The 55595-nt window shown below is 60.7% G+C and carries 62 protein-coding genes (2 of these 62 cut by a window edge); 45 read left to right on the plus strand and 17 right to left on the minus strand.

Annotation, left to right across the window (positions count from 1 at the left end; genetic code table 11):
* Positions 1–187, plus strand: partial view of a ribosome biogenesis GTPase Der gene (gene der, locus GH975_RS03730; RefSeq protein ID WP_153713229.1) — the final stretch only. The gene continues 1211 nt to the left of window position 1, outside the view; the window shows 187 of its 1398 coding nt (coding positions 1212–1398); its start codon lies off the left edge, out of view; its stop codon occupies positions 185–187.
* A 58-nt stretch (positions 188–245) separates the two neighbouring features.
* On the opposite strand, the gene GH975_RS03735 is transcribed toward der, so the two are convergent.
* Positions 246–809 carry a Smr/MutS family protein gene (locus tag GH975_RS03735; protein WP_153713230.1) on the minus strand — a complete coding sequence of 188 codons (564 nt, stop codon included), beginning with the start codon at positions 807–809 and terminating at the stop codon, positions 246–248.
* Between the two features lie 45 nt (positions 810–854).
* Here GH975_RS03735 and prmB point away from each other — a divergent pair, with 45 nt between their 5' ends.
* From prmB to GH975_RS03750, 3 genes are read left to right on the plus strand one after another with little or no spacing between them, the layout of a single operon-like run.
* Complete coding sequence (gene prmB, locus GH975_RS03740) at positions 855–1757, plus strand: 50S ribosomal protein L3 N(5)-glutamine methyltransferase (RefSeq protein WP_153713231.1); 903 nt, start codon at positions 855–857, stop codon at positions 1755–1757.
* Between the two features lie 15 nt (positions 1758–1772).
* Complete coding sequence (gene aroC / locus GH975_RS03745) at positions 1773–2864, plus strand: chorismate synthase (RefSeq protein ID WP_153713232.1); 1092 nt, start codon at positions 1773–1775, stop codon at positions 2862–2864.
* Positions 2861–4027 carry an MFS transporter gene (locus GH975_RS03750; RefSeq protein WP_153713233.1) on the plus strand — a complete coding sequence of 389 codons (1167 nt, stop codon included), beginning with the start codon at positions 2861–2863 and terminating at the stop codon, positions 4025–4027. Before aroC ends, GH975_RS03750 begins: the two co-directional genes overlap by 4 nt.
* Here the strand turns inward: GH975_RS03750 and GH975_RS03755 are convergent.
* Positions 3972–4829 carry a LysR family transcriptional regulator gene (locus tag GH975_RS03755; RefSeq protein WP_153713234.1) on the minus strand — a complete coding sequence of 286 codons (858 nt, stop codon included), beginning with the start codon at positions 4827–4829 and terminating at the stop codon, positions 3972–3974. The two genes, GH975_RS03750 and GH975_RS03755, sit on opposite strands and share 56 nt — an antisense overlap.
* A gap of 83 nt (positions 4830–4912) precedes the next feature.
* Between GH975_RS03755 and leuC the strand changes: the two genes are divergently transcribed.
* Genes leuC through GH975_RS03835 form a run of 16 tightly spaced genes read left to right on the plus strand, consistent with a single transcriptional unit; the run spans position 4913 to position 21689 of the window.
* Positions 4913–6322 (plus strand): 3-isopropylmalate dehydratase large subunit, encoded by a 1410-nt coding sequence (gene leuC, locus GH975_RS03760; RefSeq protein ID WP_153713235.1) that lies wholly within the window; start codon positions 4913–4915, stop codon positions 6320–6322.
* A gap of 2 nt (positions 6323–6324) precedes the next feature.
* Positions 6325–6966 carry a 3-isopropylmalate dehydratase small subunit gene (gene leuD / locus GH975_RS03765; protein WP_153713236.1) on the plus strand — a complete coding sequence of 214 codons (642 nt, stop codon included), beginning with the start codon at positions 6325–6327 and terminating at the stop codon, positions 6964–6966.
* 9 nt (positions 6967–6975) lie between these two features.
* Positions 6976–8055, plus strand: coding sequence for a 3-isopropylmalate dehydrogenase (gene leuB, locus GH975_RS03770; protein WP_153713237.1), 1080 nt, complete (start codon positions 6976–6978; stop codon positions 8053–8055).
* A gap of 12 nt (positions 8056–8067) precedes the next feature.
* A complete protein-coding gene (gene asd, locus GH975_RS03775) occupies positions 8068–9174 on the plus strand; it encodes an aspartate-semialdehyde dehydrogenase (protein WP_153713238.1) in 1107 nt (368 codons plus the stop codon).
* Complete coding sequence (locus tag GH975_RS03780) at positions 9171–10019, plus strand: aspartate-semialdehyde dehydrogenase (RefSeq protein WP_153713239.1); 849 nt, start codon at positions 9171–9173, stop codon at positions 10017–10019. The genes asd and GH975_RS03780 overlap by 4 nt, the downstream gene beginning before the upstream one ends.
* Positions 10020–10047: 28 nt before the next feature.
* Positions 10048–12243 (plus strand): FimV/HubP family polar landmark protein, encoded by a 2196-nt coding sequence (locus tag GH975_RS03785; RefSeq protein ID WP_153713240.1) that lies wholly within the window; start codon positions 10048–10050, stop codon positions 12241–12243.
* Entirely contained in the window at positions 12243–13070 is an 828-nt protein-coding gene (truA, locus tag GH975_RS03790; RefSeq protein WP_153713241.1) for a tRNA pseudouridine(38-40) synthase TruA, read from the plus strand. The genes GH975_RS03785 and truA overlap by 1 nt, the downstream gene beginning before the upstream one ends.
* A gap of 43 nt (positions 13071–13113) precedes the next feature.
* Complete coding sequence (locus GH975_RS03795) at positions 13114–13746, plus strand: phosphoribosylanthranilate isomerase (protein WP_153713242.1); 633 nt, start codon at positions 13114–13116, stop codon at positions 13744–13746.
* Complete coding sequence (gene trpB / locus GH975_RS03800; RefSeq protein WP_153713243.1) at positions 13724–14953, plus strand: tryptophan synthase subunit beta; 1230 nt, start codon at positions 13724–13726, stop codon at positions 14951–14953. Before GH975_RS03795 ends, trpB begins: the two co-directional genes overlap by 23 nt.
* 9 nt (positions 14954–14962) lie before the next feature.
* Positions 14963–15772 carry a tryptophan synthase subunit alpha gene (trpA, locus tag GH975_RS03805; protein ID WP_153713244.1) on the plus strand — a complete coding sequence of 270 codons (810 nt, stop codon included), beginning with the start codon at positions 14963–14965 and terminating at the stop codon, positions 15770–15772.
* Positions 15769–16677: an acetyl-CoA carboxylase, carboxyltransferase subunit beta gene (gene accD, locus GH975_RS03810; protein ID WP_153713245.1), complete on the plus strand. Its 909-nt coding sequence runs from the start codon at positions 15769–15771 to the stop codon at positions 16675–16677. The genes trpA and accD overlap by 4 nt, the downstream gene beginning before the upstream one ends.
* Before the next feature lie 6 nt (positions 16678–16683).
* Entirely contained in the window at positions 16684–17952 is a 1269-nt protein-coding gene (locus GH975_RS03815) for a bifunctional folylpolyglutamate synthase/dihydrofolate synthase (protein WP_153713246.1), read from the plus strand.
* The gene (locus tag GH975_RS03820; RefSeq protein ID WP_153713247.1) at positions 17949–18452 is read left to right on the plus strand and encodes an SPOR domain-containing protein; all 504 of its coding nucleotides are present in this window, start codon (positions 17949–17951) and stop codon (positions 18450–18452) included. The genes GH975_RS03815 and GH975_RS03820 overlap by 4 nt, the downstream gene beginning before the upstream one ends.
* Positions 18449–18961, plus strand: coding sequence for a CvpA family protein (locus GH975_RS03825; RefSeq protein WP_153713248.1), 513 nt, complete (start codon positions 18449–18451; stop codon positions 18959–18961). The genes GH975_RS03820 and GH975_RS03825 overlap by 4 nt, the downstream gene beginning before the upstream one ends.
* 2 nt (positions 18962–18963) lie before the next feature.
* A complete protein-coding gene (gene purF, locus GH975_RS03830; protein ID WP_153713249.1) occupies positions 18964–20481 on the plus strand; it encodes an amidophosphoribosyltransferase in 1518 nt (505 codons plus the stop codon).
* The gene (locus GH975_RS03835) at positions 20478–21689 is read left to right on the plus strand and encodes an O-succinylhomoserine sulfhydrylase (protein WP_153713250.1); all 1212 of its coding nucleotides are present in this window, start codon (positions 20478–20480) and stop codon (positions 21687–21689) included. Before purF ends, GH975_RS03835 begins: the two co-directional genes overlap by 4 nt.
* On the opposite strand, the gene htpX is transcribed toward GH975_RS03835, so the two are convergent.
* Complete coding sequence (htpX, locus tag GH975_RS03840) at positions 21690–22574, minus strand: protease HtpX (protein WP_153713251.1); 885 nt, start codon at positions 22572–22574, stop codon at positions 21690–21692.
* A gap of 105 nt (positions 22575–22679) precedes the next feature.
* Between htpX and msrB the strand changes: the two genes are divergently transcribed.
* From msrB to GH975_RS03870, 6 genes are all read left to right on the plus strand, one after another.
* Complete coding sequence (gene msrB, locus GH975_RS03845; protein WP_153713252.1) at positions 22680–23075, plus strand: peptide-methionine (R)-S-oxide reductase MsrB; 396 nt, start codon at positions 22680–22682, stop codon at positions 23073–23075.
* Entirely contained in the window at positions 23068–23427 is a 360-nt protein-coding gene (locus tag GH975_RS03850; protein WP_153713253.1) for a thiol-disulfide oxidoreductase DCC family protein, read from the plus strand. Before msrB ends, GH975_RS03850 begins: the two co-directional genes overlap by 8 nt.
* A 114-nt stretch (positions 23428–23541) precedes the next feature.
* Positions 23542–24096: a GTP cyclohydrolase I FolE gene (gene folE / locus GH975_RS03855; protein WP_153713254.1), complete on the plus strand. Its 555-nt coding sequence runs from the start codon at positions 23542–23544 to the stop codon at positions 24094–24096.
* 3 nt (positions 24097–24099) lie between these two features.
* On the plus strand, positions 24100–24816 hold the full coding sequence (gene ubiG / locus GH975_RS03860; protein WP_153713255.1) for a bifunctional 2-polyprenyl-6-hydroxyphenol methylase/3-demethylubiquinol 3-O-methyltransferase UbiG: 717 nt from the start codon (positions 24100–24102) through the stop codon (positions 24814–24816).
* On the plus strand, positions 24809–25540 hold the full coding sequence (locus GH975_RS03865; RefSeq protein WP_153713256.1) for an MBL fold metallo-hydrolase: 732 nt from the start codon (positions 24809–24811) through the stop codon (positions 25538–25540). Before ubiG ends, GH975_RS03865 begins: the two co-directional genes overlap by 8 nt.
* 32 nt (positions 25541–25572) lie before the next feature.
* Positions 25573–26106: a 2-amino-4-hydroxy-6-hydroxymethyldihydropteridine diphosphokinase gene (locus tag GH975_RS03870; RefSeq protein ID WP_153713257.1), complete on the plus strand. Its 534-nt coding sequence runs from the start codon at positions 25573–25575 to the stop codon at positions 26104–26106.
* Here GH975_RS03870 and GH975_RS03875 read toward each other — a convergent pair.
* From GH975_RS03875 to GH975_RS03885, 3 genes are read right to left on the minus strand one after another with little or no spacing between them, the layout of a single operon-like run.
* Positions 25990–26697, minus strand: a complete 708-nt coding sequence (locus tag GH975_RS03875) for an SDR family oxidoreductase (RefSeq protein ID WP_153713258.1) — start codon at positions 26695–26697, stop codon at positions 25990–25992. The two genes, GH975_RS03870 and GH975_RS03875, sit on opposite strands and share 117 nt — an antisense overlap.
* A complete protein-coding gene (locus GH975_RS03880; RefSeq protein WP_153713259.1) occupies positions 26694–27497 on the minus strand; it encodes a glycosyltransferase family 2 protein in 804 nt (267 codons plus the stop codon). The genes GH975_RS03875 and GH975_RS03880 overlap by 4 nt, the downstream gene beginning before the upstream one ends.
* The gene (locus tag GH975_RS03885; RefSeq protein ID WP_153713260.1) at positions 27494–28024 is read right to left on the minus strand and encodes a glutathione peroxidase; all 531 of its coding nucleotides are present in this window, start codon (positions 28022–28024) and stop codon (positions 27494–27496) included. Before GH975_RS03885 ends, GH975_RS03880 begins: the two co-directional genes overlap by 4 nt.
* Positions 28025–28128: 104 nt before the next feature.
* Between GH975_RS03885 and GH975_RS03890 the strand changes: the two genes are divergently transcribed.
* Genes GH975_RS03890 through GH975_RS03920 form a run of 7 tightly spaced genes read left to right on the plus strand, consistent with a single transcriptional unit; the run spans position 28129 to position 34381 of the window.
* On the plus strand, positions 28129–29676 hold the full coding sequence (locus GH975_RS03890; RefSeq protein WP_246164758.1) for a cryptochrome/photolyase family protein: 1548 nt from the start codon (positions 28129–28131) through the stop codon (positions 29674–29676).
* Positions 29677–29820, plus strand: coding sequence for a DUF2256 domain-containing protein (locus tag GH975_RS03895; RefSeq protein WP_153713262.1), 144 nt, complete (start codon positions 29677–29679; stop codon positions 29818–29820).
* Positions 29817–31085, plus strand: coding sequence for a DASH family cryptochrome (locus GH975_RS03900; RefSeq protein WP_170272528.1), 1269 nt, complete (start codon positions 29817–29819; stop codon positions 31083–31085). Before GH975_RS03895 ends, GH975_RS03900 begins: the two co-directional genes overlap by 4 nt.
* Complete coding sequence (locus GH975_RS03905; RefSeq protein ID WP_211365837.1) at positions 31082–32581, plus strand: FAD-binding domain-containing protein; 1500 nt, start codon at positions 31082–31084, stop codon at positions 32579–32581. Before GH975_RS03900 ends, GH975_RS03905 begins: the two co-directional genes overlap by 4 nt.
* Position 32582: 1 nt before the next feature.
* Positions 32583–32984 (plus strand): DUF3429 domain-containing protein, encoded by a 402-nt coding sequence (locus GH975_RS03910; protein WP_153713264.1) that lies wholly within the window; start codon positions 32583–32585, stop codon positions 32982–32984.
* Positions 32985–32987: 3 nt separating this feature from the next.
* Positions 32988–34052 carry a DNA polymerase IV gene (gene dinB, locus GH975_RS03915; RefSeq protein ID WP_153713265.1) on the plus strand — a complete coding sequence of 355 codons (1065 nt, stop codon included), beginning with the start codon at positions 32988–32990 and terminating at the stop codon, positions 34050–34052.
* 32 nt (positions 34053–34084) lie between these two features.
* The gene (locus GH975_RS03920; protein WP_153713266.1) at positions 34085–34381 is read left to right on the plus strand and encodes a hypothetical protein; all 297 of its coding nucleotides are present in this window, start codon (positions 34085–34087) and stop codon (positions 34379–34381) included.
* Here the strand turns inward: GH975_RS03920 and GH975_RS03925 are convergent.
* Genes GH975_RS03925 through xseA form a run of 3 tightly spaced genes read right to left on the minus strand, consistent with a single transcriptional unit; the run spans position 34378 to position 37494 of the window.
* Positions 34378–35298: a GGDEF domain-containing protein gene (locus tag GH975_RS03925; RefSeq protein WP_153713267.1), complete on the minus strand. Its 921-nt coding sequence runs from the start codon at positions 35296–35298 to the stop codon at positions 34378–34380. The genes GH975_RS03920 and GH975_RS03925 overlap by 4 nt on opposite strands.
* A 14-nt stretch (positions 35299–35312) precedes the next feature.
* Positions 35313–36107: a M23 family metallopeptidase gene (locus GH975_RS03930; RefSeq protein ID WP_153713268.1), complete on the minus strand. Its 795-nt coding sequence runs from the start codon at positions 36105–36107 to the stop codon at positions 35313–35315.
* Positions 36049–37494 carry an exodeoxyribonuclease VII large subunit gene (xseA, locus tag GH975_RS03935; RefSeq protein ID WP_153713269.1) on the minus strand — a complete coding sequence of 482 codons (1446 nt, stop codon included), beginning with the start codon at positions 37492–37494 and terminating at the stop codon, positions 36049–36051. The genes GH975_RS03930 and xseA overlap by 59 nt, the downstream gene beginning before the upstream one ends.
* Before the next feature lie 56 nt (positions 37495–37550).
* Here xseA and guaB point away from each other — a divergent pair, with 56 nt between their 5' ends.
* From guaB to GH975_RS03955, 4 genes are read left to right on the plus strand one after another with little or no spacing between them, the layout of a single operon-like run.
* Positions 37551–39014: an IMP dehydrogenase gene (guaB, locus tag GH975_RS03940; protein ID WP_153713270.1), complete on the plus strand. Its 1464-nt coding sequence runs from the start codon at positions 37551–37553 to the stop codon at positions 39012–39014.
* Between the two features lie 8 nt (positions 39015–39022).
* Positions 39023–40573, plus strand: coding sequence for a glutamine-hydrolyzing GMP synthase (gene guaA, locus GH975_RS03945; protein WP_153713271.1), 1551 nt, complete (start codon positions 39023–39025; stop codon positions 40571–40573).
* A gap of 50 nt (positions 40574–40623) precedes the next feature.
* On the plus strand, positions 40624–40896 hold the full coding sequence (locus tag GH975_RS03950) for a hypothetical protein (protein ID WP_211365838.1): 273 nt from the start codon (positions 40624–40626) through the stop codon (positions 40894–40896).
* 41 nt (positions 40897–40937) lie between these two features.
* Complete coding sequence (locus GH975_RS03955) at positions 40938–41444, plus strand: class I SAM-dependent DNA methyltransferase (protein WP_153713272.1); 507 nt, start codon at positions 40938–40940, stop codon at positions 41442–41444.
* Here GH975_RS03955 and GH975_RS03960 read toward each other — a convergent pair.
* Positions 41419–41790 carry a DUF3127 domain-containing protein gene (locus GH975_RS03960; RefSeq protein WP_153713273.1) on the minus strand — a complete coding sequence of 124 codons (372 nt, stop codon included), beginning with the start codon at positions 41788–41790 and terminating at the stop codon, positions 41419–41421. The two genes, GH975_RS03955 and GH975_RS03960, sit on opposite strands and share 26 nt — an antisense overlap.
* An 18-nt stretch (positions 41791–41808) precedes the next feature.
* On the minus strand, positions 41809–41997 hold the full coding sequence (locus GH975_RS03965) for a DUF1289 domain-containing protein (RefSeq protein ID WP_153713274.1): 189 nt from the start codon (positions 41995–41997) through the stop codon (positions 41809–41811).
* A gap of 157 nt (positions 41998–42154) precedes the next feature.
* On the opposite strand from GH975_RS03965, the gene GH975_RS03970 reads away from it, so the two are divergent.
* Entirely contained in the window at positions 42155–42385 is a 231-nt protein-coding gene (locus tag GH975_RS03970) for a hypothetical protein (RefSeq protein ID WP_153713275.1), read from the plus strand.
* 67 nt (positions 42386–42452) lie between these two features.
* Here GH975_RS03970 and GH975_RS03975 read toward each other — a convergent pair whose 3' ends face one another.
* Positions 42453–42680, minus strand: a complete 228-nt coding sequence (locus GH975_RS03975; protein ID WP_153713276.1) for a hypothetical protein — start codon at positions 42678–42680, stop codon at positions 42453–42455.
* A 42-nt stretch (positions 42681–42722) separates the two neighbouring features.
* On the opposite strand from GH975_RS03975, the gene tadA reads away from it, so the two are divergent.
* A complete protein-coding gene (tadA, locus tag GH975_RS03980; RefSeq protein WP_153713277.1) occupies positions 42723–43199 on the plus strand; it encodes a tRNA adenosine(34) deaminase TadA in 477 nt (158 codons plus the stop codon).
* Here tadA and GH975_RS03985 read toward each other — a convergent pair.
* Both GH975_RS03985 and mltF read right to left on the minus strand, forming a co-directional pair.
* Positions 43181–43459, minus strand: coding sequence for a DUF7352 domain-containing protein (locus GH975_RS03985; RefSeq protein ID WP_153713278.1), 279 nt, complete (start codon positions 43457–43459; stop codon positions 43181–43183). The genes tadA and GH975_RS03985 overlap by 19 nt on opposite strands.
* Positions 43456–44823, minus strand: coding sequence for a membrane-bound lytic murein transglycosylase MltF (gene mltF / locus GH975_RS03990; protein WP_170272529.1), 1368 nt, complete (start codon positions 44821–44823; stop codon positions 43456–43458). The genes GH975_RS03985 and mltF overlap by 4 nt, the downstream gene beginning before the upstream one ends.
* Before the next feature lie 85 nt (positions 44824–44908).
* Here mltF and purL point away from each other — a divergent pair, with 85 nt between their 5' ends.
* On the plus strand, positions 44909–48667 hold the full coding sequence (gene purL / locus GH975_RS03995; RefSeq protein ID WP_170272530.1) for a phosphoribosylformylglycinamidine synthase: 3759 nt from the start codon (positions 44909–44911) through the stop codon (positions 48665–48667).
* On the opposite strand, the gene GH975_RS04000 is transcribed toward purL, so the two are convergent.
* The gene (locus GH975_RS04000) at positions 48664–49461 is read right to left on the minus strand and encodes a DUF1223 domain-containing protein (protein WP_153713281.1); all 798 of its coding nucleotides are present in this window, start codon (positions 49459–49461) and stop codon (positions 48664–48666) included. The genes purL and GH975_RS04000 overlap by 4 nt on opposite strands.
* Positions 49462–49603: 142 nt before the next feature.
* Here GH975_RS04000 and GH975_RS12225 point away from each other — a divergent pair, with 142 nt between their 5' ends.
* A complete protein-coding gene (locus GH975_RS12225; protein ID WP_272482790.1) occupies positions 49604–49738 on the plus strand; it encodes a hypothetical protein in 135 nt (44 codons plus the stop codon).
* Between the two features lie 98 nt (positions 49739–49836).
* On the plus strand, positions 49837–50409 hold the full coding sequence (locus GH975_RS04010; protein WP_170272531.1) for a class I SAM-dependent methyltransferase: 573 nt from the start codon (positions 49837–49839) through the stop codon (positions 50407–50409).
* Here GH975_RS04010 and GH975_RS04015 read toward each other — a convergent pair.
* A complete protein-coding gene (locus tag GH975_RS04015; protein WP_153713284.1) occupies positions 50406–52406 on the minus strand; it encodes a glycerol-3-phosphate acyltransferase in 2001 nt (666 codons plus the stop codon). The genes GH975_RS04010 and GH975_RS04015 overlap by 4 nt on opposite strands.
* On the opposite strand from GH975_RS04015, the gene dgt reads away from it, so the two are divergent.
* Entirely contained in the window at positions 52406–53710 is a 1305-nt protein-coding gene (dgt, locus tag GH975_RS04020; RefSeq protein ID WP_153713285.1) for a dGTP triphosphohydrolase, read from the plus strand. The genes GH975_RS04015 and dgt overlap by 1 nt on opposite strands.
* Here dgt and GH975_RS04025 read toward each other — a convergent pair.
* Complete coding sequence (locus tag GH975_RS04025; protein WP_153713286.1) at positions 53693–54286, minus strand: arylesterase; 594 nt, start codon at positions 54284–54286, stop codon at positions 53693–53695. The two genes, dgt and GH975_RS04025, sit on opposite strands and share 18 nt — an antisense overlap.
* On the opposite strand from GH975_RS04025, the gene GH975_RS04030 reads away from it, so the two are divergent.
* Together GH975_RS04030 and GH975_RS04035 are read left to right on the plus strand one after the other, a co-directional pair.
* A complete protein-coding gene (locus GH975_RS04030) occupies positions 54285–54989 on the plus strand; it encodes an ABC transporter ATP-binding protein (RefSeq protein WP_153713287.1) in 705 nt (234 codons plus the stop codon). The two genes, GH975_RS04025 and GH975_RS04030, sit on opposite strands and share 2 nt — an antisense overlap.
* Positions 54970–55595 carry the 5' end (the start) of an ABC transporter permease gene (locus GH975_RS04035; RefSeq protein ID WP_153713288.1) on the plus strand. Its footprint extends 1849 nt past the window's final position, so 626 of the gene's 2475 nt are visible here — the first part of the coding sequence; it begins with the start codon at positions 54970–54972; its stop codon lies beyond the right edge, outside the window. The genes GH975_RS04030 and GH975_RS04035 overlap by 20 nt, the downstream gene beginning before the upstream one ends.

Consider the following 55595-nt stretch of genomic DNA (forward strand, 5'->3'; position numbering starts at 1 on the left):
GCCGGCGACATGGCAGCGCTATCTGGAAAACACCTTCCGCAAGATCCTTAAGATTAAGGGCACGCCGATTGTGTTGGAGTTCAAGGGCAAGTCGAACCCGTATGAGGGCAACAAGAACGAGTTGACCCAGCGCCAGGTTCAGCGCAAACGCCGCATGATGAGCTTCGTCAAGAAAAAGAAGAAGTAGTCCGCTCACCTTGAAAATCTACGTGTGGCTTGTAGATTTTCAAGGATGATTGACTAACTCAGACTTCCGGCCAACGGTCGCTGACGGCCCCGCGGGTCAGCACATTGACCGCGCCATGGCCGCCGTCGCGCTTGCGCGCGCTGGCAAAAGCGATGATGTCGTCGACCTCACGCAGCCACCGGTTCACATACGACTTCAACAGCGGTTTGCCCTCGGCACTGCGCCGGCCAATGCCATGCACAATCTGCAAGCGCTGCCAGCGGTAACGTCGGGCGCGTTCCAACATGCGGTGCACTTCCATAGCCGATTGCTCGACCGTGCGGCCGTGCAAATCCAAGCGGTAGTCGGGGTTGAAGCGGTCACGGTCGAACTGGGTTTTAAGCCGACCAAAGCCCTCGCGGGTCCATTCCAATAGGGCGTCTGCGGCAATCATCGGCGGCTCCTGGGTGCTGAAACCGCCAAAGTCCAAATCGTTGCCTTTTTCGGCCAAGCGCCGGGCGCGCACCAGCGCCTCGCGGTCGACCGGGGCGGTGCCGACATCGGCCTTGACGGTTTTGACCGGCACAATGGGGGCGTTGTCCTCGGCCTTCAGCAAATCTTCGAAGCTATGCGTGTCGGACATCTGTCCAATCCCCCGTTACACTGTGGTTTTACCATAGGAACTACCATGCGTCCGGCCGACCAATTGTTCAACATCCGTGATGTGATTCGTTACGCGCTAACCCGTTTTGGCGAGCACGAACTGTGGTACGGCCACGGCACCGACACCGCCTGGGACGAAGCCATCGCGCTGGTGTTTGGGTCACTCAACCTGGATTTGGAAGGTGACGACCGGTTGCTGGACGCCAACCTGACCATGGCCGAGCGCGAACGGCTGGTGGCGCGCATTGACCAGCGCGTCGATGACAAGGTGCCGACCCCGTATTTGCTGGGTAAGGCCCTGTTTCATGGCTTGGTATTCGAAGTCAACGCGGACACCTTGATACCGCGCTCGCCGATCGGTGAATTGTTGGTTGACGAAATCGAGCCTTGGTTAGCGCGCCCGCCGCACCGAATTTTGGATTTGTGCACCGGGTCGGGCTGTCTGGGTTTGTTGGCGGCTCAGGTCTGGCCGGAGGCCGAGGTGGTGTTGGCGGACATTTCCGAACCGGCACTGGCGGTGGCGCGCCGCAACACCGAATTTTACGACCTGAGCGGCCGCGTTAAGGTGGTTCAGTCGGACCTGCTCGACGGACTCAAAAGCTACGGCCCCTTCGATTTGGTGATCTGTAACCCGCCCTATGTGGACCAGCGCGACATGGACGAGTTGCCGGCCGAATACCTGCACGAGCCGGACATGGCCTTGGCTTCGGGCAGCGACGGGCTGGATCATTGGCGTCGCATCTTTAAGGAGTTGCCAGGCGTGATGGCGATTGACGCGATTTTGGTCGGCGAAGTTGGCAATTCTTGGCCGGCGCTGGAAGCGGCCTATCCGCGCATGGGCTTTACCTGGCCGGAATTGGAAGGCGATGGCGGCGTGTTCGTGGTGGATGCCAAGGTTGTGCGCGACGGGCTATACTGCGCGCCTTAAAACGTAAGGATTGATATGTCGGGTAATACGCTGGGTCGTCTGTTTACTGTCACCACCGCGGGCGAAAGCCACGGGCCTGCGCTGTCGTGCATTGTCGACGGCGTGCCGGCGGGCATCGAAGTCAGCTTGGAAGACATTCAAGTTGACCTGGATCGGCGCAAGCCGGGCACCTCCAAGCACGTCACCCAGCGCCGTGAAGATGACTTGGTGCGGATCCTGTCGGGCCTGTTTGAGGGCAAAACCACCGGCACCTCGATTGGCTTGCTGATCGAAAACATGGACCAGCGCAGCAAGGACTACTCGAAAATTGCCGAGACCTTTCGCCCGGCTCACGCTGACTACGCCTACCAGCACAAATACGGCCTGCGCGATTACCGCGGGGGTGGCCGCTCCAGCGCCCGCGAAACGGCGATGCGGGTCGCCGCCGGCGCAATTGCCAAGGCCGCGCTGAAACAACTGTTCGGCGTCACGGTGCGCGGTTGCCTGACCCGGATTGGCGACATTCGCGCCGAGCTCAAAGACTGGGACGCGGTCAATCAAAACCCGTTCTTTTGCCCGGATCCGGACGTGGTGCCGGCGCTGGAAGCACTGATGGTGCAAACCCGCAAAGACAAAGACTCGATCGGTGCCGAACTGATGGTGGTCGCCGATGGCGTGCCGCCGGGGTGGGGCGAGCCGGTGTTTGACCGCTTGGATGCCGACATCGCGCATGCCTTGATGGGCATCAACGCGGTCAAGGGCGTCAGCTTGGGTGACGGCTTTGATGTGGTCGCCCAAAAAGGCAGCGAACACCGCGATGAGTTAACCCCCGAGGGTTTTAAGACCAACCATTCCGGCGGTGTGCTGGGCGGTATCTCGTCCGGCCAACAGATCGTCGCGCGCTTGGCATTAAAGCCAACCAGCTCGATCCAAATTCCCGGCGACACCATTGACGTCAATGGCAACCCGGCCGAGGTCATCACCACCGGTCGCCACGACCCCTGTGTTGGCGTGCGTGCGACCCCGATCGCCGAGGCCATGTTGGCGATTGTGCTGTTGGACCATGCGCTGCGCCAACGCGGCCAAAACGGACACGTACAGGTCACCACGCCGAATATCGAAGCGTGAGCGGGGCGCCACTCGCGCGCCTGTCGCTGTTCTACGCCCTGTATTTCGGCGTCATCGCGATCATGATCGCGTGGCAGGCGCCGTATTTCTCATCCCTCGGCCTATCGCCGACCGACATCGGTTGGTTGTTGGGCATGGCCGGTGGCCTCAAGGTCGTTAGCCCCTTGCTGTGGGGCTGGATTGGCGATCACATGCACCAGCGTATTTGGATTGTTCGCCTCGGCGCCTGCCTGTGCGTCGCCAGCATCCTATGGCTGCCATTCGTGTCCAGCTTTTGGACCCTGGCGGCGGTGCTGTGCACCTTCAGCTTTTTCTGGGACGCGATTTTGTCGCAATTCGACGCCGTCACTTTCGAGCACCTGGGTGACGACGGCCGCGTTTGGTACCCCCGTATTCGCGGCCTGGGCAGCGCCGGTTTCGTGGTCATGGCCTTCGCTAGCGGTTACTGGTTCGAATGGTTCCCTATTGGGCATTGGCCCTGGGGCATGTTGGCGCTGGTGGTGGTGTTGGCGGCGGTCAGCTTGACGGTCCCCGGACGCCTGGTAAAAGTCGACGACGCGGCGCCGGCGACCGGCTTTGTTGCCATGGTGATGGCACCCGCGGTGCTGTCGTTTTTGGTCGCGGCCTTTTTGATCAAAGTATCGACCGCGCCGCTGAACGTATTTTTCACCCTCTACGCCATGCAAAACGGCCACTCGCAATGGATCGCCGGCAGCCTGTGGGGCTTGGGTGTGGTCATCGAGGTGGTGATTTTGGTGTTCAACAGCCATCGCCTGGCGCGCTACGCGCCGGGCCGGCTGATGTTGTTGGCATTGGCGGTGGCGATGCTGCGCTGGCCGTTGATTGCCTGGGGCATCGAGTCACTTGGGTTGATGGTTTTTGCGTCGATGTTGCACGGTATTACCTTTGGCGTGTTCCACGCTGGCGCCATGGAGTTTTTACGTCAACAGTTCCCGCGCCGCCAACTGGGGCGAGGGATTGCGCTGTATTCGACGCTGGGCTTTGGCCTGGCCAACATGATCGGCGCGCCCGTCAGCGGTTACCTGTACCAATCCGGCGGCGGCCAGCTGGCGTTTATGGTGGCGACGGTGGTGGCGACGATAGGCTTTATGTTGCTGTATTGGCAGCTGAATCGAGCGCCGCAAGAAAGCCGCGCGCACTAGCACCCAAATGGCGTTTCGGGTCGTAAATCACCCCCAGTTCACGCGCCATCGGTGGCAAGGGTAAGCGCGCCCAGTTGTCACGTTGCAGTCCGGCCGGCAGCACCGACCACCCCAGGCCGGCATCGATCATGGCGCCGATGGTTTCCAGATAGTTGGTGGGCAACACCTGATGCAATCGAAACGGCAGGCTGGCCTCGATCAGGTCCCGGGTATAGGTTCCGCGCTCGGGCAAAATGGCCATGTGCTCGGCGGGGTCACCGCCGCCGGCCAGCGGGTGGCTTTGATCGACGAAGCCGCACAGATCATCGTGCCACAGCTGTGTGCTGGCCAAGCGACCGGTCCAGCTCGGGTCCAAGGTCACCAGTGCTAGGTCGACGTCGCCGCGACTGACCGCCTCGTGGGCGGCCTCGGAATCCAAAAATTGGATGCGCGGTTCGACCCCGGAGTGGGCCTTGCGATAGGCGCGCAACACCGGCGGCAGGTGATGCAGACCAATGTGGTGGGATGTCGCCAAGCGCAGTTGACCCTTCTCGCCGTCCGCCATCGCGCGGGCGAAGCGTTCAAGGCGTGCGTGCTCGGCCAACAGCCCACGTGACTCGGCCAACAGCAACCGGCCAGCCTCGGTTAGCACCAACTCGCGATTAACCCGGTCAAACAGTGGATAGCCCAGCCGTCGTTCCAGCTCGGACAGGCGTTTGCTGACCGCCGGTTGCGACAGATTCAGGTGATCGGCGGCGTCGGCCATGCGCGGCCAATCGGCGACCGCGGCGAAGGCGAGCAAATTGCTGATATCAATAACCATAGGTTATCAACTTAATTGAAAAGATAATTTGTGGCAATTCATGCCCGGCTCTAGAATAGCGACACAACACAGGAGAATGCCCGATGGCTAAAACGCTGTATGACAAATTGTGGGATGCCCACGTCGTCACCCAACGCGACGACGGCAGTGCGCTGATTTACATAGACCGCCAGTTGCTGCACGAAGTGACCAGCCCGCAGGCCTTCGAAGGCTTGAAACTGGCCAATCGCGCGCCGTGGCGTGTCGATGCCAACGTCGCCACGGTCGATCACAACGTGCCGACCAAAAACCAGATCGCCGGTGTTAGCGCGATCGAAGACCCGACCAGCCGTTTACAAGTCGAGACATTGGAGGCCAACACCGCCGCCGCCGGTATCGTGACCTTTAGCATGAACGACCCGCGCCAAGGCATCGTCCACGTCATGGGGCCGGAGCAGGGCGCGACCTTGCCGGGCATGACTGTGGTTTGTGGCGATTCGCACACATCGACCCACGGCGCCTTCGGGGCGCTGGCCCACGGCATCGGCACCAGCGAAGTTGAGCACGTGCTGGCGACCCAGTGCTTGGTCGCCAAAAAGATGAAAAACATGCTGATTCGGGTCGACGGCGTGTTGGGCCGCGGCATCACCGCCAAAGACGTGGTGTTGGCGATTATCGCCAAAATCGGCACCGCCGGTGGCACCGGGTATGCGGTGGAATTTGCCGGCAGCGCGATTGAATCGCTGTCGATCGAAGGCCGCATGACGGTCTGTAATATGGCGATCGAAGCGGGCGCGCGCGCCGGCATGGTCGCGGTTGACCAGTCCACCATCGACTACTTCAAAGGCCGCCCCTTCAGCCCGACGGGCCAACAATGGGACGCAGCCGTTGACTACTGGCGCACGCTGACGTCGGATGCGGACGCGGTGTTTGACGCCGTGGTTGAATTGGACGCTGCCGCGATCGAGCCGCAGGTGAGTTGGGGCACCAGCCCTGAAATGGTGGTCGGGATCAGCGAATTCGTCCCCAACCCCGACGCCGAAGCCGACCCGATCAAAAAATCCGGCATTGAACGGGCATTGGTCTACATGGGGTTGCACGCCGAGCAGGCGATCACGGACATTTATTTAGACCGTGTGTTTATTGGGTCGTGCACCAACAGCCGCATCGAAGACTTGCGTGCGGCGGCTGACGTCGCGCGCGGCAATCAGGTCGCCGACAGCATCAAGCAAGCCATGGTCGTGCCTGGCTCTGGGCTGGTCAAAGCCCAGGCCGAAGCCGAAGGGCTGGACAAAATCTTTGTCGCCGCCGGTTTCGAGTGGCGCGACCCGGGCTGCTCGATGTGCCTGGCGATGAACGCGGACAAATTGGGCAGCGGCGAGCACTGCGCCTCGACCTCGAATCGTAACTTTGAAGGCCGTCAAGGCGCCGGCGGACGCACCCACTTGGTCAGCCCCGCGATGGCCGCCGCCGCGGCGATTGCCGGCCACTTTGTTGACGTACGGGAGTTTTAAGCATGCAACAGTTTATTAGCCACACCGGGTTGGCCGCGCCGTTGGACAAAGCCAATGTCGACACCGACCAGATCATTCCAAAGCAGTACTTGAAGTCGATTTACCGCACCGGGTTCGGCGTCAGCTTGTTTGATGACTGGCGTTACCTGGACGCCGGCGAGCCCGGCATGGATCACTCGACCCGTCGGGTTAACCCGGACTTTGTGCTGAACCACGCGCGCTACCAAGGCGCCACGGTTTTGCTGGCACGGCAAAACTTTGGCTGCGGTTCCAGCCGTGAACACGCGCCCTGGGCGCTGATGGAATACGGCTTTCGGGCCGTCATTGCCCCCAGCTTTGCCGACATTTTTTACAACAACAGCTTTAAAAACGGCTTTTTGCCGGTGACCTTGCCGATCGACCAAGTCGACGCACTGTTTAGCTATGTCGAGGCCAATGACGGCGCCCAGGTCACGGTCGACGTCGAGGCCATGCAAGTGCGCGCCGGCGAGCTGTGCTTTGATTTTGAATTGGACGAGTTCCGCCGCGAGTGCCTGTTGAAAGGGTTGGACGAAATCGGCCTGACTTTGGATCACAGCGACGCGATACGCGCCTACGAAACACAACGACGCCAGGTAACGCCCTGGATGTTCCCCAGCGAATAAGGATTGATCATGAGCCAAGAAGTATTGTTATTGCCCGGTGACGGCATCGGCCCCGAAGTGACCGCCCAAGCCGCCCGTGTGCTGGATTGGATGATTGATCACGCGGATTTGGATTTGGAATTGAGCGAGGCCCTGGTCGGCGGCGCGGCCATTGAAGCGACTGGCGAACCGCTGCCGGATGCCACCTTGAAGGCCGCACGTGAAGCCGACGCCATCTTGCTTGGCGCCGTCGGTGGTCCGCAGTGGGACAGCCTACCGATGGCCCAGCGCCCGGAAAAAGGCCTGCTGGGACTGCGCGCGGAATTGGATTTGTTCGCTAATCTGCGCCCGGCGATTTTGTACCCTGAACTGGCCGATGCCAGTTCGCTAAAAGCTGAAATCGTCGCCGGTTTGGATATTTTGATCGTGCGCGAATTGACCGGCGGCATCTATTTTGGTCAGCCGCGTGGCGTCGAAGAGCGCAACGGCGTGCGTACCGGTTTCAACACCTACGTCTACAGCGAGCCGGAAATCGAACGCGTCGGCCGGGTTGCATTTGAAACTGCCATGAAGCGCGGTAAAAAATTGTGCAGTGTCGACAAGGCCAACGTGCTGGAAGTGACCGTGCTGTGGCGCGAAGTGATGACCCGGTTGGCTGCCGAATACCCCGAGGTTGAGTTGTCGCACATGTACGTCGATAACGCCGCGATGCAGTTAGTGCGCAACCCCAAGCAATTTGACGTCATTGTCACCGGCAATATGTTTGGCGACATTTTGTCGGACTGTGCGGCGATGCTGACCGGGTCGATCGGCATGCTGCCGTCGGCGTCGTTGGATGTGAACGGCAAGGGCATGTACGAGCCGGTGCACGGCAGCGCCCCGGATATTGCCGGCACCGATCAGGCAAACCCGCTGGCGACTTTGTTGTCAGTCGCTATGATGTTGCGTCATTCATTGGGTCAAATTGATGCCGCGGATCGCCTGGAGCGAGCCGTTCAATCGGTATTGGCGGCGGACCACCGGACCGGCGATATTGCCGCCACCGGTGAAACCGTGATTGGCACCCAAGCCATGGGCGATGCCGTTATCGCCGCGTTGCAAGCACAGTAAGAGGACAAAGAAATGCGAGTAGGATTAGTAGGTTGGCGTGGCATGGTCGGTTCGGTCTTGATGGACCGGATGCGCGAGTCGGGCGACTTTAAACGCATTGAAGCGGTTTTCTTCACCACATCGCAGGCCGGCCAAGCGGCCCCTAGTGATTCGGCCGAGCCGAATTTACTGGACGCCAATGACGTCGCGGCGCTGGCAACAATGGACGTTATCCTGACCTGTCAGGGCGGCGACTACACCAGTGCGATTCACCCGAAGTTGCGCGCCAGTGGCTGGACGGGTTACTGGATTGACGCGGCCTCGAGCCTGCGAATGAACGACGACAGCATCATCGTGCTGGACCCGGTCAACCTGAGCGTGATCAAAGACGGTATTGCTAACGGCACGCGCGACCTGATCGGTGGTAACTGCACGGTGTCGTTGATGCTGATGGCGGTTGGTGGCCTGTTCAACGCCGGCATGGTCGACTGGGTCAGCGCCCAAACTTACCAGGCAGCATCGGGTGGTGGTGCCCGTCACATGCGTGAATTGTTGACCGGCATGGGTTACCTGCGCAGCGTCGTCGCCGAAGAACTGGATAACCCAGCCAGCGCGATTTTGGACATTGACCGCAAGGTTGCCGAAACCCAGCGCAGTGCCGATTTCCCGGCCGACATGTTTGGTGCGCCGTTGGCCGGCAGCTTGATCCCGTACATCGATTCGCAGTTGGACAACGGTCAAAGCCGCGAGGAATGGAAAGCCCAAGCCGAGTGCAACAAGATTTTGCGCACCGCCTCCATGATTCCGGTCGACGGCACCTGTGTTCGTGTAGGCGCCCTGCGTTGCCACTCCCAGGCGCTGCTGATCAAACTGAATGCCGACGTGCCGATGGACGAGATCAACCAGATCCTGGCCGACTCGAACCCGTGGGTCGACGTGGTGCCGAACGACAAAGAAACAACGATGCAGCGGCTGACGCCGGTGCGCGCAACGGGCACGCTGGATATCCCGGTCGGCCGTTTGCGTAAAACCAATATGGGCGGTGAGTATCTGAATGCCTTTACCGTCGGTGACCAGCTGCTGTGGGGTGCGGCTGAGCCGCTGCGCCGTGCACTGAATATCGTGTTGGACGCGCAATGAAGGTTGCGATTTTAGGCCGCGGCGTTGCCGGCGGCGCACTGGTGGCGGCATTGTCCGACGCCGGTTACGAGCTTGACGTGTTTGCCACGGCGGCCAGCGACGGTGAAGCCGTCAGCGCCGGTCGCGGCGAATACAGTGTCAAAGACATTGCCGCTTTCCAGCCGGGTCAGTACACCTGGGTGATCAATGCGATGCCGGCGGGCGTGGTGGTTGAAGCGCCGGCCAATGGCGTGCTGTTGGATTTATCCGGCCAGGCCGGAACGCGCTGGTGGAACGACGAGACCCCGGCACCGGGCGAGGTCGTGCGGCTGTTGCCGCCGGCGCAAATGGTCGCGTTGCGGGTACTGCAGGCATTGGGTACCGAGCGCATTTTGTCGGCCGATTTAACCGCGTTATCGCCGGTCAGTCGATTGGGCAAGTCCGGCGTTGAACGCCTGGCTAAGGAAACCGCGAAAATGCTGAATGGGCAGGGCAAGGACGAGGGCGACATTGCCTTTGATTTGTCGGTCCAGGGCGGCACGGCGGACGGTATTGCCGAGCTGAGTGGGCTGATGCCGTATCAGCTGAGTTGGGGCGATATTGTCGTGCCGACCTTCCATGGCATGGCGCTGCGTGTGACGGCGTTGGGAAATCAGAACTGGGGTGACGACGCGGCCGAGCGTTTAGCTTCAGTTGGGTTTAGCGTGGTCGATGACCTAAGTCTAAATACCATCCAGCAGGCGTCCGAGACCAAACAGGTCACGGGCATCGTGACCCAAGGGCCGCGTGTTAGTCTGACGGTTGGATTCGACGCGATCGCTCAGCTGAACCAGACCGTTCTGGAACTGCTGGATAGACCGCTGTAACGTCATTCCCTGTTGTAAAGGACCGACCATGCGATTTCTTGCCAGTCTATTGGTTGCCGTTGTCGGCAGCGCCAACGCTATTGAACTGGGACCCATTCAGGTGGTGTCCCAGCCCGGCGAACCCTTTCGTGCCCAAGTCTCGGTCACTGACCTGGGCGGCGTGTCGCTGGACGAGCTGTTGCCAGGGCTGGCCAGTCAGCCGGATTTCGAGCGTTTGGGCGTTCCACGCTTGGGCGTACTGTCGAACCTGGCGTTCGAACTCGAACCCGGCAACGGCGTCGCACAGGTCCGCATATCGACCGAACAGCCGATCCAAGAACCCGCGATTGAATTCCTGCTAGAACTGTATTCGCCCAATGGGCGGGTGCTGAAAGGCTATTCGGTATTGTTCGAACCGCCGCGGACGAGTGCGCCGGCGCCAACCGGCCCCGTGGATATTGAGCTGTCCGAGACCGTGATCGAGGTCGGCGGGCGCACCTTGTGGCGCGTGGCCAATGATATTTTGCCGAACGGCGTGACCGTCGATCAGGCCATGTTGGGCCTGCTGCGAGCCAACCCCACCGCCTTTGAACGCGGCAATATCAATGGATTGGATCCGGCCGCGCAGTTGCGCTTGCCGACCACCGCCGGTTATTTGCAGCTGCCTGCGGCCTCGGCGGATTCGATTGTAGAGTCCCAGCACGCCCTGTGGGTCCAGCCCAACTCGGTGACCCCGCCTGTTTTGGCGAATTTGCCGACGGCGTCGGAGCCGTCTGCGCCGCCGCAAGCGCCGGTCGCCCGGGAGCCCTCAGCCGCGAGCACCGTGGCGCCGGACAATCGTGACTTCAGCGACCCGACCATTACCTTGCGCCGCAGCGAATATGACCGATTGGAGCGCCAGGTTACCGAATCGCGAGAGGCCTTGGTCGATGTCGAGGTCGTGCGCGATGACTACCGCGAGCAGCTGTCGACACTGCAGGCCGAGCTGGATCGCACCCGCCAAACCCGCGATCGCCTAGCCAAAGAGTTGGCGACTGCGCTGGGCGAAATTGAAATCGCTGAAGCCGGCATGCTGGACATCGAGCGCCAAATGAGTGCTCAAACTTTTGAGCTGCGCGAAGCGCGCATGGCACTGGATGCGCTGGTGTTGGCGGCGGCCTCGGCGGCCGAGCCGGTGGTGATGGCGGCTGACAGTGAGCCGGGCCAGACCGAGATGCCGGCCGAGCCGCAAGGTCCCTTGGCGTTGCTGCTGAACGCCTGGGTTGCCTGGGGTGTGGCGGGGTTCTTTTTCTTGACCACGGTAATTGCGTGGCTGTTGGGACGTCGCACGCGTAAACCGACCGCCGCCGAGGCGTTGGCGGCGCTTGAAGCGAGTGAGACCGCGTCGACGGAGGCAGTCGCCGAGGCCGAGCCGCCGATTGATATGAATGAGGTCGACAACATGTTGGCGTCGGCGATTAATGGGCCGTCTGAACCCGAGCCGGCGCCCGAGTCTGAGCCTGAGCCTGAAGTTGAGCCTGAAGCTGAACCCGAGGTTGAGCCTGAGCCTGAGGTTGAGCCTGAGGTTGAGCCTGAGGTTGAGCCTGAGGTTGAGCCTGAGATTGAGCCTGAGATTGAGCCTGACGCGGAGTTGGACGTGGAGATGTCCGACGACGAATTCACCGCCGCATTGGCCGAAGAGTTGGGCGAGAACCAGCCCGATCCTCGGGCGTCGGTGGACGAAAACGTCGGTGCGGTGTTGGCCGACGATGCCGTGTTGGCGTCGCAAGAAGTCAACCCGCCGGTCATTGATGAACTCGACGCGGCGATTGAAGCCTCGGTCGAGGATGCCTTTGATGCAGAATTAGCGTCCGCCATGGGTGTGGTGCCAGAGCCGGAAGCCGAGCCGGAAGCCGAGCCGGAAGCCGAGCCGGAAGTAGAGCCGGAAGTAGAGCCGGAAGTAGAGCCGGAAGTAGAGCCGGAAGTAGAGCCGGAAGTAGAGCCGGAAGTAGAGCCGGAAGTAGAGCCGGAAGTAGAGCCGGAAGTAGAGCCGGAACTCAACGATGGTTTGGACTACCTGTCGCCGCCGGACGAGGGTGGTAAGTACGCTGCGCGTTTGGACCTGATTTCAACCTACATCGAAATGAACCTGCATGACGAGGCGGACGAGCTGCTGGTCGAGGTCGAAGCCAGCGGTAATGCTACGGCGATGGAGCGCGCACAGGTGCTGCGCAGCAAGTTAAATGAGGCGTTGCGCGACCAATAATGACCAGATGGGCAGCCTGCATCGAGTACCAGGGTAGTAATTACTACGGCTGGCAAACGCAAGAAATCGAAGGTAAGTCGGTCCAGCCATGGGTCGAGCGTGCGCTCAGTAAAATCGCCGACCGCCCGATCGAGGTGGTGTGTGCTGGGCGCACGGATACCGGAGTACATGCGACCGTCCAGGTCGTCCATTTTGACACCGACGTCGAGCGTCCGGCGCGGGCTTGGGCGTTGGGTGGCAACACCCATTTGCCCGATGACATCAGCTTCATCTGGGCGGTACCGGTTGCGGATGACTTCAGTGCCCGTTTCAGTGCGCGCTGGCGCCGCTATCACTATGTGTTTCAAAACAGCACGACTCGGCCGGCGATTGCCAGCCAGCACCTAACCCACGTTCATAATCGGCTCGACCTGTCGGCGATGGCACGCGCGGCACGTGTGCTCGAGGGGGTGCATGACTTTACGTCGTTGCGTTCGAGCGCATGCCAAGCCCCGAATCCAGTTCGCGACATGCACTTTGTGCGCCTGTATCAGCTGGGATCGCTGATTGTGATTGATGTTCAGGCCAACGCCTTCCTGCACCACATGGTGCGCAACATCGCTGGCAGCTTGCTGGCAGTGGGGAAGGGCGATCGCACAGTGGAGTGGCTGGGCGATGTTTTGCAGGCCAAAGATCGGGCCCTGGCCGGGGTCACCGCGGCGGCCAACGGCTTGCACTTGGTCGGGGTCGGATACGAGCCCAGCGTGGTATTGCCCGAAACCCTCAGATTTCCGCCGCTGAGTGTTGGAATTGTTCGCCCCGAGAACCGAGTTTGGCCTGCTTTTTAGCCGGCGTTTCCGTTATCATCTCGGTTTTGGCGTGGAAGCGGTGATGGTCCGGGTTAAAGTCTGCGGTATTACACAGCCACACCAGGTCGATCCCCTGGTGGACGCCGGTGTTGACGCCTTGGGGCTGGTATTTTATCCGCCCAGCCCGCGCGCGGTTACGCCCGATCAGGCCGTCCAGATCCAGCGCGCCGTCGGCCCCTATGTGTCGACCATCGGGTTGTTTGTGAATACACCGATTGACGAGGTCAACGCGATTGCCGATGCGGTCGGATTGGACTGGATCCAGTTCCACGGCAGCGAAACCGTTGCCCAGTGCATGGGCGCGAATCGGCCTTGGTACAAGGCCTTGCGTGTGCGCGCGGGTGATGACGTTGACGCCATCACCCGGCCGTGGCGTGCCGTCAGCAATGGCGTGTTACTGGATGCCTTTGTTAAAGGCGTGCCCGGTGGCACCGGCACCCGGTTTAACTGGGACCAGGTCCCCAGCACCCGCGACTGGAAATTGATTTTGGCTGGCGGTTTAGACGTCAGTAACGTGCGCGCAGCGATCGCGCAAACACAACCCTACGCAGTGGACGTAAGCGGGGGTGTGGAATCCGCGCCTGGCATCAAGGACATCCAAAAGGTCCAGGCATTTATGCAAGAGGTACGTAATGACCAGCATCCTAACTCCTGAACAGGCACAAGCACTCAGTGCATTGCCAGACGCCGATGGCCACTTTGGGCCCTATGGCGGTCGCTTTGTTTCTGAAACGCTGACCCATGCCCTCGACGGTTTGACAGCGGACTATGCCCGGCTGAAAAACGAGCCGTCGTTTCAGGCTGAAATCGACAAGGACCTGCAAGATTTTGTTGGCCGTCCCAGCCCGCTGTACCACGCCGAGCGCTGGTCAGCCGAAATCGGTGGCGCCCAAATTTGGTTCAAGCGCGAAGATCTGAACCACACGGGCGCGCACAAGATCAACAACACCATCGGCCAGGCCCTGCTGGCCAAGTATTCGGGCAAGCCGCGTGTCATCGCCGAAACCGGCGCCGGACAGCATGGTGTTGCCACGGCCACCGTGTGCGCGCGCTTGGGACTGGAATGCGTCGTCTACATGGGGGCCAAAGACGTCAAGCGTCAGGCCTTGAACGTGTACCGCATGAAATTGCTGGGTGCCACCGTGGTGCCGGTCGAAAGCGGCACCAAAACACTCAAAGACGCCCTCAACGAAGCCATGCGCGACTGGGTGGCCAACGTCGACAACACCTTTTACATCTTGGGTACCGCGGCTGGACCGCACCCGTATCCGATGTTGGTGCGTGACTTTCAATCGATCATGGGCCGTGAAACGCGTGCGCAGAGCCTTGAAAAAATGGGTCGCCTGCCGGATGCGGTGATTGCTTGTGTCGGCGGCGGCAGCAACGCGATTGGCATGTTCTACCCGTTTATCGAAGACACCCAGGTGCGCCTGATCGGTGTCGAAGCTGGCGGTCACGGTGTTTTGACCGGCGAGCACGCCGCACCCTTGAGCGCCGGCCAGCCGGGCGTATTGCACGGTAACCGCACCTACATTATGGAAGATGAAAACGGCCAGATCGCCGACACCCACTCGGTCAGCGCCGGCCTGGACTACCCAGGCGTCGGGCCCGAGCATGCGTGGCTCAAAGACACTGGCCGGGCCGAATATGTGGCCGAGGATGACGAACCGGCCTTGGACGCGTTCCGCGAAGTGACTCGGCGTGAGGGCATCATGCCGGCGCTGGAAACCGCGCACGCGCTGTCCTACGCCAAGCGCCTGGCAAAGACCATGCGGCCGGATCAACACCTGGTGGTGAACATGTCCGGACGTGGCGACAAAGACATTTTGACCATGGCCGAAATTGACGGCATCAGTTTTTAGGAGACACCTTTGAGTCGTATTTCTGGATGCCTCAGCGCTTTGCGCGCCGAAGGTCGAAAAGCCCTAATTCCTTACGTGATGGGCGGTGATCCGACCCCCGCGGTCACGGTCGAGCTATTGCACAGCATGGTCCGGGCAGGTGCTAACGTGATTGAATTGGGTATGCCGTTCAGCGACCCCTTTGCGGATGGGCCGACTATTCAGTTGGCCGGCGAGCGGGCGTTACGCGCGGGCACTAACGTAACCACTATTTTGAATATCGTGGCTGAGTTTCGTAAAGACGACGACGCCACGCCGATCGTGTTGATGGGCTACCTCAATCCGGTCGAACGGATGGGCTACCCGCTATTTTGCCAGGCCGCGCATGACGCGGGTGTCGACGGTTTGTTGTTGGTCGATATGCCCCCCGAAGAGCGCGAATTGGTCGCCGAGCACTGCGATCGTTTGGGCTTGGACACAGTCTTTTTAGCCGCGCCGACCACGGTTGATGAACGCTTGGCCAGCATCGCCCAGGCGACGCAGGGCTATCTGTATTACGTGTCTCTCAAGGGCATCACCGGCAGTGGCGCCTTGAACGTGGACGAAGTCGCCGAACGGGTCGCCCACATTCGAACCTTGACCGATGTGCCCGTGATTGTTGGCTTTGGTATCAAAACCGGCGAGCAAGCGCGCGCCATTGGTGACTGTTCCGATGGCGTTATCATCGGCTCGCGCCTGGTATCAACCATGCAGTCGCTCGCCGACACACCGGAGCAAATTCCTGGCGCAATTGGCGCCATCATTGCTGAAATTCGTTACGCCATGGATGAAGCCGTATGAGCAGTTGGTTAGACCGGGTATTGCCGGCCATTCAAAGCAAAGTTAAGCGCGGCGGTGTGCCCGAGGGGCTGTGGACTAAGTGTCCGGCCTGCGAACAGGTGCTGTATGACCCCGAGTTGCAGCGCAATCTGAACGTTTGCCCGAAATGCGATCACCACCTGCGCATTGGCGCACGCAAACGCCTCGAAGCGTTTTTAGACGCCGACAGCTGGACCGAGCTGACGCCGGATCTGGAAACCGACGATATCCTCAAGTTCAAGGATTCGAAGCGCTACAAGGACCGCCTTAGCGGGGCCCAAAAAGCGACCGGCGAAGAAGACGTCATGATCGCCATGTCGGGGCTGCTCAAAGGTATGCCGGTCAATGCCTGCGCGTTCGAGTTTGCCTTTATGGGTGGGTCCATGGGGCGCGCGGTCGGGCAAAAATTTGTCGCCAGTGCCGAACGCTCGTTGGCCAATGGAGAGCCTCTGATTTGTTTCGCAGCCAGCGGCGGCGCACGTATGCAAGAGGCGCTGTTTTCGTTGATGCAGATGACCCGCACCAGTTTGGCGATCGAGCGACTCAAAGAAGCCGGCATCCCCTTCGTATCTGTGCTGACGGATCCGGTCTTTGGGGGGGTCACGGCCTCGCTGGCAATGTTAGGTGACTTGAATATTGCCGAACCCAAAGCACTGATTGGTTTTGCCGGACCGCGCGTAATCGAGCAAACCGTGCGTGAAAAACTGCCAGAGGGCTTCCAGCGCGCAGAGTTCCTGTTGGAGCATGGCACGGTAGACATGATTGTTCGTCGCAACGACATGCGCGATACGCTGTATCGGCTATTGGCCAGCATGACCCACGCACCGGCACTGCCCAACGAGGCGACGCCGGCCGCGGGCGATGACGCCGACCCGGTCGAGAGCTAGACACCGATGCCGCGGGGCCTTAACCAGTGGATTGAGCACCTGGAGTCGCTTAATCCCGATCATATTGAAATGGGCCTGGAGCGCGTCGCTGCGGTCTGGGCTCGACTGCATGACGGCCCCATTAACGCCAAGGTGTTGACCATCACCGGCACCAACGGCAAGGGCACCTGTGCCTTTGCTGCGGCGTCAGTGTTGGGCGCGGCGGGCTATCGCACCGGGCTTTACAGCTCGCCGCATTTGATGCAATTCGGCGAGCGCATTCGGATCGACGGTTTGATCGCATTGCCCGATCAGTTGACTGGCGCCTTCGAAGCCGTCGAGGCGGCGCGCGGTGACATCGCACTGACCTATTTTGAATTCACGACACTGGCGGCGTTCGTGATTTTCACGGCGGCCGAGCTGGATGTCTGGGTATTGGAAGTGGGCTTGGGCGGGCGCTTGGATGCGGTCAATATCATCGACAGTGACGTCGCTGTGATTACCAGCATCGGGCTGGACCACCAAGACTGGCTGGGCGATTCGTTGCACGCGGTGGCGACTGAAAAAGTCGGCATTGCGCGCGCCGCAAAGCCACTGGTGGTGGGGGCAACCAGAGTCCCGCCGGTGATCGCGAAACATGCGCGCCAGCTCGGTTGCCGGGTCTACCAAAATGGCCGCGGCTACGAAGCCTACACTGAAACGCAGCGCGGTCGCCCGACCGGCTGGACCTGGCAGGGCGAGGGCGGAGATGGTCGTTTTCATCTGATTGATGGGATTGCCTTTCGTTACCTCAATATCGACAGCTTGGGCGCGGCGGTGCAGGCACTGTTGTTGCTGGACCTGGCGATTGACGATGCCCAAATTCGCGACGGGATGGCCGCGCTATCGATTCCCGGTCGCTTCCAAACCCACCCGATCGCCAATGACGTAACCGTGGTGTTTGACGTCGCCCATAATCCGGCGGCGGGTGCATCTTTGCGCGACATGTTGCGCCAGCAGGGTTGTGACGGCGTTACGCGCTGCGTCATCGCCATGGCCCGTGACAAAGACCATGCTGAATTCATCGCCACCATCGGCTCTGAAATCAGCGAATGGTACCTGTGCGATTTGGCGTCGGCGCGCAACTGGGATGCGGCTAAGATCCGCGCTGAGGTGTTGCCCAATGCCATGTATTTCCCGAGTCCCAGCACCGCGGTGTCGACCGCTGTGAACCGTTCGCGCCCGGGTGACCGATTGTTGGTGGTCGGCTCGTTTATGTTGTTGGCGGATGTTATGGACGCCGAGGAATTGGTATGAGTGCTGAACAAATGTTGTCAGCTGCCCAAGTTCGCCACCGTGTGATCGGTGCGATTGTGGTGCTGTCGTTGTTAATTATTGTCGTGCCCTGGGCGCTGGATCCGGACACGGCGGCGTTTGATCCGCGCTCGGTCGCGATTGAAGACGTGCCGGCGGCGCCCTTTGTTGGCTCGCCGGTGTCGCCGACACCGATGCCCGAGGCGACCGAGGCTGCATTGCGCAGCGCCCAGGACCTATTAAACCCGAGCGCGCCGGTGGCCGGGCCAATGCCGGATGCTTGGGGATTGCAGGTCGGCAGCTTTAAAAATGCAGACAACGCCCAACGCCTGGCTGATCGATTGATCGCGGCGGATTGGGAGGGTGTGCGGCTGGAACCAAAATCCGGATTTCACCGGGTGCTGGTCGGGCCGGTGCGTAATCGTGCTGACGCGGATGGACTGCAAAGCCAGTTGAAACGCGAATTTGACCTGAACGGACGTGTGGTACGGATCAAACCATGACCTTGACTGAATTTACCCTGCTCGATTGGGCGTTTGCCGCCCTGATCGGTGTCAGCGCGTTGATGTCGTTGGCCAAAGGCCTGATCAAAGAAGCCATGTCGCTGGGCATCTGGGTGGCGGCGTTTTTTGGCAGTCGTGCCTTGGGGCCGAAAGCCGAAGTGCTGTTCGATGGCCTGATTGAGAACCCGTTCTACATCACCATTGCCGGCTTCGCATCAGTCTTTATCGCCATCCTGATTTTGGGCGCGGCGGTGCGCTTTGCATTGGCAGCGCTCGTCCAGGCGACCGGTCTGACCTGGACCGATCGTTTGCTGGGCGTGGTGTTCGGTGTCGCTCGGGGCGCCTTGATTGTGACCCTGGCGGTCGGGTTAGTGAATTTAAGTCCCTTTCGAAGCGCGGAGTGGTTTGTGAAGTCACAGCTGGTCCCGCAATTTATTGAAGTCGCCGAGTGGTCGGTTGCCAAGCTATGGCATGGTGCCCCACTCGAATCCCCAGTTAAGGAGAACTAAGCATGTGTGGCATCGTCGGTATGTACGGAGTTGAAGCCGTCAACCAAGCGCTGTACGACGCACTAACCGTGTTGCAACACCGAGGTCAGGACGCCGCCGGCATCATGACTGAAGACAACGACGGCCATCTGCATTTACGCAAAGACAACGGCTTGGTCCGGGACGTGTTCCGGACCCGTCACATGCGCAACCTGACCGGTAACATTGGCATCGGTCATTGCCGTTACCCGACTGCCGGCAGCGCTTCCAGCGCCGAAGCCCAGCCGTTTTACGTCAACTCGCCCTACGGCATTTCGTTGGCCCACAACGGCAACCTGACCAACACGGTTGAATTGCTCGACGACCTGTACCGTTCGGATTTGCGCCACATCAACACCTCGTCGGATTCCGAAGCGCTGTTGAACGTGCTGGCGCACCACCTCCAAGGGGCGGGCAAGCTGATTCCGGAACCGGACGACTTTTTTGAAGCCGTGACGGAAGTGCATCGCCGTTGCAAGGGTGCCTATGCAGTGGTCGCACTGGTCAGTGGCCACGGCATGTTGGCGTTTCGCGATCCCAACGGCATTCGTCCGCTGGTGTACGGCAAGCGCGAAGTCGAGGGCGGAACGGACTACATGGTGGCCAGTGAGTCGGTCGCATTGTCGACTGCCGGATTCGAATTGATCCGTGACTTGGAGCCGGGTGAGGCCTTGCTGGTCGATAAAACCGGCCAGTTGCACACGCGAGTGTGCGCGGTTGATGCCGAGCTTACGCCCTGCTTGTTCGAATTCGTTTACCTATCACGGCCGGACTCTGTGATTGATGGCATTTCGGTTTACGACGCGCGGTTGAACATGGGCCGTAAATTGGCCAAGACTATCTTGGAACAGTTACCCGACGCCGATCAAATCGACGTTGTCATTCCGATTCCCGATACCTCGCGTCCGATTGCCTTGGAAACCGCTCGCACCATGGGTATCGACTACCGCGAAGGGTTCGTCAAAAACCGCTACATTGGTCGCACCTTTATCATGCCGGGCCAGACCGAGCGTAAAAAATCGGTTCGCCAAAAACTCAACCCGGTCCGCCACGAATTTGAAGGCCGTAACGTGTTGCTGGTCGACGACTCGATTGTACGCGGCACGACGTCACGTCAAATTGTCGAGCTGGCGCGTGAAAACGGCGCCCGTAAGGTGTATTTCGCCAGCGCCGCGCCGCCGGTTCGCTTCCCCAATGTTTACGGCATCGATATGCCCAGCCGCTCGGAGCTGATTGCGCACGATCGCACGACGGCTGAAATTGCAGAACAACTGGGCGCCGATGGTCTGGTCTACCAGACTCTGGATGACTTGAAAGATTCGGTGCTGGAATGCCGCCGTGACATCAAAGGCTTCGATGCCAGCGTGTTTGACGGTCACTACGTGACGCCGGGGATCGACCTGGACTACTTGGCGCAACTGGACGCACGGCGCAACGACTCGGCTAAACAGTCGTCGGATGACGAGGGGGAAGAGCAACTGGCGATCAGGAACGGCGTATGAGCGATCGCGATCAGGCCCAGCAAGCGGCCACGGCGGCCGGCGATTTCCGTACCCAAGCCGTGCGCGGTGGCCATCGACGCAGTGACGAGGCCGAGCACGCCGAAGCCATGTTCATGACCTCGTCGTTTTGTTTTCCTAACGCCGAAGCCGCCAAGGCGGCCTTTGTTGATGACTCGGGCGACAACGTCTACAGCCGCTTTGATAACCCGACCGTGCAAGCGTTCGAGCAGCGCCTGGCGATGCTGGAAGGGGGCGAGCGCTGTATCGCCACTGCCAGCGGTATGGCCGCGACCTTGGCGCTGGGTATGGCGCTGTTACAGGCCGGCGACAAGGTCGTCTGTTCACAGGCGGTATTCGGCAGCACGCTGAATTTGTGGAGCAAGTACTTTGGCAAATTCGGTGTTGAGGTGGTCACGGTCGACCCATTCGACTTGGATGCGTGGCGCGCGGCGATCGACGGGCGCACCAAAATTGCGTACCTCGAAACGCCGACCAATCCGCGCTGCGAAATTGTCGATATTCGGGCGGTCGCCGACATCGCCCATGCCAAGGGCGCAAAACTTGTGGTCGACAACTGCTTTTGCACGCCCGCGTTGCAACGCCCATTGGAACTGGGGGCCGACATTGTTAGCCACAGCGCGACCAAGTTCTTGGACGGCCAGGGCCGTGCCGTAGGGGGTGCCTTGGTCGGCAGCCACGCCGATTTGGAACCGGTCTATTTGTTTATGCGTTCCGGCGGTCCGACCATGAGCGCGTTCAACGCCTGGGTGTTCTTAAAAGGATTGGAAACGCTGGATATTCGGCTGCGTGCCCAAAGTGAAACGGCGATGGCGGTGGCGACTTGGTTGACCACCCAGCCGCGTGTCAAACAGGTCTACTACGCCGGATTAGCATCGCACCCGGGATATGCGTTGGCGAAGGCTCAACAAAGCGGATTTGGCGCCGTCCTTAGCTTTGAAGTCGAGGGTGGTCAGGCCGGTGCCTGGTCCGTTATCGATGCCACCGAATTGGTGTCGCTGACCGGTAATTTGGGCGATACCCGAACGACCATTACCCACCCCAGTACGACCACGCACGGGCGCCTGACCGAGGCGCAGCGCCAGGCCGCGGGAATTGAGTCGGGCTTGATTCGAGTATCGGTCGGCCTTGAATCGGCGGCCGATTTGACCGCGGATTTGGCCAAAGGGTTGGCCGGCCTCGCGGGCTAACTAGCGCCGGGCTTGGAGGGCGCGAATGCGGTCCTCAAGCGGCGGGTGCGTGGTGAACAGCTTGCCGAATTTGCTGGCACCGGTGCGAATGCCAAACGCGGTCAAGGTGTCGGGCATGTCACTGGGCAACCCTTGTTCGGCACGCAACCGTTGCAGTGCACCGATCATGTCGCCTTTGTTGGCCAAGGTGGCGCCGGCCTCGTCGGCTTTGAATTCACGCCGGCGGCTGAACCAAAACACAAGTGCGCTGGCCAGGATGCCCAACACCATTTCGGCGACAAAGGTCGCAATGTAGAAACCAATGCCATGGCCGCGTTCGTTTTTCAGAATGACCCGATCGACGGTGTGGCCGATGATGCGCGCAAAGAACATCACGAAGGTGTTCACAACGCCTTGAACCAACGCCAGCGTGACCATGTCACCGTTGGCGACGTGACCGATCTCATGGGCCAACACCGCGCGTGCTTCGCCTTTGGAAAATCGTTGCAGCAAACCGGTGCTGACGGCGACCAAGGCGCTGTTCTTGTTCCAGCCGGTGGCAAAGGCGTTACTGACCGGGCTGTCAAATATGCCAATGTCCGGACGGCCGATGCCGGCTTTGTCGGACAGCTCGTTAACGGTGTCAACTAACCACTGTTCGCTGGCATTTTGCGGCTGGGTGATAACGCGGGTGCCGGTGCTGCGCCGGGCCATAGTTTTCGACAGCGCCAGGCTGACCAGCGAGCCGGCCATGCCGAACACAAAGCAAAACACCAGTAACGACGACAGGTTCAGGTCGCTGCCGCTGGCGTCCAGGTAGCCCTGAAATCCAAACAAGGACAGGGTGATTGAGGCGATCAAAATCACCGCTAGGTTGGTCAGTAAGAATAGTCCAATGCGTAACATGTCGTGTCTCCGATCGATGAGTGCAATATCGGGGGTTAGGCCGATCTTTTCAATGCGCTTGAAGCCTGAATTTGTGCCCATACCATTAGAACCACAGGAGAGCTTATGACCCTACCCAGTAAAGACGAATTAAGAGCGCGTTTGACGCCTGAGCAATTTCGGGTGACTCAAAAGGCCGGCACGGAAAAGCCGTTTAATAACGCTTACAACGATTGCAAAGAGCCCGGCGTATACCACTGCGTATGCTGTGACGAGCCCTTGTATGACGCCGCACACAAATTTGATTCGGGCACGGGTTGGCCTAGCTACTTCCAGCCCATTACCGCGACCAGCGTCCGCGAGAAAGCCGACCGCAGTTTGTTCATGCGCGCACGCACGGAGATTTTGTGTGCCCGCTGCGATGCCCATTTGGGGCACGTGTTCGATGACGGTCCGGCGCCGACTGGCAAGCGCTATTGCATGAATTCGGCCTCGATGGTGTTGAAACCGGCGGATGACTGAAACGCGCGGCACGGTCTTTCACGACGGCGGATGCCCGTTGTGCAATATCGAAATTAACCAACTAAAACGCGACGGCGCGGCCATCGATTTCGTCGACGTCAGTGCCCCTGGGTTCGATCCGGCGGCATTGGGCGTGGATCTGGTCAGCGCGCGCTATTGGTTGCATTGGATCGATCAAGACGGTCAGGTTTTCCAAGGCTACGAGGCCAACCTGAAAATGTGGCATGCCACGGGCCGCGTGCGTTTAGCCCGCGTTGCAGGGCACCCTTGGGTGCGACCGCTGGGCGAGCTGTGGTATCGGCTGTTCGCGCGCCTGCGTCACCCGATCGGGGCCTTGATGGGCCGAAAATAGGACCCTGTTTAAACACTTTTCTGCCAATTGGGCCTTGTTTGCCCAGCCCGATGGCGTAGCCTTGAACGCTACGCCAGGGACAGGCATTAACTTATCGAAAACCGAGGAGTTTTCATGATTGATGAAATGTCCGGCTTGTACCGGCAGTTGTTGGGCCAGCTTGGCGAGGACCCGGACCGTGAAGGCTTGGTCGACACGCCCAAGCGCGCCGCTAAGGCCATGCAGTTCCTGACCCAAGGCTATCGCCAAGACATCCAGTCGTTAATCAACGATGCGGTCTTTTCAAGCGATAACGACGAGATGGTCGTGGTCCGCGATATTGAGCTGTACTCCATGTGCGAACACCACATGCTGCCCTTTGTCGGCAAGTGCCACATCGGCTATTTGCCGGACGGCAAGGTGCTGGGGCTATCCAAGTTCGCGCGCATCGTCGACATGTTTGCGCGGCGCCTGCAAATCCAGGAAAACCTGACCAAGCAAATCGCCAATTGTGTCGAGGAAGTGACGGGGGCGCGCGGTGTTGGCGTCATCGTCGAATCCAAGCACATGTGCATGATGATGCGCGGCGTTGAAAAGCAAAACAGCTCCATGACGACCAGCGTGATGACCGGCCAGTTCCGCGAGTCGTCGGCCACGCGCAGCGAATTTATGCGCCTGGCGGGTTACTGAACCATGCCAAAGACGGTCGATGCAATTGACCAGCGTCAATTTGAGCAGTGGGCGGATGCGTGGTGGGACCCGGACGGTCCATTTATGCCGCTGCACCGGTTGAACGAATTTCGCTGTGCGTGGTTGCTGGATCGTATTGGCGGCGGCGGTGAGTTGCCGTTAAAGGGCAGGCGTGTATTAGATGTTGGCTGTGGTGGCGGCTTGGCCAGTGAGGCCATGGCCCGTGCCGGGGCCACCGTGGTCGGTTTGGATGTGACCGCGCGATCCATCGAGGTCGCCCGTCACCATGCCCAGCACAGTGGTGTCGACGTGACCTACTTCTGCTGCACGGTCGAAGCGCACTTGGACGCCAATCCGGTCCCGTATGACTTGGTGTTGAATTTGGAAGTAGTCGAACACGTGTCGGATTTGTCGGCGTTTTTGAGTGCCTGTGCCAAGCTGACGCGTTCGCGGGGCCACCAAGTCATTGCCACCATTAACCGCAACCCCATAGCCGGGCTGACGACCATTTGGGCGGCTGAAAACCTGTTGGATATCTTGCCCAAAGGCACCCACCAATACTCAAAGTTGGTCAAGCCGCGGGAATTGAAGCAATTGTTGGCCCGCGATGGGTTTGACGACTTTATCCAAGCCGGGGTGTTCTATAACCCGTTCACCAAAACCGTCAAACAGTCTTGGCACAGCCTGATGAACTACCTGGTGGTGGCTCAGCGTGCCTGAACTGACCCTGTTGGGTGTGGGTAGCGCCGATTCGATTCGTCATTTCAACACCAATGCCCTAATCACGACGGGCGACGGACGCATGCTGATCGACGCCGGGCATACTATCGGCCGGGCCTTGGACCGGGTCGGTCTGAGCTGTCGCGATATTGATGCGGTGTTTGTGACCCATTGCCACGCCGATCACATTTACGGGCTGGAGCGGATCGGTTCAGAGCGCTTGTTCGCGGGGCTGCCTCGGCCGCGCTTAATTGCGCATCGATCGCTGGAAACCGAGCTGTGGGATCAAAGCCTCAAAGGCAGCATGGGTCGGATAGGCGAGGGCGAATGTTCGCTTGCGACCTACTTTGATGTGGACTGGTTGGACGACGACGCGGTGTTCAGCGTCGGTGCGGTCGATTTCCAATTGTTTGCCGCGGATCACACCCCTGGCAAAGCCTGCTTTGGGGTGATGATTAACGGCCATCTGATGTACTCGGGCGACACCCGGCCGCTGCCGGCGGTGGTTCAGCGCTATCAGCCGGCGATGATTTTGCACGATTTTACGATGCACGAAGCCAACCCGGTCCACGCAACGCTGTCGCAGTTGTTGGCGGCGTACCCGGTGTCGGTGCGACAACGAATGAAATTAATGAGCTACGAGGATGACGTAGCTTCGGTACGGGATGCGGTTAACGCGTCCTTTATGGGCCTCGCGGAACAAGGAGAGACCGTGGCGCTCTAGGCGTCCATGACGGGCAACCCTGGAGAGACAAGATGTGGACACTGTGCTCATTGGGCAGCAACCTGGACCCGATTGCCAACACCGCGAAAACACTGGGCACCATGGCCCAGTGGTTCGGTCAGGTGAAGGTATCACCGCTGATTGAAACGGATGCGGTTGATGTCGATGGCGACCACGCCTTCTTAAATGGGCTGGTTCGCTTTCAATCCGAGCTGGACGATTCGGCTCTAAAACAGCGCCTATCAGGACTGGAAATTGCCCTGGGACGGGACCGTGCGCACCCGGACAGTAAAACCCGGGCGCGCCCGATGGACATTGATATTTTGGCCCGCGCGGCGACCTTGGACGCCTTACGGGTGACCGAGTCGACGCCGTATTTAGATCAGATGCTGGCGTCTGAAGCCGGCGGTTTGTCTAATCCGCGCTGGTCGGTTCGGGTCGGCGACGGCTTATTGGGCCAGAAATCGGCCACCGTCTACTTTGATCACGGCACCGGTCAGGTACGCGTTGTCAATCAACAACCAGATAGCGTCCAAAACGGGATCCAGTCCACCTTCACGTTGTAACAGCGTGTTGGCGAGTACGCGTTTTTTGTGTGCCTCGCTGTGTTCGGGCAAGAACAAAATCGGGCCGGGCTGAATCCGGTTGACGCGCACCTTGGGCGCCCAGTGCTTGGCATAACTTAGGGCTAAGTTGTCCAGGCCCGCTTTGGCGGCGGTGTAGGTGCGGTATTGGGGGTCCGGCCGTTCGGCAAAGATGTCGGTGATGTGAACCACATTTGGGTCGCCGTCGCTGGCCTGTAACAGCGCCCCCAAACCTTCGTTAATCAGCATCGGCGCTTGCACGTGGACACGGTGACAGGCGTCGCTCCAGCGCGCTTTGGCGGCTAAATCGTCCGGCTCGGGTGTGAAGCAACTGGCGTTATGGACAATCAGGTCCAAGCGCGCACTGCTCTGCAGCGTCGTGACCATGGCGATCACCGCGTCGGCGTCTTCCAAATCCGCCTGATACAGCGTCGCCCCGCGCCCAGCCAAGGTCGTGGTGGCATCGGATGGTGTGCGGTAGTGACCGCTGACCTGCCAGCCTTGATCCAATAGGCGTTGGCAGATAGCAAATCCCAGTCGGCGTCCGACCCCAGTTACAAAAGCGTGTTTCAACGAATAATCTCCAAATAAGCATCAAAGGATGTCGCGCCATGGCGCTGGCAATATTCGCCATAGGCCCGGTTGGTGGCGCGCTTGGCGGTAAACAGTTCGGTCGCGTGGCGGCCCAAGGCTGGATCACGGGCGACCACGCCTGCGTCAATTAGGCGCAGTATCTCAAGGTAGCCGCGTTCGGCCTTGTCGATGCTGCCGTGTTGGTGGCAGTGACTGTCCACGTGGGTGCGGTAGTGAAACAAGCGGTGCGGGTGGATCACCAGGCCGCCGGCGCGTTCGATCGCATCCAGGTTAAACACCGTGTCCCCAGCCAGCGCCACCGTTTCGGGCCAGCGCGTGATGACGCGCCGGTCGAACGCCAAATGAATGGTCGCGTTCAGATCCAGGTATTGTTGTGGGCTCAAATGACGCAGGCCGTCGGCCGGTTCGAACACCACACGCTCCAATGCGCCGGTGTCGCCGTTAACGGTGACCTCACTGTCGCCAGCCACGCCATAGCGGCGCGCCAGCGGTGCCAATTTTTCAATACGTGTCGGCGCCATCCAGTCATCGCCGTCCAGCGCCACGATGACGTCGCCGCGGCAGTGCACTAAGCCCACATTGCGGGCCCGGTTGGGGCCGCTGCCAAGGCCAGCGTGGACTGCGCAAATTCTGGGGTCGTCGGGCAGGGCGTAGTCGCCGTCGTCGTCGATCACCACGACCCACTGCCAATCCGCGTCGGTTTGCGCCATCACGCACTCAACCAGCGCCGGCAGATGGCGCTGGGCGTGGTATAGCGGTGTCAGTATCGAGGTGGTCACAGGGCCGCCTTAATCGCCTCGATTAAACGCGGGTCTTCGGGTGCCCATTGGCTTGGGAAGTCACTGATCAGTTGGCCGTCACGACCGAGCAGGTATTTGTGAAAGTTCCATTGGGGGTAGCGTCCGGCGGCGTCGGCCAGCCCCTGATACAGCGGGCCGGCTTTGCCTTGGGCGGCGTGGGTGTGCTCGAACATAGGGAACTCAACGCCATAGGTCAGGCGACAAAATTCCAGCGAGTCATCCTCTTGGGCATATTCCTGGCGGCCAAAGTCTTCGCTGGGAAAGCCCAGGACCACAAAGCCTTGATCGCCAAAGCGCCGGTACAGCGCTTCGAGGCCATCGAACTGCGGTGTGAAGCCGCATTTGCTGGCGGTATTGACGATCAGTACCACCTGTTCTGGGTAGGCTTGGCACAGGGTGACGGTTTCGTCCGACGCCAAACGCCGCGCCTGGACGTCCAATAGCGGCGCACAGGCATAAGCGGAGGTTGTGAGCACGGCCGACAAGGCCAACAAGGTTCGTTTCATGACCTAAAGATGGGGTGTCGGCTAAACTTTTCCAGCCCAGTGCGGCATAATTAGCACGCCAGGGTCGGCACTAGAGCGCGAGGATGCGCGGGTCGGAGTCAACCGTGCGAACAACGCTAGTCTTAGTTTTGGGTGATCAACTGTCCGATCACCTGTCCAGTCTCGACGGGCTTGATCCGTCGGCGACGACGGTGCTGATGGCCGAAGTTGCCGCCGAGGCCACGTACGTCCGTCACCACCCGAAAAAAATAGCCCTGATCTTTGCCGCCATGCGCCATTTTGCCGAGCGCTTACGCCGGCGTGGTTTTGACGTGATCTACTACGCCTACGATCCGGCCGGTCCGGCGGATTTGAGCGCGGTGTTGGCGCGCCATGCGTCGGATTTTGAGCGTATTCAAGTGACCCAGTGTGGCGAATACCGGCTGGATCAAATCATGCGCCAATGGCAGGTCGATTTTGGCGTGCGGATTTTGGACGACACCCGTTTTATTGCCAACTTGGACGACTTTAAGCAGTGGGCCCGGGGCCGTAAACAAGTGCGGATGGAGTATTTCTACCGCGACCAGCGCCGCGCGACTGGCCTGCTGATGGACGGTGACCAACCCTTCGGCGGCCAGTGGAACTTCGATGCGGATAACCGCAAAGCCTACACCGGCGCGCCCACGGAGGGTCCGATGCGGTTTCAGCCGGATGCCATCACCGCCGAGGTGTTGGACCTGGTCGAGGCACATTTCGGCCATCACTTTGGCGAGCTGCGTCCGTTCTGGTTTGGCGTCACGCACGAGCACGCCGAAGCCGCATTCGTGCACTTTTTGGACACTCAGTTGGCTGACTATGGCGATTTTCAGGACGCCATGCGCCAAAACGATGACTGGCTGTTCCACAGCGTCCTAAGTGTTTATATCAACATTGGACTGCTCGATCCCTTGGATCTGTGCCGTCGCGCGGAAGCTGCGTATCACGCGGGCTTGGCCAAGCTGAATTCCGTCGAGGGCTTTATCCGCCAGATCATTGGTTGGCGCGAATACGTGCGCGGCATTTATTGGTTAACCATGCCCGACTATGCCGAGATGAACGGCTTGGATGCGCACCGGGCCTTGCCTGATTTTTATTGGGACGATTCCAAGACCGATATGAACTGCCTGCGCCAAGCGGTGCGGTTGACCCGCGAGGAGGCCTGGAGCCATCACATCTTGCGCTTGATGGTGACGGGTAACTTTGCGCTGCTCATCGGCGTCGATCCGAAAGCACTGGGCCAGTGGTATCTCGAAGTCTATGCGGATGCCTTCGAATGGGTCGAGCTGCCCAATGTACTGGGCATGGTCAGCCATGCTGACGGCGGTTACCTCGGGTCCAAGCCCTACGCGGCCAGTGGCAAGTACATTTCGCGTCAGGGTGATTATTGTCAGCACTGTCGCTTCAATCCGAAAAAAGACATCGGCCCGGATGCCTGTCCGATGAACAGCCTGTACTGGCACTTTATGGACCGCCACCAAGACCGCTTCGCCAAGCACCCGCGCATGGCGATGATGTTTAGAACCTGGGCCAAAATGGACCCGACCAAAAAAGACGCCCTGTTGGCCCAGGCCAATGCGTTTCTGGCGCGCTTGGACGGGGCGGATGACGACGTCCAGCCGCTGGAGCTGATCTGAATGCCGAAAGGGGTGGCCAAGGCGAATTTGCCGACCAAGGACTGCGTGGTCTGTAAGCGCCCCTTCAGTTGGCGAAAAAAATGGGCGCGCGATTGGCCCCAGGTTATTTACTGCTCACAACGTTGCCGCCGGAGTGCCGAATGATTTTAGATTGCCGCGACCTGTTACGCATCGATGATAACCCCGGCCTGTGGCTGGATAATGTGGTGCCGGTTTGGGTGATGCCGAGCGCGCCGATGTCGCCGCGGCGCCAGCGCTTTTTGTTGCAGGCGGTGGCGGCTTTACGTGCGGGGCTGCGTGCGCGCGGTTCGGATGTGCTGATTCGTTTCGGTGACCGGGTCGAGGTGTTGACTGCCTTGGCGGCTGAGTTGGGTTGTGGGGTCGCCTGTGCTCGCCCCTCCGGCGTCGACGAATTGCACCAGGATGCGCAAATACCCGGGCTGGTCTATTTCGATGCCCGGACGTTGTATGGCGCTGATGATTTGCCGTTTTCAGCGACGCCCGAGCCGTTTACGCGCTTTCGCAAAGTGGTCGAAAAACAGCTTCGGGTCGACGCGCCGGTGGATGCGCCAGCGCGGTTGCCCGCGATTCCTGTGCGCTTGGCACCGGGCGAGTTACCGCCGCTGCCGGTCGTCGCTCACGACCCACGAGCCTACCGCGATTACCGCGGCGGCGAAGACGCCGCCCAGGCCGAGTTGGCAAAGTATTTCAGCGGCACACGACCTGCGCACTACAAGCAAACCCGCAACGCTATGCACGGCTGCGAAGGCTCAACCAAGTTCAGCCCCTGGTTGGCCCAGGGCAGCCTATCGCCCCGGCGTATCTGGCACCGGGTAACCCAGTACGAACAGCAAGTGACTAAAAACGACAGCACCTACTGGATCCAGTTTGAGCTGTTGTGGCGCGAGTTTTTCCAGTGGTGGTTGCCCGAGCAAAGCCCGGCCCTGTTCGGTCGACGCGAGCTGGCCCCGGCGCCGCGTGATTTTGCGCGCTGGTGTGCCGGCGACACCGGTGTGCCCATGATCGATGCCAACATGCGTGAACTCAATGCCACCGGGTACATGAGCAACCGTGGTCGTCAAAACGTCGCCAGTTTCCTGAGTAAAGACCTGGGCGTTGACTGGCGTTTGGGCGCGGATTATTTCGAGACACACCTGATCGACTACGACGTCGCCAGTAACTGGGGCAACTGGGCCTATGTCGCCGGTACCGGCGCCGATCCGCGCGATGACCGCTGGTTTAATGTGCTGTTACAAGGCACGCGTTACGACCGGCGCGGCGACTACGTGCGCCACTGGGTGCCGGGATTGGCAGGCATTGACCCGGGGTGTGTGCACTGGCCTTGGCGCGACGGCGGCCCTCGCCCAATCATCCATCCGCCGCGCTGGAACTCGGTTATCGACGCGTGAATCTGGTCTGGTTTAAACGCGATCTGCGCTGTGTCGATCACGAGCCGTTGGCGCGGGCCAGCGCCGGGCCGGTGTTGCCGCTGTACGTGATCGAGCCCGAGTATTGGCTGTTGGCAGACACGTCCGAGCGCCAGTATCGGTTTTTGCTCGATTCGCTGCGCGACTTGGCTGAACAACTGGCGCGGCGCGGTCAGCCGCTATGGGTGTGTGTGGGCGACGCCGTCAGCGTGATCCAAGACCTGGTCGAGCGCTTTGATGTCGACGCCGTGTTCAGCCACGAAGAAACCGGTAACGGCTGGACCTTTGCCCGCGATCGCCGGGTCGGCGCGATGCTGCGGGGGCGTGCTGTGGCGTGGCACCAATACCGCCAGCACGGGATCGTGCGGGGGCTGGGTCAGCGCGTCAATTGGGCGTCGCAATGGGAGGCATTGATGGCCGCCGCGCAGTGGCCGGTTGCTGATCTGCGCGGTCCGGGCGCCGGGCTGTTTCAACTGCCCGACGATTTGCCGATGAGCGAGCGCACGCCGTGCCGAGTCCAGCGCGGCGGCAGTGCGGCGGGCACGCGCGCGCTGGACAGTTTTTTGGCCGAACGCGGCCGCGACTATACCCGCGCCATGTCCAGCCCACTGTCGGCCGGGCGCGCCTGTTCGCGGTTGAGTCCGCATTTGGCCCTGGGCACGTTGTCGCTGCGGGCCACGGTGACACGGCTGCGCTCGACCGATGCGGACGACGCCAGTTGGGCGCGCTCGTATCGGTCGTTGGACAAGCGACTGCATTGGCATTGCCACTTCATGCAAAAGCTCGAGTCCGAGCCGCGCATGGAGTTCGAGCCGATTCACCGCGGTTTTATCGATTTAAAAACGGAGCCAGCCGATCCGGTGACTTTGCAGCGCTGGATCGACGGCGAGACCGGCTGGCCCTTTGTTGATGCCTGCATGCGTTCGCTGGCGGCCACCGGGTGGATGAATTTTCGCATGCGCGCCATGATCGTTGCGATCAACGCCTATCACTTGTGGCAGCCGTGGCAGGGCGCTGCGCAGCGGTTGGCCCAACGATTCGTGGATTACGAACCGGGCATCCATTATTCCCAGATCCAAATGCAGTCCGGTACCACCGGGATCAACGTCAATCGCATGTACAACCCGATCAAACAGTCGCGCGACCAAGACCCGGACGGTGACTTTATTCGGCGCTGGGTGCCGGAGCTGGCGGGCTACAACAGCAGCTGGATTCACGAGCCCTGGAAAGCCCCGGCTAACTTGCAGCGCGCCGGCGGCGCCCGGATCGGAGAGCACTACCCCGAACCGATCGCCGATCCGGTTCAAAGTGCGCGCGTGGCGCGTGATAAAATGCGCGACTACATCCGAACACACGACCTCGACGCCGAGGCGCGGCGTGTACTGGCGGCACACGGCAGTCGCATGAAGCAGCCGCGTCCGCGGTCATCGCCTAGGACGTCGACAGCGGCACAAAACGCCCTGGATTTTGGAGACTAAAATGGACATGAAATGGCTGCGAATATTGGGCTATGCCGGGCTAGCGCCGTTTGCGGCCACGGCAATGGGTCATTGGGCTGGGTTGCCGGTGGATCGCGTCGGGCTGGTTTACGGCGCGGTTATTTTGAGTTTTCTGGGGGGCATCCAGTGGGGCTCGGCGCTGCACGCCAGCGCCGGTCAGCGCGAGCGCTTGGTCGCCTCGGTGGTGCCGTCGTTGATCGCCTGGATTGCGGTGCTGCTGGCCCAGCCCTTTGCCAGCGTCGTTTTGATCGGTGGCTTTATCGGCCAGTGGCTGTTTGACCGCCGCCATGCGAACGCTGCCCAATGGCCGCTGGAATTTGTGGTCTTGCGCACGCACCTGACCCTGGGGGCCTGCGTGGGGTTGGGCGCGCTGTTGGTCTAAACCGTGAGTTCGCGCAAAATCATCCACGTTGATGCGGACTGTTTTTACGCCGCGGTCGAGGAGCGTGATGACCCCAGTTTGCGCGGCAAGCCGGTCGCGGTCGGCGGGCGTCCCGACGGTCGCGGCGTGATCGCTACCGCCAGCTACACTGCGCGCAGTTTCGGGGTGCGCAGCGCAATGTCATCGGCACAGGCGTTGCGGCTGTGCCCGGATTTGCTGTTCATAAAACCGGACATGGCCAAATACCGAGAGGCCTCACGTGGCATGCGCGCGGTGTTCGAACAGTACACCGCGCTGATCGAGCCGCTGTCGTTGGACGAGGCCTATTTGGACGTTAGTGACGTGTCGTTGCACCAAGGCAGCGCCACGCGCATGGCCGCGGCGATTAAACAGGCGGTGTTCGAGTCGGTCGGCATTCGGGTTTCCGCCGGCGTGTCGGTGAATAAGTTTCTGGCCAAGGTGGCCTCGGACTGGGAAAAGCCGGATGGGCTGACGGTGCTCGGCCCCGATCAAATTGATGGCTTTGTCGCGCGTTTGCCGATTCGAAAATTCCCGGGTGTCGGGCCGCGCACCGCCGAACGCCTGATGGCGGCGGGCTTTACCACCGGCGCTGATTTGCGTCACCTGGATCGGCGTCAATGGATCAAACAATGGGGCGCATTGGGCGAGCGCCTGTATCACCTGTCACGCGGCGACGATCGGCGCAGCGTCAAGTCTGAGCGGCTCAGTAAAAGTGTCAGTGTGGAAACGACCTTCGAGGTTGATCTGCCGGATTTGCTGGCCTGTCGCGAGGCGCTGTGGCCGCTGATTGAACGGCTGATGGAACGCGTCGGCGAAGACAAACGGGCGCGAGTTCGCTCGCAGTTCGTCAAGCTCAAGTTCTCGGATTTCAGTCAGACCACGGCCGAAGGGCCTGCGGGACCGGCGATGGAATCGGGCTTTGATCGGCATTTGCAGGACGCCTTTGCGCGCGCGGACCAGGGCGTTCGACTGATTGGCGTTGGGGTGCGGCTGGGCTCCCCGGAGATTGCGAAACAGCTCACATTGCCATGGTCCGATACCCCATAGGCCGTTTACTAACCATCGCAATCGGTCGATAAATGGGCATGCGTATTGATGCCAGTTCAATCCATCGACCGACCGAGGTCAACCAGCCTAAGCAGGAAGCCCAGGTCGAACCTGCGGCCCCCAGCGCCCGCGTTGATGTGCCGGTGCGCAACCACTTCGTGCGCGAACGGCGGCGTAAAAATCGCCGTATCGACGGCGATGAACGGCGCCGCATGGGCCGCCGCCAGGGCGAGCAACGCAGTCCCCAATCGGTCCCGCATGCCGCGTTTTCCAGCGACGCGGATGCGTCCACCGAAGGCCCGGATCGGCTCGTCGATATCGATTGTTAAATCAGGCGCTCGCCGAACACACGCACTTGATGGCCGCCGGACATGACCGACTGCTCCAGCGCTTCCTCGGCGTTGCAGTCACAGGTGTCGGCGTCCATGTCAGGCCCGGCCAGACCAATGCTCAGGGTAATGCGCCCCAGCGGACTGCCGTGATTGGGCAAGGCGTCCTTCCAAATCCCGTCCAGTAAACGCAGCGCCACACCGCGACCGATGGCGGTGTTAATTTCCGTCATCAGCAGCGCCCACTTGCCGGATTCGAGTGCGAATAAGGTGTCGGTTTCACGTAGCCGGTGCATCAGTGATGAGCTGATGCGCTGAACGGTGCGGCGTTCATCCTCGATGCTGTGACGGTCAGCCAAACCTTGGCGCCAGTCGACTTCGATCAGGGCGACTGCGAAAGGGGCCTGCATGTCTTGATGCTCAATCAGCGCCAACTCTAGATACGCTCGAAAGGCTCGGTAATCCGGCAACCCGGTCAGCTCATCCATGCACTCCATCGGCTCGTTTGGTAGCCGCGTTGGCAGGTCCAATAGCTGACTGGTCAGCGTGGACCACTGTGCTGGGCCAACGTAGCCAATAATGCGGTCGCCGTGCATCACCGCCAGCTCGACGTCAGTGTGAGTAATGCGCAGCAGCACTGCGCTCAGGGTCTCGGCGCGGTGAAAGCGCGCGCCGATGGGTTCGGCGACATCGCCTAAGCATTTAGGCACGGGAAAACCCTGAACGGCGGCCACTAGCAACTCGGTGCAGTGGGCCTGATTAAGCACTTGAATAGCGTCGCCGGTCTGGCAAAAGACCACGCCGGCGTCGGTCGACCCCATGGCGCTGAGGGCATCGGCCAGCGACGTGCTGGGAGCCATCACCGGCACGTCAGGCACCATAATGTCGGCCACCAATGGCGTGTTGAGTTCATCCATCAATGGCCCGCCGATCAACGCGGCAGACTCGCTAGTTGTGGCGCAAATAGCGCCGGTTCAACCCGAACGTTGGACAAGCTGACACTCCAATGCAGGTGCGGTCCGGTGGCGCGCCCGGTGGCGCCAACGTAGCCCAACAGTGCCCCTTGGGTGACGGTCTGGCCCGCACTGACAGCGAAGTCGGACAGGTGGCAGAACATGCTGATCAGGCCCTGGCCGTGGTCGACAAACACCGTCTTTCCATTGAAATAATAGTCGCCAATTCCGAGAACGACGCCATCGGTGGGTGAAAATATTTCAGTGCCGCTGGGGGCGGCGATGTCGACACCGGAGTGGGGCGCGCGTGGTTGGTCGTTAAAAAACCGTTTGCGCCCAAACGCACCGGTAATGGGCCCCTTGATCGGCAGCGCCATCGGTAACCGTGGCTGGGTTGCGCTGCGCGTCAAATACCAGCCTTTTTGTTCGGCCGATTCGGCGCGGATGCGTTTCAAGTGATCCGGGTCCGGGGTCACCATCTTGGGATTGTTAAGGCGAATCCGCTGCTCGGGGTAGCTGCGCCCGGTGATGGTGAAATCAACCGCGCCGGTGGCGTCTATCACCTGGTGGGTGCCGGCGGCCAGGGCCAACGGAAGCGGCACCACCGCGGTGGTGCCCGAGATCCATAACGGCTTGCCCTGAAAGCGTGGCTTGGCATCGGGATTAACCGTCACTAAGGCAACGCCGCCAGGGTAGTGCCCGGCGCTGGGTAACTCAGCCGTCGCCGCGAGGCTGAACGGACTCAACGCGAGCAGTAACACTAACCTGATCATGATCTTGCATCCTCAATTGAATGGCGGCGCCGGCACTCAAGCGCGCACCGTGGCTAACGATTTGGCCCGCGACTTCGACCCAGGCATAGCCACGTTGCAGCACTTGCGTTGGGCTGGATGCCGCCAGTCGCGTGGTTAGGTGGGCTAGGCGCTGGCGCACGCTGTCGAGTCGGCGCTTGGCGGATGGCAGTAACTGGCTGTGGCTGTGGTGCAAGCGTTGGCGCGGGTTCGCCAGGGTCGGCACTAGGGCGCGTGCCAGCCGCTGTGCCAGGGTCCGATTACGATCACGCTGCAACGCCACCTGCGTTGCCGGGTGACGGTGATGCAGGCGCATGGCCAGGGTATTCAGTCGAGTGCGCGCCGCCGTGCAGCGCCACTGGGCCTGCTGGGTCAGCGCTTTGCTGACCTGATCCAGCCGCGTCCTTTGGCCGGCCAGTAAGCGCGCGGGGTTAGACAGCCCGCGGCGAACGCGGTCCAGGTGCTGGCGGCGCTGTTGGTGCCGCTGCCAGCTGGCACGCGCGATTCGCGTGCGTGCGCCGGCAATGACCTGAGCCACGTCTTGCTGGTCCGGACTGGCCAGTTCGGCGGCATTGGAGGGCGTGCTGGCATAACGGTCACTGACCCAATCCACCAGCGTGGTGTCGGTTTCATGGCCGACCCCGGTGATGGTCGGCATAGGCGCTGCCGCCACAACGCGCACCAAGTCATCATCATTAAAGGCCATCAAATCGGTCAACGAGCCGCCGCCGCGCACCACCAGCACGACCTCGGCCCAGTGTTCAGAGTACGCGTGTTTGAGCGCCCGGATCAGTTGACCTGGCGCGACATCACCCTGGACTTGGCTGTCATAAATACGCAGCGCCGCCAACGGCCAGCGCGCACGCAGTATCTGGCCGACGTCCGCCATCGCCGCCGAGGTCGCCGAGGTGACCACGCCAATGCGGGTCGGAAAACGCGGCAACGGACGCTTGCGCGCGGGATCCGTCAGGCCCTCTGCGACCAGCTGTTGACGGCGTCGTTCAATGTCTGCCAACAAGGCCCCGATGCCGACGGCCTCGATACGTTTTACATGCAGACTTAGGCGGCCTTGCTTGCTGGCCCAGCTGACGTTGACCAAGGCGCGCACCCGTTCGCCTTCTTTGGGCGGTGTTTTGATGCTGCGAATATCGGTCGCCCAGACCGCACAGGGCAACGTCGTGCGCTCGTCCTTCAGATCGAAAAACCAACCCTTGACGATCGGCCGTCCCCAGGTCTTGAAGCCACTGACTTCACCCTCCAGCCAAATCCACTGCGGGAACGCAGTACTGACGGCGCTTTGGATTAAGCTCGACAGCTGGGTCACGCTCAGTGCATTAGTTGTGTTTTGTTCCGCGAAGTGATTGCTCATTAGCCTCTAAAAACCGTAAAATGTCGGGTTTACCCAAATGCGCGCGCGGAGGAAACATGCGACTCGATTCAGACCTATCCCTTACCTTTGATGACGTTCTTTTGGTGCCGGGGTATTCCGAGGTTATTCCGGCTGATGTGCGCTTGCAAACCCAACTGACGCGTAACATTCGCCTGAACATCCCGATGTTGTCGTCGGCCATGGACACGGTGACCGAAGCACGCCTGGCAATTGCCATGGCCGAGCAGGGCGGCATGGGCATCATCCATAAAAACCTGAGCGTCGAGCGCCAAGCCGAAGAAGTCCGCAAGGTTAAAAAGTACGAATCCGGCGTGATTAACGATCCCCACACGGTGTCGCCCAGTAACACCGTCGGCGAGTTGATGGCATTGACCCAGCGCTACGGCATCAGTGGTCTGCCCGTCGTTGACGGCGAATTGTTGGTCGGCATCGTGACCAGCCGTGATATTCGTTTCCAAGAAGACCGCAACGCATCGGTTGCCGCGGTGATGACCCCCAAAGCACGTTTGGTGACCGTCAAAGAAGGCGCGAGTGACGACGAAATTCGCCGCAAGTTGCACGAAAATCGGATCGAGAAAGTCTTAGTCGTTGACGATAACTTTGCGCTCAAAGGCATGATCACGCTGAAAGACATGGTCAAGGCGGCGAACTTCCCCAACGCAGCCCGCGACGGCCAAGGCCAATTGCTGGTTGGCGCTGCGGTCGGCACCGGTGCCGACACTGAAGATCGCGTTGCCGCGCTGGCGGCGGTCGGTTTGGATGTAATCGTCGTCGATACCGCACACGGCCATTCCAAAGGCGTGCTGGATCGTGTCCGCTGGATCAAACAGCACTACCCGCAACTGCAAGTGGTCGGCGGCAATATCGCCACCGGCGAAGCCGCGCTGGCTCTGGCCGAGGCCGGTGCGGACGCGGTCAAGGTTGGCATTGGCCCGGGCTCAATCTGCACCACGCGCATTGTCGCCGGTGTCGGCGTGCCGCAAATCAGCGCCATTATGAACGTGGCGGATGCCCTCAAAGGCAGCGGCGTCCCCTGTATTGCCGACGGTGGTCTGCGTTATTCGGGCGACGTCGCCAAAGCTATTGGCGCCGGTGCCAGTGCGGTCATGGTCGGGTCGCTGTTGGCGGGTACCGACGAAGCCCCCGGCGAGGTCGAGCTGTATCAGGGCCGTGCCTACAAAGCCTACCGTGGCATGGGCTCACTCGGCGCCATGGCCCAGGGCAGTGCCGATCGTTACTTCCAGGACGCCAGCGCCGGTCAGCAAAAGCTGGTGCCGGAGGGCATCGAAGGGCGTGTGCCGTGCAAAGGTCCGCTGTCGGACATCGTCCATCAGCTGATGGGCGGTTTGCGCTCGTCCATGGGTTATACGGGTTGCGCGACGATCGACATCATGCGCACCGAACCGAAATTCGTACGCATTTCCAACGCCGGTGTCGCTGAGAGCCACGTCCATGACGTGACTATCACCCGCGAAGCACCCAACTACCCCACACGCTAAGGACTGGCATGGACATTCACGCCCACCGTATTCTGATTCTCGATTTTGGCAGCCAGTACACCCAGTTGATTGCGCGCCGTGTGCGCGAAATCGGCGTTTATTGCGAAATCTACCCCTGTGACGTGACGGAACAGGAAATCATCGACTTTGCCCCGCGCGGCATCATTTTGTCGGGTGGCCCGGAGTCGGCGACCGAGGAAACGACCTGGCGGGCGCATGATTGTGTGTGGTCCTCTGGTGTGCCGGTGCTGGGTATTTGCTATGGCATGCAGACCATGGCGGCGCAATTGGGCGGCACGGTTGAAACCAGTGACCATCGCGAGTTCGGCCATGCCGATTTGAAACCGGTGTGCGGTCCTTTGCTGGACGGCCTGACCGACGACACCACGGTGGTCTGGATGAGCCACGGCGACCGCGTCACCCAGGTCCCCGCCGGTTTTGAAGTGATGGCGACCTCGGCCGGCGCACCGATTGCCGCGATGGGCGATGCCGCGCGCGGTTACTACGGCATCCAGTTCCACCCCGAAGTCACTCACACCGAACACGGGCGTGAAATGCTGACCCGGTTTGTGTTGACCGTGTGCGCGTGTGACGCCAGCTGGAAGCCGGAAAACATTGTTGACGACGCGATTGCCCGCGTGCGCGAACAGGTCGGCGGCGATCACGTTATGCTGGGTTTGTCCGGCGGTGTCGATTCGTCGGTGGTGGCGGCGTTACTGCACAAAGCCATTGGCGATCAGTTGACCTGCGTGTTTGTTGATAATGGACTGTTGCGCCTGAACGAAGGCGACCAGGTCATGAAAATCTTCGCGGATAACTTGGGCGTCAAGGTCATTCGCGTCGACGCCGAACAGCGCTTTTTGGATGCTCTGAAAGGCTTGAATGACCCCGAGGACAAGCGCAAAGCCATTGGCGGCGTGTTTATCGACGTGTTTGCGGACGAAGCGCGAAAATTGTCCGCCGACACCAAGTTTTTGGCCCAGGGCACGATATACCCCGACGTCATTGAAAGCGCCGGCTCACGCACCGGCAAGGCCCACGTGATCAAGTCACACCACAATGTGGGTGGGCTGCCGGACGATTTGGCCTTTGATTTGGTCGAGCCGCTGCGTGAACTGTTTAAAGACGAAGTCCGGGTGTTGGGCGAAACCCTTGGGTTGCCGCATGCCATGGTCTGGCGTCACCCCTTCCCGGGACCGGGCTTGGGCGTGCGCATTTTGGGCGAAGTTAAAAAAGAGTACGCCGATATTTTGCGCCGCGCGGACGACATTTTCATCCAGGCTCTTTACGACGAGGGGCTGTATCACAAAACATCGCAGGCCTTCGCGGTGTTCTTGCCGGTGAAATCCGTCGGCGTGGTCGGCGATGGCCGTCGGTACGCGCCCGTGATCGCGCTGCGTGCGGTTGAAACGGTCGACTTTATGACCGCGCGTTGGGCGCATTTGCCCTACGACTTCATTGAGCGCGTGTCGACCAAGATCATCAATTCGATCGAGGACGTGTCGCGCGTGGTGTATGACGTCAGCTCGAAGCCGCCGGCGACGATTGAGTGGGAATAATCAGTTTGTTTTAGCTAAGGATGGCCGGGATCAATGGCGCGGACAGCCTATTGAACGCGTTTTTTGGCTGGTGTTTACCGTCCCAAGTATCGTTGAAAACCGAGTCAATACTGAAAAATACTGCCTTGGTGCTGGGCTTGCTCAGCGCCGTTGTGATTATTTTTGACGGGTATCCGCTGGCCATGTTTCTGTCATTTCCGTTTTGCCTGATTTGGATCTATTGCGCATGGCTGCGCACCGAGCCTCAGCTTAAATGGGTCAATTTTCTTTTTTCTGCTGATCTACTGCGTCGGCATCACCCAGTATTTGGCGAGTTAAACTAACTTCCGGCGTACAGGCGATAACGGTCGAGTGAGGTAGTTGAATGACTGACAGCTGGAACGATTTGGCGGCTGATAGGGATGACAACCCCAGCGTTTTACTGTTCGCCGACAATGCCTACCGGTCTCTCCGTGAGGCGGTTGATCTGCGTGGTCGCCGCATTCTTGATTTCGGATGCGGTACCGGCTTGCTAAGCGCCCGAATGGCGCCGGATGCCTCACAGATCGTGGCGCTTGATCCGTCCGCCGCGATGGCGTCTAGGGTTCGTGCCAAGCAGCTCTCTAAGGTTCAGGTCCGTGAATCGGTTCTTGATCCGCAAGCACCGATGCTCGCGGAGCCGTTCGACCTGGTGGTGGCCTCGTCGGCACTTGGGTTTGTCGAGGATGTCAGCGCAACACTTAACACCATTCGTCAGCTGCTGCGTCCCGGCGGGACCCTGGTGCACTGGGACTGGTGCCAGACTGATGGGGCTGTGGGCCCCGGTTTAATCGGTGGGGGTGACTCGGGCGGTGTGAACGGTCGGCTCAGAACGGGATGTCGTCGTCGTTGATGTCTTCCTGCTGCCAACCCGGATCACCCGTTTCACGCGTTGGCGCCGCGTTGGCGGATGGTGCGGGTGCGTTGTCGGTCGCCTCGGCGTCAATTTTCCAGCCCACCAGGTTGTTGAAATAACGTCCGTTGTATTCGCGTCCGCGCACGTCAAAGGTCACCGTCACGCTTTGACCGACCTGCAGCGCGCCTAACAACTCGGCTTTTTCCTTTAAGAATTCAAGGCTGATGTCCTGGGGGTAGTTGCCGTCCGGGACGGTGACGACTATTTCTTTTTTGGTGAATCCGCTGCCAAAGGTTTGAAGTTCGCCAATGACTTTGATCGTGCCGGTCAGTTCGTAGGACATGTGCTGTGCTCTTGTGGTTTAGCGTCGGGGGTGGCGCGGCAGCTGATCGTCAGCCGGGGCTCGGTGCCGCAGGTCGGCTATGATACGGGCTCGCTCGGCGTCGGACAACGAGCCCCACTGCGCAATTTCAATCAGCGTTCGGCCGCAGCCTGCGCATTGATTGTCGGCGGCGATGTAGTCGCAGCGCTGGGTGCAGGGGCTGTTCATTAGGGTTTCGTTAGTGTGGGTTCGCGATAGGATAACCTTCGCGGCCGACCGACACCAATGCGGGGGCCGGCAAAAGCATGGGCCGCTGACTTGTTATGAAGCGAGCGCGGCCATATAACCGTGCTCAGTCGCATCACTCACAGCGCTTGGAAATCGGATGACCTTAAACAAAGAAAAAGCCATGGAATGGTTCGGCGTGGTCACGGCGATTGTTTATTCACTGTTGGTCGCGTCCAACACCGGCTACGAATTCGTCGGTTTTTGCTTGCTGCTGATTTCGTCGTTTGCGATTGGGGTATGGGCGTATTGGTGCCAGCACCGCGGCATGTTGTTGCTACAGTTTTTCTATGCCACCGCGGGCATCATCGGCATGGTGCGCTGGTTCTAAACCATGGAGTGAAACCCGACTGAATTGCCGTCCGGGTCTTGGGCGATCGCAATGTTGCCTTGCCCGGCTATTTGACCAGCACATGGTTGTGAAACAGCTGAGCACGGCGTGAGCGCATCAAGGTGGCGGCGGCTTCGGAAATGAATGAATGCTGCATGAATTGTTCGAGTTTCTGGATCCGCTGCCAGTTGCAGTAGTCATCAAAAAAGCGCCCGGCTTCGCCGGCGTTCAAATTTTCGGCCGCGTAGGGTCCGGGCTGGGTAAGGTTACTAGGTTCATGGCTGCGGTCTGCCATAGCCGACTTCCATCCGTCCGTGGGCTTGGGTAGGCTCGCGGCATGAGTGATGACAAATGGATGCGCATGGCGCTGGCCCAGGCCCAACGCGGCGCACGACGTGGTGAAGTGCCGGTGGGCGCGATTGTGGTGCTGGACGGGCGCGTGGTTGGTGCCGGGTTTAATTGCCCGATCACCTCGAATGACCCGACCGCACATGCCGAGGTCGTGGCACTGCGCGACGCCGCTTTTACGCTGGGCAATTATCGGCTACTGGATTGCACGCTGTATGTGACGCTGGAACCCTGTGGCATGTGCGCCGGTGCCCTGGTGCATGCGCGCGTTAAACGGGTGGTCTATGCGGCCTCAGAACCTAAGGCCGGGGTGGTCGATAGCCGCGGCCAGTATTTCCAATCACCTTGGCTGAACCACCAGGTGATATCGCAGTCCGGCGTTTTAGCGACGACCGCGGCGTCTCAGCTTTCAGCCTTCTTTAAAGGTCGCCGCGCGGCCAAAAAGACTCAGGCTTCGAGCAAGTAAACGTGGTACGCCTCGGCGTGGTACTGATCAATCGCACTGCCGCAGTGGATCGCGTCCTGGGGCAAGGCATCGCCGGAGCGAACAATTTTTAGGCGTCGCTCGATGCGCGCGGCACCCGGGTCGGTATTGACCTCGACCCACACCCAGACCTCTTTTGAGCTGGTCATGAAGCTTGCGTAAACAAAGGTGAAATCGTCAGTCAGCTCGATGGTGCGGCCGTCGCCGTGGGGATTCAGGGTGTACTTGTGAACTGTTTTCATTGGGATCCTTGGGCTGTGTCAGTTATCGCCAGCGCCTGGACGCGGCTATTCCGAGTCAATAACGCATTGTAATAGTTGCGGATATTGTCGACATAGGCAACGGGTTCCCAGCCCCTGGCATACCCATATTTAGTCGCAGGGTAGTAGGCCTTGTCAGCTTTTAGCGGCAGTGTTTCGCGGACGTCATCCCAGCGGTTGGGGTCGCCGCCGAGCGCTTCCGTTAGTTTGCGAACATCCGTCAGGTGACCGTAGCCCAGGTTATACGCCGCCAACGCCATGTAGGTGCGATCCGGCTCCAAGATCGAGCCGGGCAGACGATCGCGCAACTTACGTAAATAGCCGGCTCCGCCAATGATGCTGGAGCGGGCATCCAAGCGGTTCGTCACGCCCATTTCCTTAGCAGTCGTCAGGGTCAGCATCATGACACCGCGAACCCCGGTCGGTGACTTGGCGCGTCGACGCCAGTGCGACTCTTGATACGCCACCGCCGCCAGCAGTACCGGGTCTTGATCGGACTGGGCCCCCGCATCGACAAAATGCGGCCAATAAAGGCTCAACCGGTCCTCGATGTGTCGGTCAAAGGTCAGGGCGTCAACGATCGGTAGCGGCTCGCCGGGTAGGTGCTTCTCCATCAGTTCAGCCAAGTCGCCGCTGTTGCGTAGGCGCGTTAACAGCTGATTGGCCTCGGCAATTAACGCCCGATCACCACGTTTGTCGATCGCCCAACCCATGGCGATGTCGCCGCCAATACTGGCGGTGGCCTTTAAGTTGGGGTGCGCGCTGCGAATCAACTCAAATTTGCTGGCTTGGGTCAGCACCATCGGTACGGTGCCGGCGTCGACTTTGCGCATTAATTGATAGGCGTCGAATTCCGGGTAAGGCCGGATCCGATTGATGAATTCGATGTGTTCGCGGGCAAAGGCGTAGGCGCTTTCGTTAGCGGCCAGTGCGACGGCGCCCAGCGGTAGGTTTTCCAAGTCCGGTACGTTGTCGCGATACACCAGCACATAACGAGAGTCGATCAGCGCCTCGCTAAACACCAGTCGATCCGCCCACAATGACAGCTCCGGCAGTGACGCCACTGCGATGTCCGCAAGCCCCGCCGTCAAGGTGTCGACAATGACCCGGTCTTCGCTGATCGACAGGATCTCTAGCGGTCGCTTCAGGCGCGCCGCAAACAACTCGGCAATTTCAAGCTCCAGCCCCGCCATGCCCCAGGGCTTGCCCCAAAAGGTCGCCGGCGCGGTTCGAATGATGACGCGCAGTGGTGCCGGTCCAGTGGCAGCCGGTTTTGAGCTGTCCAGGTCGGGCGTCGGGCCACAGCCGGCGACCGCTGCCAGCAGTAAGATTGAAAAAAAACGCATCAAAAAGGTCATATCGCTCAGTTTAGCGCGCCGCGCGGCGGTTAGCTTTGCTATTATTTGCGCTCGAAAAATTTGGAGTCGCCCGATGCGCGTGATTTTTGGCCAGGAAGCCTTTCAGACCTTCGAAATTCAACGTCGCCTAAGTGACTTGGATGCCAGCCTCAGCGCGCAGATTTCGGCTCAATGGGTCTATTTGGTCAGCGGTAGCGAGGACTCTGACAAGCTTGCGCGCTTGCTGTCCGAGGCGCCCGCTGGCAGCGGCGAGTTCGAGGCCATTGTCGCCCCTCGTCGCGGCACCAAGTCGCCCTGGTCGAGCAAAGCTACCGACATTTTTCAGCGTGTGGGTTTGCTCGGCGCTCGGGTTGAGCGTGCGGTTATCTTCCACGCGCCTTTTGATTTGACGCCGTGGCGCGCCCAGTTGCACGACCGGATGACCGAATCTTGGGTCGCGGACGTGGCGGCCTTGGACGGTTGGTTTGAGGACCATGCGCCGGCGTCACTGGGCCATGTTGCCCTTGGCTCGGATGCCCTAAGCGCCCTGGCGGCGGCTAACCAAACACTCGGTTTGGCGCTGTCGGACGACGAAATCAGTTACTTGGCGGATGCCTTTGTCGATTTGGGGCGGGACCCGACCGACGTCGAACTGATGATGTTCGCCCAGGCCAACTCAGAGCATTGCCGCCACAAAATCTTTAACGCGAGCTGGACCATCGACGGCAAGGACCAGGACAAGTCCCTGTTCCGTATGATCCGCGATACCCACGCCGCGGCGTCCGAGGGCGTGCTTAGCGCGTACAGCGACAATGCAGCGGTGGTCGAGGGCTTCAGCGCCAATCGCTTGTGGCCAAACCGTGATGGGCTGTATCAAACGCACGCGGAACCGGCGCACATGCTGATTAAGGTCGAAACCCACAACCACCCCACGGCGATCAGTCCGTTTGCCGGCGCCGCCACCGGCGCAGGTGGCGAGATTCGCGACGAAGGCGCAACCGGAGAGGGCGCCAAGCCCAAGGCCGGGTTGACCGGTTTTACCACGTCGCACCTGCGTATTCCCGGCAATATCCAGCCGTGGGAGGGCGCCGAGTCAAAACCGGAACGGTTGGCGGCACCGCTGGAAATCATGTTGGACGGTCCGCTGGGTGGTGCCAGTTTCAACAACGAATTCGGTCGTCCCAACCTGTGTGGTTATTTCCGCGACTTTGAATGGCAAGATTGGGGCTACCACAAACCGATCATGTTGGCCGGTGGCCTGGGCACCGTACGCGAACAGCATGCGCTGAAAGCCGAGTTCGCGGCCGGCAGTTTATTGGTGGTGTTGGGCGGTCCGGGCATGTTGATTGGCCTGGGCGGCGGTGCCGCCAGTTCAGTCGCCTCGGGTGACTCGTCGGCGGATTTGGACTTTGCCTCGGTCCAGCGCGGTAACCCCGAAATGGAGCGCCGTTGCCAAGAAGTCATCGACCAATGCTGGCGCCGCGGTAGCGACAATCCGATCCTGTTCATTCACGATGTCGGCGCCGGCGGCCTGTCCAATGCGCTGCCGGAACTGGTCAAAGACGGCGGCACCGGTGGCCGCTTCGACATCCGCAAGGTGTTGCTCGACGAGCCGGGCATGAGCCCGCTGGAAATATGGTGCAACGAAAGCCAAGAGCGTTACGTGTTGGCGATTGCGCCGGACCAGATCGAGACCTTTGAGGCGATCTGTGCCCGCGAGCGCTGCCCGTTTGCGGTCGTCGGTGAAGCCACTGACGAGCAGCGCCTGGTCGTTCACGACAGTTTGCTGGGTGACACGCCGGTCGATTTGCCGCTGGATGTGCTGTTTGGCAAGGCGCCAAAAATGCACCGCGCCAGCGCCCGCCAGACCCATCAGTGGGCCGCGCTGGACACCGGTGACCTGAGTCTGGATCAGGCTGCCCAACAGGTACTGGCTCACCCCACGGTGGCGAGCAAAAAATTCTTGATTACGATCGGAGACCGCAGCATTACCGGCTTGGTCCACCGCGACCAAATGGTCGGCCCGTGGCAGGTTCCGGTGGCGGATTGCGCGGTCACATTGCTGGACTTCGAGAGCGATGCCGGCGAAGCCATGAGCTTGGGCGAACGCACCCCCTTGGCGATCCTGGACGGACCGGCCAGTGCGCGTGTCGCATTAGCCGAGGCGCTGACGAACCTGTACGCGGCGCCGGTCGCCGGGTTGGCGGATGTTCGGTTAAGTGCTAACTGGATGGCCGCAGCGGATCACGACGGCGAGGGCGCGGTCTTGTTTGACACCGTCCAGGCGCTGTCGTTGGCTTGTCAGGACCTGGGCATCAGTGTTCCGGTCGGCAAAGATTCCATGAGCATGAAAACCAAGTGGGACGATCAACAAAACGTCTCGCCGGTGTCGCTGGTGGTCAGTGCCTTTGCGCCCTTGGCCAGCGTTAAACACTGCCTGACGCCGCAAATTGACCCCACTGTCGAATCCCAGCTGTGGTGGATGCCGCTGGATACCAATCTGGCGATGGGCGGCAGCATTCTGGCCCAGACCCTGAACCAAATGGGTGATCAGGCGCCGGATGTGGCGGATATTTCGCGCCTCAAAGCCCTGCTTAATTGGCTCAACCAATACCGTGATGCGCTGATTGGTTACCACGACATCAGCGACGGTGGGCTGTGGGCGAGTTTGTGCGAAATGGCCTTTGCCAGCCGCTGTGGTTTGGAAATTTCCCTGCACAAACTCGACCCCTGGCAAGCGCTGTTCTCGGAGACCCCGGGCGTCGTCGTCCAGGTGCCGATGACGCTGGCGACGGAAGCGCGACGCAGCGCTGAAAAGTTGGGCCTGATGGCGATCCATTTGGGCGCGCCGTCGACCGAACACCAGCGTATCCAAGTGATGCACGAAGGGCATACGGTCATCGACCGGCCGCGGGCAACCTTGGAGCGGGTGTGGGCCAAGGTCAGCTACGAGATGGCCGCATTGCGTGACAATCCGGCCTGCGCGCGCGAGGAATACAACGGTCTGATCGATGATTTGGACCCGGGCCTGAGTGCCCAGGTCAGCTTTACCATGACCTCGGCGCCGGCGATCACGGGCACCCGTCCACGTGTGGCGATTCTGCGTGAGCAGGGCGTCAACGGCCAAATCGAAATGGCGGGTGCGTTTCACGCGGCCGGTTTCGACGCGGTCGACGTGCATATGCAAGACCTGATCGCGCAACCGGACCTACTGGCATCGTTCCAAGGCATGGCGGCCTGTGGCGGCTTTAGCTACGGCGATGTGCTGGGCGCAGGCGGCGGCTGGGCGGCGGGCATTTTGGAATCGCAGGCACTGCGCGACGCCTTCAGTGCCTATTTCGAGCGTAACGAGACATTTACTTTGGGCGTCTGTAATGGCTGCCAAATGGTCTCGCGGCTAAAATCTATCATACCGGGCGCGGCGCACTGGCCGACCTTTGAGCGCAACCTAAGTCGTCAGTTCGAGGCGCGCTTATCACGCGTCGAAATTCTGAAGTCGGCCTCGGTGCTGCTCGACGGTATGCAAGGCTCGGTGTTGCCGATTGCGGTTGCGCACGGCGAGGGCCGAGCTCAATTGTCGACCGCTGGGACCCTGGCCTTGGTCGGGCGCGACATGACCGCGATGCGCTATGTCGATAACTACGGTCAGGTCGCCAACCATTACCCGGCCAATCCGAATGGCTCGACCGAAGGGTTGAACGGGTTTTGTTCGGATGATGGTCGCGTGACTATCATGATGCCGCACCCGGAACGGGTCACGCGTACGCTTCAGCACTCTTGGGCGCCGGCGGATTGGCAGGGCGATGCACCCTGGTCGCGCCTGTTTGACAACGCCCGCAGCTTTACCCGCTAGTCCTCTTCGGGCGGCGGGGGCTTTGGTTTAACCGTCAATAGCAGTGATTGGATCGGTCGTGGCGTCGCCGCCGGCTCGATCCAAATCGCCAGTCTCGGTTCGGGGTCATCCAGCGGCCACAGGACTTCCTGACTCAACTTGAACCGCCAGCGCTTGAGCCGCGGGTCGTACGGGGCTTGCTCGTGCAAAATGACCGAATGGCTGGCTAGATAACTGACCCCCGCCGCCGGGCCAATCGGTACAATGCGGCTTTCTGGGTGGGCCAACAGCGCCAAGTTCGCCACCAGCTCAATGCCGATGTGGCGAAAATCCGGCCCGGGCTCGTGTTCGACGATGATGACCCCTGACGGGTAGATGTTCGCGGTGAGCGCGCCGACCTCGGCCAGCCTAGGGGATGGCGGCGCATCGCCTTGTAATAGTCCGCGCCACTCGTGGCCGTTGATAAACGACTGGGGCGTGAATCGGGCGATTGCCCCGGCCGCCACCAAACGGTCCTGACGCGCGTCCGAAGTCGGCTTGGCAAAGCCGTCAGGCCAATCCAGGGTATGACGCCACTGCACGTGCCACGCGATGGGGACCCAATTGGGCTGTTGATCCAGTCGCCGCAGGGCGACATGGCCCCAGGGTAATTCGGGGTCGGCCTCGGACTGGAACAATTCGAACAGCGGCTGTGCCTGGACCGGCGATAGGTAGGCCTGGGGTTTGATGACGCGACGTGCGGGCGCATCCGCGGCCAGCGCATTCGCCCCAAAGGCCAGCGCCAGGCTGAAAAAAACCAAAGTTGATATTTGCATAGGCCCTATACTGTCGGCTGTGCGGATTGACTACCTTCCTTATCGGCCTGGCGGCCCAGAACCTAACCGCCATGCCCTCGTTCAGCGGCCCGACTCGGTTGCCGCCCAGGGGATTGTGCCTGCTGACGGCGTTCGTCGCGTGATGCGCGATTTGCCGCAGGTTGCGGTCGACCCCCAACAGCCCCTGCCTGGCCAACAGGCCCAGCGCGCCTATCAAAGCACCGAGGCCATGGGCCGATCGGGCCCGCAGTTTGAGGGGTTCGAGGTCTGGACGTAATTCCGTTCAAAGCCGTCGGCGAACCGCCGCAGTGGCCGGCGCAGTGGGTCGATCCACATCCGGGCCAGGCCCACCTGGCCTGGTTGGACGGCGCCTACGTGGGTATTCACCCGAGTTTAAAACAACCCCTGCGAATCGATTTTCATGCTGGCGATTTGGCCCGGCGCGCGCGTCAGGGCGGCGAAATGCTGGCCAAGGCAGTGGCCGCGGCCAAGGGGCTGCACGTGGTCGACGCCACCGCCGGGTTGGGTCGGGATGCGTTCTTAATGATGTCCGCGGGCGCGCGGGTGACGGCGATTGAATCGTCGCCGACGCTGGGGTTTTGGCTGGCCCAAAATGCCCGCGGTACCGCTATATCGGTGCTCCAAGGCGCAGCCCAAGATCACTTGGCCGGTTTGGCGCCGGACGTGATCTATCTGGACCCGATGTTTCCGCACCGCCAAAAGTCGGCCCAGGTCGGCGGCGAATCCCAGTTTCTACAGGCCTTCGCGCCGCCGCCGGATGCGACCGAACAGGCCGAATTACTGACTTTGGCGCTGGATACGGCGCGTTATCGGGTGGTGGTTAAGCGGCCGATCAAGGCGCCGGCGCTGGCGGACCGGGTCCCAAGTGCATCAATCAAGGGCAAGGCGGTGCGTTTCGATCTGTACGGCATCCGCAAACTGCCTTAGATCACAAATTGCCGATCCAACTGCTCGAACGCCAGCAATAGCCGTGACGCCGTGCGCCGTGCGCGGCGGGTTAAGCGGCCATCGACACGCGCGCCGATGTCGTCCAAATGAACGACAAAGCGCCGGTAAGCTTTGATATCCAGTACGTTTAACTCGCTGCGGCCGGACAACAGCAGTGCATCGCGGGCGCCGTCGTGGGCCCGCGCCAACTGCTCGTCCAACTCGGCGTCGGGGGCATCTAGGTGCTGGCGTAAAATGGCCAGCATCCGTGTCACCGCAGGTACCACAGGTTCGGCTAGCGCCGCCAGCAAGCGGTAGTTGGCATTCGGCTTCGGGTCCAACAGGCCGGCCTCGGCCAAGGCGTTGCGAGCGGCGTCCAACGGCGGACTCCAGTCCGCATCTAAGTACAGATCCGGGGCCATGCTGGGCCACGCCAGTTCGAACAGGGAGTGGGTGCGCCGGGCCGACGCGCCGCCCAACACCGCAATTGACAACAGCCCCAGTGCCAAAGCCCGGTGGCGCAGGGCGCCGGCAGCATAGGAGAGCTGGTCACGTGCCGCCGCCGGTGCATACACAATGGCATCCTCGCCCTCGTCACGTTCGAGGTAGCCAAGTTGGCGCACTTCGTCCAAGCAATCCCGTCGCCGGGGCAGTCCCGCTGCCGCTTGTAAGACGGCCAGCGCCCGTCCCAGCTCGCTGACGCGGGCGCGGTGGCCGGCAAAGCCGGGCACTATTAACCCCAGTTGGCCGACCGCGCTGGCGGGCATGTCGGTTTGCCATTGTTGACCGACGGCCCAGCCGACCTCGGCTAGGGCGCTGTCGCGGTGCAGCCGCTGCGGGGGGCTGAAACTGACGCGAACCCGGCCCAGCGGATCGCTGCGCAGTGCCCGCCAGGCCTTGGGCAAGTCGGCCAAACCCTCGCTGCGTTTGCTGCGACCTTCTAGCTCATAGCGATAGCCACCGCCGTCGGGCATGCGATCGTAGGCAACGCCAACCGGCACCAACGCAATCGGCGGCATCGCGGGATCGCGCGCGGCCTCGACGACGTATTTCAATAGCCCAAGTTTGAGTGTGCGCGTTAACCCATCACGGCTGCGGCCGCCCTCCGGAAAGAACTCCAGCGGTTGGCGGTTTAGTAAGCGCGAATGGATATAGGCTTGAACCACACGGGGGTACAGCGGGTCACCTTGGAAGCTGCGGCGGATGAAAAAACCACCGCCTCGGCGGAGCACACTGCCGACCAGCGGTAGGTTCAGGTTGATGCCGGCCGCGACCAAAGGCACCGCCAAGCGCGCCCGATACAGCACCCACGACAGCAGTAAATAGTCCAAGTGCGAGCGATGGGTCGATAGGTAGACCGGCGTGGCGTCGCCCAAGGCGCCGCGCACGGGGGTCAGTCCGGCAATCTCGACGTCGCTGTAAAAACGCGTCCAAAACCAACCCAGCACGCGATCGCCCAGCCGCGTCAGCGTGTGGTTTGGGCGGGCCGCCAGTACTTTCAGGTGGCGCCGAACGCGGCGGTGTTCGTCGCCGCTTAAATCCGCCAGCATGGGCTGGGCAATGACTGACTGAAACAGCGCATCGAAGGACTCGGGTTTGGCCGCCAATCCTTGGTAAAACTGGCGCTGCAGCCATTTCGGGTTGTCGGTCGGTTTGCCGACCCGGATGCGGGCGCTGCGTGGGTTCAGTAAGCGTGCCAGCCATCGCCGCAGTCCGCGTTGGTGGCGCGCCGTCGGGCCGTCGCCAAAGGCCACCGTGCAAGGCACTACGGTGCCGCTGAACTGGCCGCCGTCGACTAATCTTTGGGTTGTCAGTTGGCGTGCCAGGGCACGACTGGCGGCGTCAAACGGCAGCACCGCCCAGGGCAAATCGGGCGGCAAATCGGCTTCATCGAACTGGGCCGTTCCGGCTAAATGCCAGCGCGCACGTACCGGGGTTTGGTTATTGTTTTTCACGCCGGCTAAGATACCGCAAACCGCACTGAAGGGCGCAGCCATTGAACTGGGAATCGTTACTGAGTCGACACCGTTGGTGTGCACCGGGGGAATGGCGTGCGCGTGACGATTCCAGCGTTCGAAAACAATTCCATCGTGACTACGACCGGATCATTTTCTCGGATGCGTTTCGGCGTTTAGGGTCCAAGACCCAGGTCCACCCCCTTAGTAACAACGACCAGGTGCGCACTCGGCTGAGCCATTCATTGGAGGTCAGTTGTGTCGGGCGGACCTTTGGTATGGTCGCCGGCGAGTGGTTGGCCAGCCAGGGTGAGTTGCCGGCCGGGTTGCACCCGGACGACCTGGGCACGGTGGTCCAGGCGGCGGCGTTGGCGCACGACATTGGCAATCCGCCGTTTGGACACGCCGGCGAAGACGCGATCCGGTTTTTCTTTCGCAGCCCGCGTGGACGAGCCCGCACTCAGCCGCTGGCCCAAGTGCTGCGCGATGAACTCGAGAGCTTTGAGGGCAACGCTCAGGGTCTTCGGGTGCTGACCCAGATGGACCCGCACCGGGACGCGGGTGGTATGCGACTCAGTGCCGCGTCGCTGGGAACCTTTGTTAAATACCCCTGGACGCGCGACGCGGCGGCGAGCGGCAAATACGGCGTGAATCACAGCGAATGGGCCATTTTTTCAGAGGCCGCCGAGCATCTGGGCATGGTTCGCCAAAGCGCCAATCGATTTGCGCGCCATCCGCTGGTGTACCTGGTTGAAGCCGCGGATGACGCCTGTTACAGCGTGATCGATATCGAGGACGCGGTGGAAATGGGGGTGATCGAGTTTGATCAGGCGCGTAGCCTGCTGTTGCCGTTGATTGAGCGGGCCGAACACGCGGCACTGGATGGGTTGGCGCCGCATCAATTCCTGTACCGCGCCCGCGGCATTTTAATCGACCGCTTGGAAAGCCAAATGGTTGCAGCGCTGGCGCGTCATTACGACGCTATGCTGGCGGGCCAGCCGGTGCCGGATCTGCTGGCGGATAGCCCCGTGGGTGAACTAAAGGCCTTTGCGCGTGCCAATATTTACCAATCCGAAGTTAAGCAGCTGACCCAAAGCAATGCCCGCGAGGCGCTGTTTAATGTGCTGGACCTGTTGACCGGTGCGCTTCACGAGCGCTACTTGGCGGGGCGCCAGCGCCACGGTTACAGCGCCAGCGCGCGGTGGGTGCTGACGCACTTAAAGCGTTCACTGCCGGCGGCCGAATTGCCGCTGTATAGCCAGTACCAGCAGGCGCTGGATTATGTATCGGGGATGACCGACCCCTACTTGTTGTCGTTCGCCAAGGGTCTACAGGAGCGGCGCTAGAAACGGCCAAATGGCGTCCAGCAAGATCGGTTGGGCGTCGGCGGTGGGGTGCAAGCGGTCGTCTTGAAACAGCGACTCATCGACCCCCAGTGGCGCCAGCATAAATGGCATCAACGCAACCTGGTGCTGCTCGGCCAGCCGTGGGTAGGTCGCCTCAAAGCGGTCGACGTAGCGCTTGCCATAGCTCGGCGGCAGTCGCATGCCCAGCACCAGGACCTGGGCATCAATGGCCTGGGCGGATTCGATCATGCGTGACAGGTTAGCCTGCATGCGTGCTGGGCTTAGGCCGCGCAGGCCATCGTTGGCGCCCAATTCTAAAACCACGATGCTGGGTTGGTAGCGCGCCAGTGCGTCGGGCAGACGCGCCAGACCACCGCCCGTTGTCTCACCGGACACACTGAGGTTGATGACCTCCCGATCGTCCCCATTACTTTGAAGACGCGATTTTAACAGCCACGCCCAGCCTTGCTCTTCCTCCAGCCCGTAGGCGGCGGATAGGCTGTCCCCGAAGACCAAAATCGGGGCGCTGTGGGCGACGCCGATCCATAGGCACAGACTGAGTAGGAATAGACGCATGAACGCTCCAACGGTTCCGGTTTTACAGGTACACCAGCTAACCAAGTCGGTTCAGCTAGAAGATGAGGTCCTACATATACTGGAGTCGGTTGAGCTGACCATCAACCCTTCGGAGTCGGTCGCCATCGTCGGGCCGTCCGGTTCGGGCAAAAGCACTTTGCTGTCGTTGTTGGCCGGATTGGATCAGCCGAGCAGCGGTTCGATCGAATTGATGGGCAAGCCGTTTCATGATCTGAGTGAGGATGGACGTGCCGCAGCGCGCGCCGGCACGGTCGGGTTCGTGTTCCAAAATTTTCAGCTGTTGCCGGCACTGACGGCGCTGGAAAACGTCATGTTACCGCTGGAACTGCAAGGGGCCCGCGACGCCGAGGCCAAGGCACGCCACTTTATGGACGAAGTGGGATTGGGCCATCGCCTGAACCACCAGCCCGGGCGTCTGTCCGGGGGCGAACAGCAGCGCGTTGCCATTGCGCGCGCGTTCGCGACCCAGCCGGCGCTGTTATTTGCCGACGAGCCGACCGGTAACCTGGACAGTGCTAACAGCCAAAAAGTCGAGGACCTGCTGTTCAAGCTCAACGCCGAGTTCGGTACCACTCTGGTGTTGGTGACCCACGATCGTGAATTGGCCAAGCGCTGTCAGCGCACGCTGGTGTTGGACAATGGCACCCTAGTCGAGGCTGCGCATGCTAGCACTGGCGCTTAAATTACTGCGCCGTGATTGGCGCTCCGGCGACGCCGGTTTGTTGGTTTTGGCGTTGTCGGTGGCGGTCGCCAGTGCCAGTGCGATTGGATTTCTGGTCGATCGGGTTGAGCGCGCCATGCAGTCCCAAGCGGCCGAATTGATCGGCGGCGACTTGATGCTGCGCGACACCGATGCGGTCTCGGACGACATTTTGAACCAAGCCGCAGCCTTAGGCCTGGCGACCAATCGCTGGATTCAGTTCCCATCGGTGGTGGCGTCGGTCGAGGACTTCCGATTGTCGTCGGTCAAGGTGGTCCAGCCGGGTTGGCCGCTGAAAGGCGAGCCGCGCATTGCCGATGAGCCTTACGGGGACGAGCGCCCCGCGGCGGGCGCGATACCGGCGCCGGGGGAAACCTGGATTGACCCTCAATTAGCCAGCGACTTGGCATTGAACGTGGGTGATTCGTTGGAAGTCGGTGCCGTTGAGCTGTCGATTACGGCAATTTTGAGTTTTGAACCGGACCGTGGCGGCGGGTTCTATTCGTTGCAGCCGCGGGTGCTGATGAACGAAGTGGACTTGGCGGCGGCGCAGGTCATTCGCCCCGGTGCGCGCGTGCGTTATTACCA

Source organism: Litorivicinus lipolyticus (assembly GCF_009650135.1).
Taxonomy (GTDB): Bacteria; Pseudomonadota; Gammaproteobacteria; order Pseudomonadales; family Litorivicinaceae; genus Litorivicinus; species Litorivicinus lipolyticus.

Coding starts and splice junctions, on each gene's coding strand:
- GH975_RS03735 (WP_153713230.1), bottom strand. CDS start 809: ATGTCCGACACGCATAGCTTCGAAGATTTGCTGAAGGCCGAGGACAAC.
- prmB (WP_153713231.1), top strand. CDS start 855: ATGCGTCCGGCCGACCAATTGTTCAACATCCGTGATGTGATTCGTTAC.
- aroC (WP_153713232.1), top strand. CDS start 1,773: ATGTCGGGTAATACGCTGGGTCGTCTGTTTACTGTCACCACCGCGGGC.
- GH975_RS03755 (WP_153713234.1), bottom strand. CDS start 4,829: ATGGTTATTGATATCAGCAATTTGCTCGCCTTCGCCGCGGTCGCCGAT.
- leuC (WP_153713235.1), top strand. CDS start 4,913: ATGGCTAAAACGCTGTATGACAAATTGTGGGATGCCCACGTCGTCACC.
- leuD (WP_153713236.1), top strand. CDS start 6,325: ATGCAACAGTTTATTAGCCACACCGGGTTGGCCGCGCCGTTGGACAAA.
- leuB (WP_153713237.1), top strand. CDS start 6,976: ATGAGCCAAGAAGTATTGTTATTGCCCGGTGACGGCATCGGCCCCGAA.
- asd (WP_153713238.1), top strand. CDS start 8,068: ATGCGAGTAGGATTAGTAGGTTGGCGTGGCATGGTCGGTTCGGTCTTG.
- GH975_RS03780 (WP_153713239.1), top strand. CDS start 9,171: ATGAAGGTTGCGATTTTAGGCCGCGGCGTTGCCGGCGGCGCACTGGTG.
- GH975_RS03785 (WP_153713240.1), top strand. CDS start 10,048: ATGCGATTTCTTGCCAGTCTATTGGTTGCCGTTGTCGGCAGCGCCAAC.
- truA (WP_153713241.1), top strand. CDS start 12,243: ATGACCAGATGGGCAGCCTGCATCGAGTACCAGGGTAGTAATTACTAC.
- GH975_RS03795 (WP_153713242.1), top strand. CDS start 13,114: ATGGTCCGGGTTAAAGTCTGCGGTATTACACAGCCACACCAGGTCGAT.
- trpB (WP_153713243.1), top strand. CDS start 13,724: ATGACCAGCATCCTAACTCCTGAACAGGCACAAGCACTCAGTGCATTG.
- accD (WP_153713245.1), top strand. CDS start 15,769: ATGAGCAGTTGGTTAGACCGGGTATTGCCGGCCATTCAAAGCAAAGTT.
- GH975_RS03815 (WP_153713246.1), top strand. CDS start 16,684: ATGCCGCGGGGCCTTAACCAGTGGATTGAGCACCTGGAGTCGCTTAAT.
- GH975_RS03820 (WP_153713247.1), top strand. CDS start 17,949: ATGAGTGCTGAACAAATGTTGTCAGCTGCCCAAGTTCGCCACCGTGTG.
- GH975_RS03825 (WP_153713248.1), top strand. CDS start 18,449: ATGACCTTGACTGAATTTACCCTGCTCGATTGGGCGTTTGCCGCCCTG.
- purF (WP_153713249.1), top strand. CDS start 18,964: ATGTGTGGCATCGTCGGTATGTACGGAGTTGAAGCCGTCAACCAAGCG.
- GH975_RS03835 (WP_153713250.1), top strand. CDS start 20,478: ATGAGCGATCGCGATCAGGCCCAGCAAGCGGCCACGGCGGCCGGCGAT.
- htpX (WP_153713251.1), bottom strand. CDS start 22,574: ATGTTACGCATTGGACTATTCTTACTGACCAACCTAGCGGTGATTTTG.
- msrB (WP_153713252.1), top strand. CDS start 22,680: ATGACCCTACCCAGTAAAGACGAATTAAGAGCGCGTTTGACGCCTGAG.
- GH975_RS03850 (WP_153713253.1), top strand. CDS start 23,068: ATGACTGAAACGCGCGGCACGGTCTTTCACGACGGCGGATGCCCGTTG.
- folE (WP_153713254.1), top strand. CDS start 23,542: ATGATTGATGAAATGTCCGGCTTGTACCGGCAGTTGTTGGGCCAGCTT.
- ubiG (WP_153713255.1), top strand. CDS start 24,100: ATGCCAAAGACGGTCGATGCAATTGACCAGCGTCAATTTGAGCAGTGG.
- GH975_RS03870 (WP_153713257.1), top strand. CDS start 25,573: ATGTGGACACTGTGCTCATTGGGCAGCAACCTGGACCCGATTGCCAAC.
- GH975_RS03885 (WP_153713260.1), bottom strand. CDS start 28,024: ATGAAACGAACCTTGTTGGCCTTGTCGGCCGTGCTCACAACCTCCGCT.
- GH975_RS03895 (WP_153713262.1), top strand. CDS start 29,677: ATGCCGAAAGGGGTGGCCAAGGCGAATTTGCCGACCAAGGACTGCGTG.
- GH975_RS03900 (WP_170272528.1), top strand. CDS start 29,817: ATGATTTTAGATTGCCGCGACCTGTTACGCATCGATGATAACCCCGGC.
- GH975_RS03910 (WP_153713264.1), top strand. CDS start 32,583: ATGGACATGAAATGGCTGCGAATATTGGGCTATGCCGGGCTAGCGCCG.
- GH975_RS03920 (WP_153713266.1), top strand. CDS start 34,085: ATGGGCATGCGTATTGATGCCAGTTCAATCCATCGACCGACCGAGGTC.
- GH975_RS03925 (WP_153713267.1), bottom strand. CDS start 35,298: ATGGATGAACTCAACACGCCATTGGTGGCCGACATTATGGTGCCTGAC.
- GH975_RS03930 (WP_153713268.1), bottom strand. CDS start 36,107: ATGATCAGGTTAGTGTTACTGCTCGCGTTGAGTCCGTTCAGCCTCGCG.
- xseA (WP_153713269.1), bottom strand. CDS start 37,494: ATGAGCAATCACTTCGCGGAACAAAACACAACTAATGCACTGAGCGTG.
- guaB (WP_153713270.1), top strand. CDS start 37,551: ATGCGACTCGATTCAGACCTATCCCTTACCTTTGATGACGTTCTTTTG.
- guaA (WP_153713271.1), top strand. CDS start 39,023: ATGGACATTCACGCCCACCGTATTCTGATTCTCGATTTTGGCAGCCAG.
- GH975_RS03955 (WP_153713272.1), top strand. CDS start 40,938: ATGACTGACAGCTGGAACGATTTGGCGGCTGATAGGGATGACAACCCC.
- GH975_RS03960 (WP_153713273.1), bottom strand. CDS start 41,790: ATGTCCTACGAACTGACCGGCACGATCAAAGTCATTGGCGAACTTCAA.
- GH975_RS03965 (WP_153713274.1), bottom strand. CDS start 41,997: ATGAACAGCCCCTGCACCCAGCGCTGCGACTACATCGCCGCCGACAAT.
- GH975_RS03970 (WP_153713275.1), top strand. CDS start 42,155: ATGACCTTAAACAAAGAAAAAGCCATGGAATGGTTCGGCGTGGTCACG.
- GH975_RS03975 (WP_153713276.1), bottom strand. CDS start 42,680: ATGGCAGACCGCAGCCATGAACCTAGTAACCTTACCCAGCCCGGACCC.
- tadA (WP_153713277.1), top strand. CDS start 42,723: ATGAGTGATGACAAATGGATGCGCATGGCGCTGGCCCAGGCCCAACGC.
- GH975_RS03985 (WP_153713278.1), bottom strand. CDS start 43,459: ATGAAAACAGTTCACAAGTACACCCTGAATCCCCACGGCGACGGCCGC.
- mltF (WP_170272529.1), bottom strand. CDS start 44,823: ATGCGTTTTTTTTCAATCTTACTGCTGGCAGCGGTCGCCGGCTGTGGC.
- purL (WP_170272530.1), top strand. CDS start 44,909: ATGCGCGTGATTTTTGGCCAGGAAGCCTTTCAGACCTTCGAAATTCAA.
- GH975_RS04000 (WP_153713281.1), bottom strand. CDS start 49,461: ATGCAAATATCAACTTTGGTTTTTTTCAGCCTGGCGCTGGCCTTTGGG.
- GH975_RS12225 (WP_272482790.1), top strand. CDS start 49,604: ATGCGCGATTTGCCGCAGGTTGCGGTCGACCCCCAACAGCCCCTGCCT.
- GH975_RS04015 (WP_153713284.1), bottom strand. CDS start 52,406: ATGGCTGCGCCCTTCAGTGCGGTTTGCGGTATCTTAGCCGGCGTGAAA.
- GH975_RS04030 (WP_153713287.1), top strand. CDS start 54,285: ATGAACGCTCCAACGGTTCCGGTTTTACAGGTACACCAGCTAACCAAG.
- GH975_RS04025 (WP_153713286.1), bottom strand. CDS start 54,286: ATGCGTCTATTCCTACTCAGTCTGTGCCTATGGATCGGCGTCGCCCAC.